General features: G+C 48.5%; 29 protein-coding genes and 1 pseudogene. 10 read left to right on the top strand and 20 right to left on the bottom strand.

The genetic code is table 11. The annotated features are described in order from the left end of the window. Positions 1 to 266: 266 nt before the first annotated feature. The 4 genes from argS to NC796_RS21565 all read right to left on the bottom strand — a co-directional run bounded on the left by argS (position 267) and on the right by NC796_RS21565 (position 5,045). A complete protein-coding gene (gene argS, locus NC796_RS21580; protein ID WP_310687652.1) occupies positions 267 to 1,904 on the bottom strand; it encodes an arginine--tRNA ligase in 1,638 nt (545 codons plus the stop codon). Between the two features lie 75 nt (positions 1,905 to 1,979). After that, complete coding sequence (locus NC796_RS21575) at positions 1,980 to 2,339, bottom strand: four helix bundle protein (RefSeq protein WP_310687650.1); 360 nt, start codon at positions 2,337 to 2,339, stop codon at positions 1,980 to 1,982. 49 nt (positions 2,340 to 2,388) lie between these two features. After that, positions 2,389 to 3,132, bottom strand: coding sequence for a RadC family protein (gene radC / locus NC796_RS21570; RefSeq protein ID WP_310687649.1), 744 nt, complete (start codon positions 3,130 to 3,132; stop codon positions 2,389 to 2,391). A gap of 710 nt (positions 3,133 to 3,842) precedes the next feature. Continuing rightward, positions 3,843 to 5,045, bottom strand: coding sequence for an AMP nucleosidase (locus NC796_RS21565; RefSeq protein ID WP_310687647.1), 1,203 nt, complete (start codon positions 5,043 to 5,045; stop codon positions 3,843 to 3,845). Between NC796_RS21565 and NC796_RS21560 the strand changes: the two genes are divergently transcribed. Continuing rightward, entirely contained in the window at positions 5,044 to 5,607 is a 564-nt protein-coding gene (locus tag NC796_RS21560; RefSeq protein ID WP_310687645.1) for an NUDIX hydrolase, read from the top strand. The two genes, NC796_RS21565 and NC796_RS21560, sit on opposite strands and share 2 nt — an antisense overlap. Before the next feature lie 69 nt (positions 5,608 to 5,676). Here the strand turns inward: NC796_RS21560 and NC796_RS21555 are convergent, their stop codons facing one another. Continuing rightward, positions 5,677 to 8,103 carry a protein kinase domain-containing protein gene (locus tag NC796_RS21555; protein WP_310687643.1) on the bottom strand — a complete coding sequence of 809 codons (2,427 nt, stop codon included), beginning with the start codon at positions 8,101 to 8,103 and terminating at the stop codon, positions 5,677 to 5,679. A gap of 714 nt (positions 8,104 to 8,817) precedes the next feature. Here NC796_RS21555 and NC796_RS21550 point away from each other — a divergent pair. From NC796_RS21550 to NC796_RS21540, 3 genes are all read left to right on the top strand, one after another. After that, the gene (locus NC796_RS21550; RefSeq protein WP_310687641.1) at positions 8,818 to 9,291 is read left to right on the top strand and encodes a redoxin domain-containing protein; all 474 of its coding nucleotides are present in this window, start codon (positions 8,818 to 8,820) and stop codon (positions 9,289 to 9,291) included. Between the two features lie 14 nt (positions 9,292 to 9,305). Next, the gene (topA, locus tag NC796_RS21545; protein WP_310687640.1) at positions 9,306 to 11,849 is read left to right on the top strand and encodes a type I DNA topoisomerase; all 2,544 of its coding nucleotides are present in this window, start codon (positions 9,306 to 9,308) and stop codon (positions 11,847 to 11,849) included. An 86-nt stretch (positions 11,850 to 11,935) separates the two neighbouring features. Then, positions 11,936 to 12,508, top strand: coding sequence for a hypothetical protein (locus NC796_RS21540; protein ID WP_310687638.1), 573 nt, complete (start codon positions 11,936 to 11,938; stop codon positions 12,506 to 12,508). A gap of 76 nt (positions 12,509 to 12,584) precedes the next feature. Here NC796_RS21540 and NC796_RS21535 read toward each other — a convergent pair whose 3' ends face one another. The 5 genes from NC796_RS21535 to NC796_RS21515 all read right to left on the bottom strand — a co-directional run bounded on the left by NC796_RS21535 (position 12,585) and on the right by NC796_RS21515 (position 22,362). Beyond that, positions 12,585 to 13,238: a Pycsar system effector family protein gene (locus NC796_RS21535; protein ID WP_310687636.1), complete on the bottom strand. Its 654-nt coding sequence runs from the start codon at positions 13,236 to 13,238 to the stop codon at positions 12,585 to 12,587. Between the two features lie 260 nt (positions 13,239 to 13,498). Continuing rightward, on the bottom strand, positions 13,499 to 15,457 hold the full coding sequence (locus NC796_RS21530) for a carboxypeptidase-like regulatory domain-containing protein (RefSeq protein WP_310687634.1): 1,959 nt from the start codon (positions 15,455 to 15,457) through the stop codon (positions 13,499 to 13,501). 346 nt (positions 15,458 to 15,803) lie between these two features. After that, positions 15,804 to 17,768 (bottom strand): tetratricopeptide repeat protein, encoded by a 1,965-nt coding sequence (locus NC796_RS21525; protein WP_310687632.1) that lies wholly within the window; start codon positions 17,766 to 17,768, stop codon positions 15,804 to 15,806. 164 nt (positions 17,769 to 17,932) lie between these two features. Continuing rightward, on the bottom strand, positions 17,933 to 21,706 hold the full coding sequence (locus NC796_RS21520; protein WP_310687631.1) for a BamA/TamA family outer membrane protein: 3,774 nt from the start codon (positions 21,704 to 21,706) through the stop codon (positions 17,933 to 17,935). 35 nt (positions 21,707 to 21,741) lie between these two features. Then, entirely contained in the window at positions 21,742 to 22,362 is a 621-nt protein-coding gene (locus tag NC796_RS21515; protein ID WP_310687629.1) for a TetR/AcrR family transcriptional regulator, read from the bottom strand. 254 nt (positions 22,363 to 22,616) lie between these two features. Here NC796_RS21515 and NC796_RS21510 point away from each other — a divergent pair, with 254 nt between their 5' ends. Continuing rightward, positions 22,617 to 23,936, top strand: coding sequence for a nodulation protein NfeD (locus NC796_RS21510; RefSeq protein WP_310687628.1), 1,320 nt, complete (start codon positions 22,617 to 22,619; stop codon positions 23,934 to 23,936). Between the two features lie 143 nt (positions 23,937 to 24,079). Beyond that, the gene (locus tag NC796_RS21505; RefSeq protein WP_310687626.1) at positions 24,080 to 24,883 is read left to right on the top strand and encodes a slipin family protein; all 804 of its coding nucleotides are present in this window, start codon (positions 24,080 to 24,082) and stop codon (positions 24,881 to 24,883) included. A 72-nt stretch (positions 24,884 to 24,955) separates the two neighbouring features. Here NC796_RS21505 and NC796_RS21500 read toward each other — a convergent pair whose 3' ends face one another. From NC796_RS21500 to NC796_RS21490, 3 genes are all read right to left on the bottom strand, one after another. After that, on the bottom strand, positions 24,956 to 26,338 hold the full coding sequence (locus NC796_RS21500; RefSeq protein WP_310687624.1) for an alkaline phosphatase PhoX: 1,383 nt from the start codon (positions 26,336 to 26,338) through the stop codon (positions 24,956 to 24,958). A 164-nt stretch (positions 26,339 to 26,502) separates the two neighbouring features. Then, positions 26,503 to 29,625: an efflux RND transporter permease subunit gene (locus NC796_RS21495; RefSeq protein WP_310687623.1), complete on the bottom strand. Its 3,123-nt coding sequence runs from the start codon at positions 29,623 to 29,625 to the stop codon at positions 26,503 to 26,505. Between the two features lie 13 nt (positions 29,626 to 29,638). Next, on the bottom strand, positions 29,639 to 30,979 hold the full coding sequence (locus NC796_RS21490; protein ID WP_310687622.1) for an efflux RND transporter periplasmic adaptor subunit: 1,341 nt from the start codon (positions 30,977 to 30,979) through the stop codon (positions 29,639 to 29,641). 210 nt (positions 30,980 to 31,189) lie between these two features. Here NC796_RS21490 and NC796_RS21485 point away from each other — a divergent pair, with 210 nt between their 5' ends. Beyond that, complete coding sequence (locus tag NC796_RS21485; protein ID WP_310687620.1) at positions 31,190 to 32,212, top strand: metal-dependent hydrolase; 1,023 nt, start codon at positions 31,190 to 31,192, stop codon at positions 32,210 to 32,212. Positions 32,213 to 32,459: 247 nt separating this feature from the next. On the opposite strand, the gene NC796_RS21480 is transcribed toward NC796_RS21485, so the two are convergent. Next, complete coding sequence (locus NC796_RS21480) at positions 32,460 to 33,257, bottom strand: hypothetical protein (RefSeq protein ID WP_310687619.1); 798 nt, start codon at positions 33,255 to 33,257, stop codon at positions 32,460 to 32,462. A gap of 237 nt (positions 33,258 to 33,494) precedes the next feature. Next, entirely contained in the window at positions 33,495 to 34,745 is a 1,251-nt protein-coding gene (gene fabF, locus NC796_RS21475; protein WP_310687618.1) for a beta-ketoacyl-ACP synthase II, read from the bottom strand. 479 nt (positions 34,746 to 35,224) lie between these two features. Here fabF and NC796_RS21470 point away from each other — a divergent pair. Beyond that, positions 35,225 to 36,379 (top strand): annotated as a pseudogene (locus NC796_RS21470) (CapA family protein). 115 nt (positions 36,380 to 36,494) lie between these two features. On the opposite strand, the gene NC796_RS21465 reads toward NC796_RS21470, so the two are convergent. From NC796_RS21465 to NC796_RS21455, 3 genes are all read right to left on the bottom strand, one after another. Then, entirely contained in the window at positions 36,495 to 37,631 is a 1,137-nt protein-coding gene (locus NC796_RS21465; RefSeq protein ID WP_310687617.1) for a Fic family protein, read from the bottom strand. A 790-nt stretch (positions 37,632 to 38,421) separates the two neighbouring features. Next, positions 38,422 to 40,092, bottom strand: coding sequence for an energy-dependent translational throttle protein EttA (gene ettA / locus NC796_RS21460; protein WP_310687615.1), 1,671 nt, complete (start codon positions 40,090 to 40,092; stop codon positions 38,422 to 38,424). A gap of 714 nt (positions 40,093 to 40,806) precedes the next feature. Then, positions 40,807 to 41,277, bottom strand: a complete 471-nt coding sequence (locus tag NC796_RS21455) for a DUF1456 family protein (RefSeq protein WP_310687613.1) — start codon at positions 41,275 to 41,277, stop codon at positions 40,807 to 40,809. A 213-nt stretch (positions 41,278 to 41,490) separates the two neighbouring features. Here NC796_RS21455 and NC796_RS21450 point away from each other — a divergent pair, with 213 nt between their 5' ends. Next, positions 41,491 to 41,697, top strand: a complete 207-nt coding sequence (locus NC796_RS21450) for a DUF3185 family protein (RefSeq protein ID WP_310687612.1) — start codon at positions 41,491 to 41,493, stop codon at positions 41,695 to 41,697. 390 nt (positions 41,698 to 42,087) lie between these two features. Here NC796_RS21450 and NC796_RS21445 read toward each other — a convergent pair whose 3' ends face one another. Further along, a complete protein-coding gene (locus tag NC796_RS21445; RefSeq protein WP_310687610.1) occupies positions 42,088 to 45,408 on the bottom strand; it encodes a PDZ domain-containing protein in 3,321 nt (1,106 codons plus the stop codon). 289 nt (positions 45,409 to 45,697) lie between these two features. Here NC796_RS21445 and NC796_RS21440 point away from each other — a divergent pair, with 289 nt between their 5' ends. After that, entirely contained in the window at positions 45,698 to 45,877 is a 180-nt protein-coding gene (locus NC796_RS21440; RefSeq protein WP_310687609.1) for a hypothetical protein, read from the top strand. 168 nt (positions 45,878 to 46,045) lie between these two features. Here NC796_RS21440 and NC796_RS21435 read toward each other — a convergent pair whose 3' ends face one another. After that, positions 46,046 to 47,194 carry an alkene reductase gene (locus NC796_RS21435; protein ID WP_310687608.1) on the bottom strand — a complete coding sequence of 383 codons (1,149 nt, stop codon included), beginning with the start codon at positions 47,192 to 47,194 and terminating at the stop codon, positions 46,046 to 46,048. Positions 47,195 to 47,482: the final 288 nt, after the last annotated feature.

Raw genomic sequence — 47,482 nt, 5'->3', positions numbered from 1 at the left:
AAGCTGACGCTGGTCGGGAGTTAGTTCTATCGTTGGGGCAACATTCATGAGCGTTTAATTGAGGGTTGGAGGGAATATACGATGTCCCCAGCTAATAATTACTATAATTTTTGAAATTAAGTACTAGCATTGTGCCTCAAACAAGCCTCTGAACTACCCTATTAAGTTGGGAGACAGTTTTACTGCCGACTGTAAGAAACAAATGCTAGTTGGTCGACAGTTTAACGGTCTTCCATCGAAGAAATACATCGCACACAAAGCCAATCCTACATCTGGTCTGGAGCGGAGATGCCCAGGATCCCCAGCCCGTTTGCCAGAACTTGGGCTACTGCTTTTGCCAGATCCGCACGTGCTTGTACCAGCTCTTCTGCTTCACCAAGGATTCTGCAGTCGTGATAGAAAGTGGTGAAATCAGAAGCCAGATCATTCAGGTAATTGATCAGTCGGTGGGGTTCGCGCGCTTCGGCGGCACTCTCTATCATTTCGGGGAAGCGGATCATCGTCTTGACCAGCTGTATTTCGGCAGGATGCGTCAGTACTTCCAGGTTAGGTTCACTTTCAAAGCTGTACTCCTCTTCCACTTTGCGTAGAATGCTCTTGATCCGGGCATGGGCATATTGCAGGTAGAACACCGGGTTCTTTTCCCCTTCCTCTTTCGCCTCTGCAATATCGAACTCCAGGTGGGTATTGGGATCGCGCATCAGGAAGAAGAAACGGGTAATATCCGACCCCACCTCATCCATCAGTTCGTCGAGCGTCACAAAGTTGGCTTTTCGGGTACTCATCTTAAACGGCTTGCCCTTGTTGACGAGTGTCACAAACTGGTAGACCACCACGTCTATCTTAGAAGGGTCATACCCCAGCGCCTCAATACCGGACATCACATCGGGATAGGTTGCGATGTGATCAGCCCCAAAAATATCAATGCACTGATCGTATCCCCGGTCCAGTTTGTTGGCGTGATACGCAATATCAGGCATGCGGTAGGTGGGCTCACCAGTGCTTTTGATCAGGACCGTGTCTTTGTCCTTGCCGAACTCCGAGGTTTTGAACCAGGTTGCTCCCTCCTTTTCATACGCCAAGCCTTTTTCACGGAATGTTTCCACAGCACGGTCGATGGAGCCATCTTCGTAGAGCTCCCGTTCGTTAAAAAACCGATCCATCTTTATGTTCATGCGGTTAAGTGTCTTCTGGATCTCTTCAAAGATAAGGGCTTCAGCCTTGTCCTTGAATGGTGTCACATCCTCGCTATCCACCAGCGCATCGTCCTGCTCTTCTATTAAAGCGGCTGCAATTTCTTTGATATACTCGCCCTGGTAGCCATCTTCAGGGAATTCGACATCTTTGCCAAGCTCTTGCAAATAGCGAGCTCGTACGCTTTCACCCAGCACACGCATCTGTCGGCCGGCGTTGTTAAAGTAGTACTCGCGATCAACCTTCGCCCCGGTCCATTCCAACAATCGTGCGATGGTATCACCAAGCACAGCATTGCGTCCATGGCCTACTGTCAGCGGTCCTGTGGGATTGGCGCTCACGAACTCAACCTGGAGCTTTTGACCTTCCCTGTGATTCGTTTTTCCGAAATCTGTAGCCAGTAAAAGAATTTCAGCCAGCTCATCATAGAGGTAGGTATCGGCATACCGGAAATTGATAAATCCGGGACCTGCGATCTCTACTTCCGCTATTCGTTTGGGATCGTAATCCAGGTTCTCGACAATCTGCTCTGCAATCTTCCGTGGATTGTTCCGGAGCGGCCGTGCCAGCATCATCGCGATGTTGGTGGCAGCATCGCCGTGATCGGGTTGGTTGGGTTTTTCGATTTCAATCTCTTTGGGCCGATCTTCATCGGAGAGATCAAACTGTTTCAGTGAATCGCTAATTATGGAACGCAGGTAATCCTTCATTCAACAATTTTCTTTAGGGCTTAATGTGAAACGCCAAATATAACGCTAATGGAATGAAGAATTAAAAATTAAGAATTAAGAATTATTTTGACGTAGTGTTAATAAGATTGAGCTTAGTATTCTCTTTAGTTCTTCACAGTCATCAATTAGTGAATTAGCCAAATTTCTAGAAATAATCCCGCTATCTCTTATTAGTCTAATCCAGTAATGCGTTTCTCTGGCCTCCTTATATGAAATAAAAATCTTAGCCTGAAAATCTTTCCTTGATTGTCCCCCAATAGCTTCTTCAATATTTGCGCCAATAGAAGTTCCAGATCTTAAAATCTGTTTGGACAATACATACTCATTATGGTCGTCAACCATCAATTGATGTAATTTTATAATCCTTAATGCAAATGCATAACTTTTTTCTTGGATAACATTCTCTTTACCCATTACAATACCCAGAATTATTAATTCCTAATTTTTAATTCTTCATTCTTAACTATTCAATCAATCCCTTGGCGCGGAAGCTGGTGTAGCTGTCGCCGGCGATGATGATATGGTCATTGACCGGGATGCCGAGCAGCTTGCCCGCTTTTACTACGCGATTGGTAAGTTGAATATCCGCTTTGGATTCGTCTTTGTTTCCACTGGGATGGTTGTGCAACAGCAGAATACTCTGGGCTTCGTTGAGCACCGACTGGCGCATAATCTCGGCAGGATCAACGATGGTGGCCGTGGAGCCACCGGAGCTTATTTTATGATACCCCATCAGGTATTTAGCATTGTTAAGGAAGGCGACAAGGAAAACTTCCTTCGTTAAATCGCGCAATTTGGGACCAAAATAGGCAACCGCTTCCTGCGGGGAAGTAATTTGAAGCTGGTCGCCCAGCGAGGCCACCTGTATGCGACGCGAGAGCTCAAATACGGCTTCCAGTGTCAGGGATTTCACCTTGCCCATCCCGGGAATTACCTTAAGGTCCTGCCACCCTTTACGGGCCAGGTGACGCAGCCCGTCGAAATGGTCGAGCACGGCCTGCGACATCTGGATGACATTCATTTCCCGGCTGCCTGTGCGTAGCAATATCGCCAGCAGCTCGGCATCGGAAAGACTCTCTCCTCCGTATTTCATCAGCTTTTCACGTGGCTGCTCATCGGGACGCATCTCCTTGACCGTGCGATTTCGAAATTTATCAGCTTCAAACGTCTCTTTTTCTTCTTCTCCGGATTCTGTTGGTTTTGACATGGATTAATCTCTTTTATTAAAAGTTCTTTCCCTATAGAGAGGATTCAAGACAAATCCTTACAAAAAAATTTTTTTAGACATGAAATATGATGTCAGACGGCAGGGGTGAGAGGTTTGGTCTGATTTGGAGTATCCCAAAGATCTATTTTCGAACCGTATGGACAGCAGAGCTGCTGACAAAGCGTTCCGCACCGGAGGTACGGAACGAGATAAGTGAGACGACAAAAGTAAGACGTTTGACCTGAGTTGAAATATCCTTACTCACCATAAGATCTATTTTTCGAGCGGTATGTACAGCTACAGACATAGCGTTACGCGCCAGAGGTAAGTGGAAGTTGGAAGTTGGAGGATAGAATCTGGTATTTGGGGCACGATGCATCATGCCCTTACAATTTTGAAACTTTGCTCTCGTGCCCTGCCACCGGTGCGAAATATACACTGCTGTATATAATGATAACGCGTTTTCCTGGTTAGTCATCTTCACGGGCGACCCATAACGATGGATGTACCAGACAATCTGCGGAATCCGCGTCGTCTGCGGGCCCTGTCGTTCTCCCGCTAATTATGCAGATCGCGCAGAGGCCATATGCAGCTCTAAATTCAACAGGTAAATATGTTGATGATATTCGCGATTAAATCTCGCGCGATACCTCAAAAGTGGCATCCAATTCATCATCTTATGTCTGCCGTCTCACTTCTCACGTACCGCCTTAGTCGTCATCCGGTCCACCCATAAGAGGTTCGTTCGGAGCGCGAATGCTGGCATTGGGCAGCCCTTCCGGGTAATTTTGCTTGCACATCTCCAGTGCCTCGATCACCATCTCCAGGTGCATCTGTTTTGACTCCTCATAAAAACTCTGTGCCTCATCGCTGAGCTTTGGCTTGCCGTGTAGGGGGCGATCGCTTACGCACAGAAGCGTGGCATTGGGGATGCGGTAGCGATACCCATTCGTCGCCACCGTCGCCGACTCCATGTCGATAGCAATGCTCCGACTCATATGGATCTCCTCCACGGTTCGCCGCTTGATAAACTCCCAGTTGCGGTTCGAGGTAGTGTACACGGTACCCATGCGATGACTGCGATCGTATTTGTCGAGCACCTCTTTCAGATACACATTCAGCAGGTAGTTAGGCGTAATGGGGATGTTCAGCGGCAGAATGTCATCCAGCACACCATCCGCCCGCAGGAAACCGGTGGCCAGCACAAAATCACCAATGCTCTGGTGATTACGCAGCCCACCACAATGGCCCACCATCACCATCGCATCCGGACGCAGCACCGCTACATGATCGGTGATAGTCTTGGCATTGGAGGGGCCCACGCCGATATTAATGAGCGTTACTCCTTTATTATCGGGCAGCACGTGGTGATAAGCCGGCATCTGTATGCCTCCCCGATTAGGCTTAATGCAGTCGGGATACTTGTTATTAAAGACCTCTACATGCATATCATAATTCGTAAACAGGATGTAGCGCTGGAAATCCTCGGGCTTGGTCCCCGTGTAATGCTCCAGCCTGTTCAGGGAGAGATCGATACGCTCAGGACTAAACAGGAACAGTTTCTTCTGGGTGATATCCCATTCATCCTCATCGGTGTTATCGAGTAGGCTGGGGTCGTTCATCGGGACAATCTTTCGGGATGGTTGAACCTTGATATATGCCCCCTTCTCAGCCAGTTTCGTCAACTCCCGCTGCAGGTACCAGCGGTAGGCCTTGGGTTTGGCCATCTCCCCGTCAATCACCGGGTTGTGCCTGGACCACGAACGCCGAACCAATACTTTGGGATATTCTCCCTGATCATAGATATCTTCCATCAGGTCGCAGGCCCGGGTGATTTTTTCCTGGATCGACTCCTGTGGCATAAGATCTTCTTTATGAAATTCGAACTTTTTGTCAGTCGTTACTTCACTCATGAGTAAAAAACCGTTCCGTTTTAGCGTTGAGTCATGGTCTGTCGAACAGCAAAATAAGGAATATGAGACACCAATATTTAATCTTTTCAAACATCGGCTTCGTCTGAATTCAGAAAATATAGAAGGAGATTTCTATATCATTGATGCCCCCAACTGGGTCAACGTCATAGCCATCACAGCCGATCGCGAGGTTGTGCTGGTGGAACAGTTTCGGTTTGGAGTTGACAAGCCCTCCCTGGAGATTCCCGGCGGTGTGTGCGATCCGGGTGAGTCTCCATTGGAAACGGCCAAGCGCGAGCTGCAGGAAGAAACGGGCTATATCTCAAAAAAATGGAGTAGCCTGGGCAAAGTCAGCGCGAATCCAGCAATTATGAACAACTACAACTATTTTTTCCTGGCGGAGGAGTGCGAACCCAACGGCACTATGAACCTGGACCAGCATGAGCGAATTAAAGTGCACAAACTCTCATATCAAGATTTCCTCGATCGCGTAGAGGATGGGACCATTGATCACTCCATTGTGGTGGCCGCAGTGGCGAAATTGCTTTTACGTGAGACGTGATATGGCAGAGGTGAGTTGTTCTCTATTTGTACTGATTGAAAAGTGATTAAAAAGGAAGAGTCACACAGTTTAAAACGAATTATCTTCCTCCCCAAGCCGGGCCATGGTCTCCCGGACCGACGCATCATCCAGTCCCATCCGCTCCAGGAGCCGTCGGTAGCGTGGTTCGCCCCGCAGCGGTGCCCATACCGGGTCCACTTTTATAAGCACATTACCTCCTATATCCTCAAGAAGATTCAGTGCCCTTTTCTTCTCACCAAGCGATGTATAAATGATGGCTTCTGGAAAAGGGTGGGGACCAAACTTATTCCGCAGACTCCTGAGCACTGCTCGTGCCGAATCCGGCTGTCCTGTTAGGGCGTAGATGCGGCCTAGCATCGCTAGACTGAATGGAGATGGATTTACCTCGACAGCACTGAGCGTCTCATGCAGGGCATTCTCAGGCTGTCCCTGTGCCAGAAAGACCTCAGCCATATATGCACGGGCAAGCCAGAAGTCCGATTGAAGAGTGAGTGCACGCTCGAAGTGACGTCGTGCCTGCCCGTAGTTTTCCCGGTAGAGGTGATTCCAGCCCAATGCCTGCCAAATGATAGGAGAGGCGGGGTCTAGGTTTACAGCCTTTTTCAGATAGGGCTCAGCCTCCTCAAACCGGCCCATACGGCTTAGATAGACACCATAATCCCGGTGGGCATTAGCCAGGCCCGGATTGAGTAGGATTGCTCGCTTCAACCACGGTCCACCCGACCGAAAGTCCTTGTTCAGGCTATAGTGGATAAGTCCCATGGCAACATGGGCTTCCGCGCTTGTCGAGTCCAGCGCCACCGCCCGCCGGCCCGCCGCCCGGGCCAGCGAGTCGGCGTTCAGCCCGTGGGGAAGATGTCCGCCGGCAATTGGCGCGAGCCATGCGGTGGTGGAGAGGGTCGCCCAGGCCGGGGCAAACGTCGAGTCGACCTCGATCGAGCCCAACAAAAGGCGAACAGCCTGGGTCAGGCTCAGGCCCGTCTCCTGGAACCGAAGATGACGCCCTTGCAGATACAAACGATACGCTGTTGGATCCACTTGTCGAGACGCGGCCAGCTGATCGGTTTCCCCGGGCAATAGTTCCACTTCCAGCTCGCGGGCCACCTGCCCGGCAATCCGGCTTTGAAGGTCAAGGATATTTTTAAAGGGGTACGTGTAGCTGTCGGCCCATCGGTTGAGCCCATTACCGGCATCAACAAGCTGGGCACGAATGCGAACTTGATTCCCGACCAGCTGAACGCTGCCCTCCAGCAGGTGAGCCACGCCGAGCTCCCGCCCTATCTCGGGGAGCGTCATGTCGCTGTCCTGGTACTTCATGACCGACGTGCGACCAATAACCGCTAAATTTCGTATCTGGGCCAGCCGGGTAAGGAGCTCATCGGTCATGCCCAGGCTAAAATAATCGGCGCTGTCTTCCCTGCCCAAGTAAGTAAACGGAAGCACAGCGATGGATTTCTGATCTAACGGTGGATTAAAAGTTTCAGTGCCGGTTTCCGGCTGTACGTTACTTTCACCAGGTCCTGCCGGGTCGGAAAATATGCCGGGAAAGACCACCATGCCAATAATGATTGCAAGCACGACTATCATGATGCCGGCAACAACCGGTTTGGTCAGCTTGCGATCCGGGAAAACCGGGGAGCCGGATTCCGATGAGTTGGCTTTAAGCTGCTTGTTCAGGTTGTTTAAATCCACCAACATCTCTTCGACGTGCTGGTAGCGATCCCCCGGGTCTTTGGCCAACGCTTTCAGTATGATACGCTCCAATTCCATCGGCACGCCGGTTCTCCGGGCGGTGGGCGGTTCCGGGTCTTCGCTCAGTATGGAATAAAATACGGCCTGCTCGTATTCTCCTGTAAACGGCAGTTGCCCGACCAGCAGTTCATACAAAACTACACCCAGGGACCATATGTCACTGCGCTGGTCGACCTGCTCGCCCCGGGCTTGTTCGGGTGACATATAGGCCGCCGTACCCAGTATAGTCCCTTTTTTGGTCAGCGCGGTTTGCCCACGTAATTTCGCCAGGCCAAAATCCAGTATTTTGACAATACCGTCATTGGTCAGCATGATATTAGCCGGTTTCAAGTCCCGGTGGAGGATATCTTTTTGGTGGGCTTTCGACAGGCCTTCAGCAATTTGTGTGGCAATGGCAACTACATCCTCTACCTTAAAGGGAGTCCCAACCTTTTTCTTTAGCGTCTCCCCCTCATAGTAGGCCATCGCCATAAACAGCCGGCCATCGGTGGTTTCCCCAATTTCGTAGATGGTGCAAAGATGGTTATGGTCAAGGGCGGAGGCAGCCTGCGCTTCATGGGTGAACCGTTTATTGGCATCCTCATCACGACTTAGGTTTTGAGGCAGAAATTTTAGGGCGACGGGGCGTTTGAGGTTAAGGTCCTCTGCTTTGTAGACGACCCCCATGCCTCCGCCACCAAGCTTTTCCAGGATATTATAGTGGCTAATCGTCTTGCCTACCATCCCTCTCCCTCTAACAGTTGATCGAAGTGAACCAGATAAATACTGCAGCTATACTGCATATGTATTGAATTAACTTACAAAACTTTCCCTTATAAATCTTATCAGTAAACATCACTGGCTTAGCGATGTTTAAAGTAACGTTTCTGTTTATATGTTTACAATACTACGTCTCCTCTCTCACGGCTCACATTTTTGGAAGGAATCTGCCTGAACAGGGTCTGTAAAGAAACACTAATAAAAAATCATGTCTGGATAGTCGCTCTATGACAGGAAACTTAAATATATTGTAGGCTGGCGTTCAATTAATACAAACTTACCCTCAAACGAATAAAATGCACTTATATCCAAATGACATCTCTGAAGAAATAGCTCGTGTTTCATCAAAAAGAAAGAAAACGGATTCATTATAAATTGTCTTAAACCCGGGTTACCTATAAAGGCAAATATGGGAAAACTCCATAAGAAGCTGAATCAGCTTTTTACAATGCTTTCAAAACTTAATCAAAAAGGCAAAATAGTAATGAGGTTCGCCTCAACATCTCACGTCTGCCGTCTCACATTCAGTAGAAAAAGTAATTGCAGTATCAAAAAGAGGGCGTTATTATATACGGTCTGTGAAAAAACAGCTGGTACGGAAACGAAACGACAAGAAATACAATTTATATCCTTCCTGGTTATTTTCAACAGGAACACCAATCCCTACAGGAGGAACAAATGATAGATACCGGAGATAAAATAAATACTGACTTTTCGCTCAACGTAGTGCAAAATGGCGAAGAGAAAGAGGTAATATTTGGTGATCTGCTGGATCGCCCGACGATTGTCTCTGTTTATATGCGGAACAATACCTCCGGTTGTGACAAGCAGAATAAGAGCCTGGCCGAGCACGCCGACTGGTTTGATGAGAAAGGATACAACCTTATAGCCATTAGTAAAGACACCTGCGGATCGCATAAAAACTATGCTGAAAAACTGGGCATAAATTATACCCTGGCCTCCGATCCGGATTACAAATTCGGGGAAGCCACCGATTCGGTAGTTGAGAAAAAGATGTTTGGCAATACATACGATGCACCGACCCGTTCGGCGTATGTGCTTGACAAAGATGGAACCGTTTTGGGAATTATTGAAAAAGTTAATACGAAAGCTCATGCTGAAGAGTTAAAAGAGCTGATTGAAAACCTGTAGCACCTGATTACATTATGAAATCGTTAGTCATTGTAGAGTCACCCACAAAAATTAAAACGCTCAAGAAGTACCTGCCCAAAGACTATGTCATCGATTCGTCGATGGGCCACATCCGGGATCTCCCCGCATCTGCCAAAGAGATCCCCTCCAAATTCAAGAAGGAGGAGTGGGCGAACCTGGGTGTCAACACCGATGAGGATTTTGATCCTCTTTATGTTATTCCATCGGGTAAAAAGAAAGTGGTTAAAAAACTAAAAAAGCTTCTTAAAGATGCCGATGAACTGGTACTCGCGACTGATGAAGACCGCGAAGGAGAAGCCATTTCCTGGCACCTGGTCGAAATACTAAATCCCGATGTGCCGGTGAAACGGATGGTATTCCGGGAAATCACCAAAGAAGCGATCCAGGATGCCCTGAAAAATTTCCGGGATATCGATATGAACCTGGTGAACGCGCAGGAAACGCGCCGCATTATCGACCGTCTGGCGGGCTACACAATCTCCCCTCTGCTATGGAAAAAAATTGCCCCAGGACTCTCAGCCGGACGCGTACAATCGGTGGCTGTTCGGTTTTTGGTTGAACGGGAACGCGAGCGTATGAAATTCCGCTCGGCCCGTTACTGGGACCTGAAGGCACAACTCAGCAAGTTGGATGACAGCGATATTTTTGAAGCCGATCTGACCCACCTCGACGGCAAGCGACTGGCTTCAGGCAAAGATTTTGATGAAAACACGGGCAAATTGAAAAAGCCCAAATCGGTAGTCCTGCTGGATGATAAAAAAGCCTCTGATCTCCGGGATGATCTGGATGAAGCAGACTGGAAAGTATCTGAGGTCAAAAAGAACCGGCAGAAACGAAATCCCGCGCCGGCGTTCATCACCTCTACGCTTCAGCAGGAAGCCAACCGGAAGTTTGGATACTCGGCGAAACGTACCATGCAGATTGCCCAAAAACTCTATGAAAACGGGCTTATCACCTACATGCGTACTGACTCAGCACGACTGTCGGGACAAGCCATCAATGCGGCTCGAAACGCCGTTGAAGATGAGTACGGCAAAGACTACCTGTTTAAACGCGCACGGAATTACGGTGGTGGTTCGAAAGGAGCACAGGAAGCGCACGAGGCAATTCGTCCGGCGGGGAGCTCCTTCACCAAACCGGAAAAAGCCGGTCTCAGTGGTCCGGACTTCAAGCTCTACGACCTGATCTGGAAACGCACCATTGCAACACAGATGGCACAGGCCGAGCTCGAATTCACGAATGTCGTTATAGAAGCAACAGCCAACGGTACCAAAGCCGAATTCAAAACGAGCGGTAAAAAGATCCTGTTCCCCGGCTTTTTCAGAGCCTATGTTGAGGGCAGCGATGACCCGGAAGCAGCATTGGAGAACCAGGAAAATTACCTGCCGGAACTCACTGAAGGCGAAGGTATTGAAGAGCACGGCATCGAGCCGATCTCCCATGAAACCAAACCTCCTTCACGATTTACTGAAGCAACACTGGTGAAAGAGCTCGAAAAACGGGGCATCGGCCGACCAAGCACCTACGCCAGTATTATCAGCACAGTGCAGGACCGTGGCTATGTGGAGACCGATGGCAAAACGCTGATACCGACGTTCACCGCTTTTGCAGTTACCGAGCTTCTGGAACGCAACTTTCCAGACCTTGTGGACAGTGACTTCACCTCCGAGATGGAAGACAAGCTGGATAAAATTGCCCAAGGGGAAGGCGATCCCAAGGAGTATCTCAGTGGATATTACAAAGGAAAAGATGGGCTAAAAGCCAAAGTTGAGTCCCGTGAGGACAAGATTGATCCACAGGAAGCCCGCCAGCTGCATCTCCCGCTCAAGGACCTGGATAATATTGATGTACTGGTCGGTCGCTACGGTCCATACATCAAATCGAAGCGCAATGGGGATGAAGTGACCACCTCCATTCCCAACCAGTGGTATCCCAGTGACATTACGGTTGAAAAATTGGAAGAACTGGTAAAAGCTGAAGAACAAGGACCCAAATCAATAGGGGATCATCCGGAAACCGGGGAACCAATTTTCGTGCTGAATGGACGTTATGGACCCTATGTGCAGGTCGGCGAAGTAACGGACGATAACAAAAAGCCGGATCGGGCTTCCCTGCTCAAAGGTATGAAACCAGAGGATGTGGACCTGGATTTGGCCCTTCAACTGCTTGATCTGCCGCGACTGTTGGGTAAACATCCGGAAACGGGGAAAGATGTGCGTGCCGGTGTTGGACGCTACGGACCGTTTGTAGTGCACGACGGTACCTTTGCATCGCTCCGCAAAAACGACCACGTACTTGAGGTGGATCTGGATCGCGCCCTGGAACTATTGGCCCAAAAGAAAAAGCCCAAACGCAGCAACGAAATAAAAAGCCTGGGTGAACATCCCTCCAATGGCAAAAAGGTGCGTGTCATGACCGGACGTTATGGTCCATATATCAAGTATGGCAAAAAGAATATCAGTTTGCCTGACGATGTGGACCCGGAAGAGGTTTCCATGGACGATGCGGTAAAACTGATTGCCGAAAAAGAGGGCTAGCCCTGCGTTAAGGATTTTTTGCGATTGGCTATCAACACAATTCTTATCTGAAAAAGATCATGGCATTTTGTTAACTTAAAACTGCTATGGAAAAGAAATCTCACTTTCATTTTCGTTATCCGCCAAACCTGCATGAGCTGGATCTTGCCACGCTCGTCTCGATGTACCGCGAACGTGGGATGCCTAAAAAAGCCAAGGTCGGTGAATACTTTGCTTGCAGTGCAACGCACCGGATGGTAAAAAATGCCAAATGGTGGTTTGGCTTGTATTACAGCCAAAATGCCTGGGATAAGCTGTTGACCAAAGGATCTGAAGGATACCCACTCACAGAAACGGAGCTTAACATCCTGGGACTTGTTTTCGATGCAGGTGATAAAGCAGTAAACCGTGATTACGTAGAAGAAAATTGCGGCACAATTTCCAAGCTTATCTATATGATCATAAACGATCTTAAGGAATTTGGATTCCTGACGATTGAGGATAATGACCGCCTGCTGATAACACCACGTGGAGAAAAAGCACTACAGGGCATCACCAAACGGATTTATGACAAAAAATTCACCCCTGAGATGCTCCTGGTAAACCAAGAACAAGGACCGGCACCAAAGATGGAGCACGCCAGGAAGAAAAAGGATGACGAACAGGCCAGCCTGTTTTAACAGTTGGTAATAAACAAGTGTCAAGGTATCAGAGTAGAATTGGAGATTGAGGGACATGACACACTGTTTGCTGTTTCTAAGCTACGGTCAGAAATACGAAAATGAAGAGTGCTACCGCCAATACAATTCCTGCCATAAAAATAGTATAGGAGACACGCAGAAGGTCATACTTTTTAAATAGCACCTGTCCAAGTCCGTATAAATCGCGTGCCATCGAATCATAGAGACGCTGTTCATCCTGCATCAGCTCTTCTATCCCCTCCACGAATTCACTCCGCTCCATATTATTGTAATTGCCGAAGAATAGAATATTTGCCCGATTTGCACGTACATCTTCCAGCGTCACAGGATTCTTGTTCACGCGTGGACGAGCTGCCAGAATTGCAAAAACCAACGAAGCAAGACAGGAAAGTAATAGCGCTGCTGTTGGCCACAACAACCAGGGATTGGCATCAATCTTTGGTGATATGGAGGCAATCACAATAGAAATAATGATCCCGTTGATGCTGATCATGATGTTCGACTTGTTATCAGCGATGGCGCTCAGCTCCACATGAGTACGGTATGCAGTACGAAACATATCTGAAACACCACGCTTGCGGGAACCAAACTTCTTGTCATTATCCTCCTCCTGTTCCTTCTGTGCTCCATTCTCGGCTTGTGCTTCTTTAGCTGCGTGCTGTTCCCGATCTTCGTCTTGCTGTGTATGTGAATCCGGCGACTCTTCCATTTAATGCTCTTCCTGTTCGTCAATTACAGTTATACTCTCTCTATACATATACAACATTTAATCTCTATAATATAGTGAGAATCCAATAATAAATGTATCTACCCTTTTGCCTACACGGGTAATGTTTATTTCATGATAGTTTTTATTTGTAGGTCAAAGTAATCTGCCAGTTATGCAAAAGATATGATTATTTTTTATAAAAAAAGCCGCAAGTCATGAGACTTACGGCTTCCATTTAGTTTAGAGGCTCTTTTTAGCAACTAGTATGTTGCTTCGTTACCGTTGCTATCAGGATCGTTATCGTCATCATCACTGCTATCGCTATTGGAATCAGCGGTATCCATGCCGTTTCCGGAAAGATCGGTAACGCCAGTAACTTCAACATACTCGGAAGTTCCGCTTGTAAGTGATGTCTGATCTTCAATGGTTATAACAGTTTGACCATTTGACCCGTCATATTCAATAGATAATATATTGACGCTGATCTCATTATCGCCACTGTCATAAAAAGTGTAGTTAGCACTGTTTTCTACTTGTGACTTCATCATCGGTTCAGCATACTGAACGGTTACTTCCCCTGTATTATCACCAGTTGCTGTATTGTAGCTCGCTCCCGTGATATCAGGCAAAGTATTATCTGAAACCGTTACCTCGTTGCTGAAGTCCCCCTCTCTCAGGTTCTCACTGATTGCACGGACTTTGTACTTCATACTAACGGCTTCATCAGGAACATTATTAAATTCACCTCTGTATATGACAAAGTCTCCTGTGTAGACATCTTTGGAGAGTTCATTAAAGGCAGCGTCATCACGGGAATAGGTAGTCACGTGTTCATAAGAGCCCTCACCCTCTTTTTTCCAGAGTTCGTACTCTTTCACATCAGTAGCGGATTCATCTACATCCCAACTTAGCTCAACATTGCCACCATTAAAATCTAAGTTTGCCACATCCTCGCTATTGATCGCCAGCTGAGGAGTGTGTGGCTTGGCATTGTTGTCATTGGTAGTGAAGCTAAGGAACTCCACTTCGTTGTCATTGGAATATGTGGTATTACCATTGTAGGTCAGATTATTACCATGTTGATCAACGAAATCCTGATTATTGAACGCGTTGTTAACGTCGAGTCGATACTCATGAGCATCCTCCAGACCTGTGGGGGTAATAGTTAGAGCTGTTCGATCCGAGGACCATGCCACGGAAAATTCTACGTCCCCAGGGGATTTTCCTTTAGATCCATTATCCCAAAACCGAATGTCATCCTTAAATGTATCATTTCCGAACCCGAGATCGGTACGTGTATACTCATTGTCCGCAACTGGGCGGTTAAACGTATAAGTAAACATCGTATCGGTAGTGACATCAGACTCAGAAGCGGGTGTCACTTCCTCGACATAAAATGCACCTGACTCGTCTTGTGTTCCTACTTGTACCACGCCGTAATCGATCGTTGCAGAAGCATCTCCAGAGGCTGACTTGGTATTCTCAAAGCCTGAAGTATAATTGATAACTTCTGAAGGATCGCTTTCATCAACAGCTTCAAACCAAATTCGTGCTCCTTCTTCAACATTTTTGAACATGAAGCTCCCATCGCTACCCGTGGTGGTCGAATCGACCAACATTTCGGTCTGCGTTGATCCGCCGCCATTGATTACTGGATTGAACCACTGATATAGGTACACTTTTACATCAGAAAGCACTGTGCCGCCCCATGTATGCAACTTACCTTTTACGGATGCTGCTCGCTCGCTAAGCGGGACGGTTACATTGGCAACCAAATTATTAGCAGCGCCGTCTCCAGCCGTGCTCTCAAATTTCAATGGTGCCATAAAGCGGAATAGATCTCGGTAGTTATCCATTCCTTCAGTATTGATTTCAAGAGAATATGCCGAATTACCGCTGTCATCATCTGCATCTTCATTAACCGGCACACCTTGGAAAGCAAAGGTTCCGTTTGCCCCGGTAGTATCTGTGATTACAGATGTTTCTTCGGCATCTTCCGGATTGAACAGAAGGGAAACTGCAACATCGCTCAACGACTCTCCTGTCGCTTTGTCGATGACTGTACCCTGAATACTCCCTACTGCATTAAACTGTTCGGGCACGAAGGTTATATCATTATTAACATCGGTAGAATCCACGATGCTCGTGCTGGCATCGGTATCACCATCTACCGGTGTATCACCACATGATGTGACGAATAAGAAAGTTAGGATTGGCAAAAATAGTAGCCAACTAGTTCGTAGGATCTTATGATGTATAGATTTATCGGTATTCATTCTGAACCCCGTTTTCTCATTGATGTTATTATTTAGCCAAATTTGCCTCTAAACAAATAGAAAATAACATATAAAACAGTATTATAGTCTCCAAAAAATAAATCGTAAATAAAATGATTATACATTTATTATATCCTGTAATAATATAGATATAAAAATATCTATTTAACTATAAATTACTGATTAGTATAAATTTATCAGTAACATAGATGTGTGGAGATTATACTGCGGGTTGCTAATACCCTTTATTAGGTAGGAAAATACACTTGTAAAAAATTTTAAAGTGGTATTAGCTGCTCACCAATTCCTCTTCACTCATTCCTACTTTTTGCAGCAGTTCTTGATATCTCTGGTCAGATCTGATCGGTTCCCAGAACGGAATAGACTTGATAAAAAGGATGCCCCCCAGGTGCTCTTCAACGGCTTTCTGGAGGTATTCAAACACCTTGTCATAGTCCCCCATTCCCAGGTAAATAATCGCAAAATCCATTGCCAGTGAAACATCCGGCTCTGCTAATTCCCTTTTCTGCAGGCGCTGAAGATATTCTTGCGCCTTTGCTGTTTCCCCCAGCACACCATGCAGGTATCCCAGTTGGTGAAAACCTTTTGTTTCACTACCAACCATATGCTGGTATTGCTGGAACACCGCAAGGGCTTCTTCAAATTTTCCCATTTCAACATAGACCCAGCCTTTGCCCTCAAGGGCAGCTCGGAAGTTACCGTCCAAATCCAGCACTTTATTAAATTGTTTGAGGGCTTTCTCCAGGTGACCGGCATTGTAGTAAGTTCTGGCCAAATCACAATTGATGGTCAGCGAGAGCGGATCCTTGTGCTGGGCTTCTTTTAGCAGTCGTATAGCGGCCTTGTTTTTGCCCATGATACGCAGGTATATCGAATAGCTCTGTTTTACCAGAGCAGAGTCAGAATCAATCGCCATCGCCTTGCGGAAACTGTTTTTAGCCCCCTTGAAATCCCAGTAGTAGAACAGACGCACAAACGCCAGTGCAATGTGGGAATCGGCCAAGCGGTTATTTAGTTTTATCGACTTCTGTGCTGCTGACTCCGCTTTTGAATACGCTTTCTGTGGAGAAAGCCGACCTATGGCCCCGAGATAAGAATAACAGTTGGCAATACCGGCATAGGCTTCGGCATACTCTTCGCAATAATCTGTAGCCTTGGTGTACTGCTCTATCGCCTTCAGGGCCGATTCCGGCGTCCACTTGTGCAGGTAATAGTTGCCTTTCAGGAAATGGTTATAAGCCTGCACGCTCTCAGTACTAGGATCAACCAGCTGCTTGATTCCAACATCGGCATCTGAGAAATCCTCCTTAAGCTTGGCAGCTATTTTTCGGGATATTTCATCCTGAACCTTGAAAATATCCTCCAGGTCGCGGTCAAAGACCTCCGACCAGATATGAAAGCCATCTTCGGTATCGATTAGCTGTGCCGTTATCCGAACCCGATTCCCCGCCTTGCGGACGCTCCCCTCCAGCACATACCGAACCGAAAGATCATGACCAATCTGGCGGACATCCTTGTTCATGCCCTTGAAGACAAAGGCCGATGTGCGGGAGGTTATATCGAGCCCCTTCACCCGGGTAAGCGCGTTGATTATTTCTTCGGTGATACCATCACTAAAATATTCATTTTCGGGATCCGCACTCATGTTCACAAATGGGAGAACGGCCACACTTCGAATTACGCCCCCGGTCTTGGATTTAATTTCATCGAGTGAAGGAACTGCAAGTCCTTTATTGCTTATAGCGTATATCGCAACCTGGCGGCTTATATTTTTAAGCTGGTGGGTGCCCAAATACTTGGTTTGGATGTTGGGATGATTTTTGAGCTCGTCATGCAAGCGATCGCTTACCAAGATACTGCCGGGTATTGCCAATGCCTGGATACGTGCGGAAAGGTTAACAGCATCCCCATAAGCCCCTTCATCGTCATACACAATATCGCCTACATGCAGCCCAATTCTGAGGGGAATATCTTCGGACGAGGAATTTAGCTTCTTTTGAATGGCAATAGCGCACTCCACCGATCGTATAGCACTGCCGAAAATACTGAGCGTACCATCACCATAATACTGGATGACCCGCCCTTGGTTCTCCAGGATCGCATCTTCAAGTATTTCGCGTTGACGATCTCGTTTTTTTACCGCTTCTTCTTCATCCTGCTGCATCAAAGCAGTATAACCAACCATATCAGCAAACATGATGGCGGCTAACAAGCGGAAATGTTCTACAGCCATTACTTAACTCCTTTTTAATCGGGCCGTTCAATATGTAGTAACCTTCAGTTCATAGATTACTCATATAACCAAAAAATTACGAAAAATAACTGAACAATTAGCAATTAAGTTATTAATCCAGAATCTCTGTGCGACGCACATCCAAAGTGCCTCGTACATTGTAACTAAAAGAAAAAGCCGGCACCCACTAGCACATTCCACTCATCTTCTGCAAAACCGAGGCTGGCACGCATAACGGTCATTCTGAAGATGTTTATCCACACCCCGCCACCATATCCAAAATGCCAGTTGTCTGAGTCCTCCCCGTCGGTCCACACGCGTCCATGATCAACAAATCCGAGCATGCCAGCCTCCCCGCCCAGCAGATAGCTGTTGAAATTCAATATTTTACCACGCACTTCAATATTGTGAAAGAAATTCGTCCGGCCGCTGTAGCGCGTGCTCCGCATTCCACGCAGGTTCTCTACGCCACCCAGTGTATTAGCTTTATAAAACGGAAACGGCCCGATGTTGTGCTGCGCACCTAACCTTGTAGCGATTGTCAGCTGGGGACTCAGTGATGGAGAAGCGTACACCGAGAGTGCTGACCCCAGTGTTGTGTGATCAGCGCTTGTGTTTTTTACACCCAGGTTAAAGGTTCCCTGGTTAACGAACCGGAATCCTTGCCTGGGGTTGTTACTGTCATCTACATTTTCTAATTGCAGCGTAGTCCTAAACCCAGTATACCACTGGTCTTCGAATGTATTTTCGGAGATCCCCGCCTGTGGTTGTGTAATAAATCGTCCATCATCCTCCCGAATATTTGTAACCTGGAAAAAAGGGCCTATTGAAAAGTCAACACCTGTAGCCAGTGAACGATGCAGGGATGGGGTTACTCCAAACTGCCAAAGCCGGGCTTTGTAGTAGCTGTCATCATCGATTGTCTCCTTCGTCTCATTGCCCAGCCCAAGGAAGTTTCGGATATTGTTTGGCGTCAGGGCAAAAATCTCGAGTTCACCATCCCAGCGTCCGGTCACTTCCGTAAAACGGCCCCTGTATTGTATATTGAACGCTCCGGTGCGTGCTGCTACATTACCTCGCAAAGTATGGGAAGCAGCAAAGGGGTATTTCTGAAAACCGTTCCTAAGGAACGTAGCGCCGCCGCCGATAAACACCCCGTCGTCATTATTATGCCCAAAAAACAGGAGCGGCGTTGCCGTGTTATAGGTAAATCCATTACTATAATCATAACGGTTTATCGTGGCCAGATCTGACTTCCTGATATCGAGTGCGTCTACCTCAACCCACTCGTTACCGTCCACACTGTCGTAAAGCTTCACATTTTTAGCTATTTTCCCGGCAACATCGCCCGCTGTAAACCGATCATTTCCACTTCCGCCAATCACCCGCACAGTGGTAGAATTGCTATGGTCACCCCGGATAGCAAACTCATCATCGTCTCCCAGCCCATATACACGTATTTCCCCGGTTTCACTGCTATAAAAAGTTCGCTCATAGTATGGCTCTCGATCTTTCTTATCCTTTTCATCTCGTTTAAACAAGCGGACAACGGTGCGGTCAGCATCCAGCCGCTCAATTTCGAAGTATTCCTTTTTATGACTTCCCACAACATCCACCACCCCATTGACAAGCTCATAATATTCTGCTGCCATTTCGGGAAGTTTGTCGCGCCGCACTTTCATCAGGTGGCAAATACGATCACCAGCTTTTTCCTGCGCTTCAGGTGGTAGTTTTGATACAGCTTCTTCAATAACATCATCGGTTAGAGCATCGGCCATCTCTCGGGCAATGCGAGTCCAATCCTCTTTTGTTAACCGATTGGTAAATCGCCGTGTGAGTGCCAGGCTGTTCAGCGTCAACCCCTTGAGATCCCCATAACTTTCGGTGAAATCCTGGTAATTTCTGAATGAAGTCAGCTTTCCGAATGAAGGAATGAGCCCGTTCATCCGCATAAATGCCACATCACGGTCCCGTGGAATAGGCCGATAAATTTTGCCCTGGGTTCGGGCATCCCCCTCTAGTGTGGAGTCAAGCTCAAAAGGCTCAAATGATGCCCACCGCCATTGGTCCTCGTGCCGATCCCAGTCGCTGATCCAGTTGTCAAACAGCCTGTTACGTAACATCATCTCCTGGTCTACCCGGTGATCCAGGTCCCCGTCTACTTCACTAAGCATATCGCGCGTACTGATCACCTCTTCTGAATTCCCGAAATGGGGGGCATGCGACATATCGTTATCCGGGCGCTCCTCAAAGAGAACCAGTTGACCACCGGCCTGGTTGGCGAACTCACCGAGCCTTGGGTCATTTGGAATGTAATACAACCGCGGGTTTGTATGATAGACACCAATGGCATCCGCAAGCGGTGGTATCATCAACGCTCCAAACGGATTCAGAATAGCAAACTGATCCTGCGCGAGGTCTTCTGCTATCGTGTTTCGAAGGGCGTCATCCCATACTTTGCCGGCCACTTTATCCACTGAGCGGAGCACAAAATCTTTGCCCTCGCTGTTTTCGAGCCGAAGGGTATTAGACTGACCCCGGCCACCCATTTTTACTGCCTGCAGTCCCCCTTCCACCGTTTCAATATCGAAAACCGGAACCTCTATAGGAATTGACCAGAGATCGCGATTATGTGCCCCCATCAGGGCACGATATAGGAAGCCCGGCTCATCATACCGGTGATTAGGGGCGAGGGTGACCGTGCTGTCTTTCAGGCCCGTTGGCAGAGTGTTGGTTGAGTCTAAAGGGGCCGCATAAAAGGGATCATCGTTAGGTGCTGCGAGCTGGGATCGGTACAACAGGCGTCCAGTATCTGTGCTGTCGGAACCGGGCGTCCATGCCTCTATCCAGCTGGAACCGTCATTGTAGTAGCGAATCGCCAACAAGCCTGGGCCCTGGTAGGTAAAATCGGCACCGTGTCCCGAAGTCACATAGTCAGATTCATACCCCCCACCACTGACCAAAAAATGTTGATACATACGGCGGCGATCCAACCGAAAATACTGCAAACTGTGATCGTGACCTGCTGCATACACCAGGTTTTCCAAACCATCAAATATATCGATTAGCTCAGACTTCATCTCCCGGTACCGGTAGTGAGGGATATCCTGGCGATATCCCAGAAACTTGCGATACATCACATAAAGCGTCCCAAACACGGGCGGCAGCAGATGCCTCTTGGCCGGAAAGTATCCCCCGTGAGCCCCATTGGAATACAACGGATGATGGCCGGCCACAACCACATGGTCATTCATCCGATCTCGTATAACATTCTTCAGTTCCACCAAAAAATCACCGGCGTCGTGCAGTTCATACTCCCCAGTATCACCAAATGACTTCTCATGTTCTGTCAGCCACCATTCGGTATTCAGCAATATGAGACGAATATCTTTATTAAACGGCGTATCGTCATCATCCACCAGTTCAATATCCACCGGGCCCGGGAAACCATCATCGGGCAGAAATGTATTTCCCCGGTTTAGGTACGATTCCACAAACTCTTCCTGTCGCTTCACTGCCTCCAGTCCACCGGAACGAGAGTTATTCCAGTCATGGTTTCCTGGAATAATAAACAGTTCTCCGGGATGCCCTTTAACAGCATCCAATTGCCGGATAAGACGCGCTTCCGCATCCTTGCGGCCGGGCGCACCCTCTTCAGGAAGTCCGGCAGGATAAATATTGTCGCCCAAAAATAGAATAGCACTCTTTTCTCCTGCCTGATCTGCTTTGTCCTTCAACAGTGACAATACTGGGTTGGGGCGATCCGGTCCACCGGCATCACCCAACAAAAAAATGGAATAAAACGGCTTTGACTGAGGTGGAGAAGGTGCTTCCTTGTTTCTCTCCCTGCTGTCCTCCGAAACGTAGAGCCGGGAAGAGCTGCATCCTGCCAAAAGGAGCACAATACAAAGAAAAAGAGATGGGAATATTCTGTGCATAGTTTTGTAGCTCTTGACGAAATGAACTATTACTGTCAGGTGGTAAGCCAGCTTATCGTCATATCGTAAATAATGCCTTTTCGTTCTTCCAAAAACTGCCTGTATTCGCTTTCGGAGGATATATCCAGCACCACCGAATAGTAACTCCTGTTAATAATTGGACCGAGGCACAACGAGGTAATATTTGCCAGCAGCTGCCTGGGATTGATACGGGCTATTTCATAGCGGTCGGCAGCCTCATTGATCTGCCGGTCCAGTACCGAGCGGTCAAAATCGATTGTATCCACCAGGATTTCAGTCAATACCTCCGGGTGCCGGTTGAGTTCATTCATTACAAAAGAAAATATAATCGGCTCTTCCAGCAAATGATCGGTAAGAGCATCAATATACCGTTTGATCTTATCAAAGAGAGGGGTTGAGGAATCCTCCATAGTCTCCAGCACTTTCAGCCCGCTTTCTTCGATGGCTTTCCGGAAGACCTCTTTAAAAAGATGCTCCTTGGAATCGAAATAGTAATAGAGCATCGCCTTGTTGACATCCGCCTTTTCGGCAATCTCTTTTATACCGGAGCCATTCCCTCCTTTCTCCACAAAGATGTTATATGCTGATTCAAGGATCTTATCTTTTGTATCGATCGTGCTTTCCTGCTCTTTCATAATAATTTATTAACTGGTTGGTTAATATTCTCAAGATAAATATATTGGTAAATAAAGAACTAACCAACTAGTTATTTTGGTCAGAATTAAACTTCCTGCCATTCATTGGGGATTCTTTCCCAATCAGTTTGGGATAAGTCGGTTCCAACTTCTTTAAAATTGATTACTGCGATGGAACTGTTTTGTTGATTAAAGTTCTTTATAATGAATAGAGGGTATCATTTGTTTGTCACGCATTAAGACTGATGTTGCTTATGATTAAACTACTCCTTTTACTTTCCGCTTTTTTGCTTAGCCAGGATGAAATGGCTTCAGATACATCAAGCGTTGATGAACAACCCCGTGTGAGTGTAATCCGAGTAGAGGGGGCCATCAGTCCCACGACTACCAACTACATCCGCAGGGGAATTTCCAAAGCCAGGGAAAACGGCTCTGTTTGTCTAGTCATTGAAATGGATACCCCCGGTGGACTGCTTGAGTCTACTAAAAACATAGTGCAGATCTTTTTCGATTCTGACCTCCCGCTTGTTGTATATGTCTCCCCCGACGGGGCCCGGGCTGCCAGCGCCGGTACTTTTATCACCATGGCCGCCCATATTGCAGCGATGGCTCCCTCCACCACAATCGGGGCGGCATCACCTGTCTCCATTTCTCCAGGGGGCGGTGCTCAAATGGACACTGTTATGCAGAAAAAAGTGTTTAACTATTCCGAAAGCTTTATCGAAAGTATAGCTGAGCGCAGAAACCGAAATAAAGAGTGGGCAATATCCGCCGTACGGGATGGAGAGGCCGTTACGGAATCGGAGGCACTGGAACTGAACGTCATTGACCTGGTGGCAGAGGACCGCGCCGACCTGCTGCAAAAAATTGACGGCCGGGCCGTGGAAGGCGACACCCTGCGAACTGCCAACGCCACGATAACTGAAATCCCCACTAACCTTGCGGAAAACTTTCTTGGCTTTATAATGCGGCCGGAGGTTATGCTTATCCTGACGATGATCGCAATCTATGGCATAATCGGGGAAGTAACCAATCCCGGTGCCATTGTGCCTGGGACGGCTGGTGTCATCGCCCTCATACTGCTACTCTATGCCTCTGCGGCCATGCCGATCAATATTGCAGGCTTTGCCCTGATAGGGGTAGCTATCGTCCTGTTTATAGCTGAGGCGTTCACCCCCACTTTCGGCTTATTTATCGCCGGGGGGGCGGTCTCATTTTTCCTGGGTGCCCTGATGCTATTCCAGGACCTTCCCGAATCAATGGAACTCTCTTGGGCATGGTTGATTCCCGCCACGGTGCTTACCACCCTCTTCTTTATCTGGATTGTGACAGCCGGTCTAAAAATTCAATTTGAAGCAAGTCGTACGGGATTGGAGACCATGATCGGGAAACGGGCAGAAGTAGTTGACACAGTGAACAGCGGCGGTGGACGTGTCTTTATAAGTGGTGAATACTGGAATGCATACAGCGATGAGGAGATTGAGGAAGGAAAACTTTGCGAGGTTCAAGAAATCAAGGGACTCAAGATGAAAGTGAAACCGGTTTCCGAGATCACCACTTCGCATCCTACATAACTTATTATTATGAGCAAAGTTGGTTTAGCGAGGGTTATTGTTCAGCTTTCTCTCTGAACATGCTGCAACATGGCAAGAAACACTTTTGGGGAATCAAACACTTTTACCAATAACAATTCAATCTTATAACAGAGGAGCAGATTATGGATACTGGAATTATTGACACACTATCCTGGGTCATTACCATTGCCGTGCTGGCAGCTATCCTGCTACCGCAAATGTTCAAAATTCTGCGGGAATACGAGCGGGCAGTCGTGTTTCGGCTTGGTAAATTTCAACATGTCAAGGGTCCGGGCCTTATCTTCCTGATCCCGTTCATCGATAAAATTGAGCGCGTGGATATGCGGGTGCTCACCATCAATGTAGAGCGACAGGAAGTGATCACCAAAGATAACGTCACGGTCAATGTAGACGCTATTACGTTTTTCCGGGTTATTGATGCAGAACAGGCGATTATCCAGGTAGAACGCTATATCGAGGCAACGACCTGGCTGGCACAAACGACACTGCGGAGCATTGTGGGCCAGGTGGAACTTGACGAGTTGCTTGCTAACCGCGAAAAAATTAACAAGAAAATACAGGAAATCATCGACCGGCAGACCGATCCCTGGGGTATCAAGGTTGTTTCTGTGGAAGTGAGAGACGTAGTACTGCCTGAAAACATGAAGCGCGCCATGGCCCGACAAGCAGAGACCGAACGGGACCGCCGCGCTAAAGTTATTAATGCTGAGGGTGAATTCCAGGCTGCAACCCGTTTGGTTGAAGCTGCCGAAATGATGCAAACAGCTCCCATAGCCCTGCAACTGCGATACCTGCAAACCATGAGTGAAGTGGCTGAAGAAAACACCAGTTACGCCTTCTTCCCACTACCGATGGATTTCCTGGAAGCGTTCAAAGCGATGGGCATAAATACCGATGAGATCAATGGGGGAGACGAAAACGAGTAGTAGTATATTTCGATAATTTCGATGGGATTGGGGATAACTCCTCAGTCCCATCTTTGTCATTCAAGAAATTATTCAAGCTTGTTCCCTCGCATCTTGCCACGGTCCAGTAATCGCAAGCGTAAGCCCTTCGTGCTGAATATTCATAAACAGTGTGGAACCGTCCGGTGAGAACGTTGCCCCCGCCAGTTCAGAGGTGCTGATGGCATTCTTCCCAAATTTGTAGATTTCCCCATCAGGAGTGATGCCCAAAAGGTATTGGGCATTGTCGCCGTCCTCACAAACAAAAAGATCTCCCCAGGGTGCCACTGTCAAGTTGTCGGCATTCTCGATCATAGATCCATTATTGGGTTCAACAAAAAGCTCAAGCTTGTCGGCTTGGTTTTGCCCGCTCCCCGGTGTCAATTTCCAAATTTGACCGAGCTCTTTCCGCCCACCGTTGGTGCATGCAAAATAGACAGCTCCATTTCCATACCACATGCCTTCGCCCCGTGCAAAACGGGCTGCTCCTTTTTCAAAACCGCGATAACGCAAATCTGCTTCTGGAGAATCCACATTTTCCAGGTCAATCCACTCTGCGTTCATGGACTGGCTAACGGCTACGGTCTGCTCATCCCAGTTTCGCGTATCTTTTTGGGGTTCATTCGTCACCATCAACGCCTGGAGCCTGCCCCCTTCGAGTAGCTTACCCGGCGTGTTGGGGATAAAGCGGTACAGGAGGCCCTCGCTATCGTCCTCGGTCAAATAAACGATACCTGTCTCCGGGTCTACGGCCACGGCTTCATGGTTAAAGCGCCCCATCTCCCTGATCGGGACCGGGCGCGCCAGTCCGGGCTCAGTACGGGCCGGAACTTCAAAAACATAGCCGTGATACTTTGCAAACGTATCGTTGGGCTCGCTTACAAATTCCTCACAAGTTAGCCAGCTATTCCACGGGGTAGGCCCACCGGCACAGTTGCGGATGGTCCCCGCCAGACTGAGGTATTGGCGCACTACCTGTTGATTCTCGGTGTCATATATCACAGTTGTTGTGCCACCCTGGCCGGGATTCCTGTTGACACCGTAATCGTAGAAGTCATCCTCGTTTAACTTGTCAAGCAGTTCAAAATCAGAACCGAATGCACTCTCAGCTCCACCACTGGCTGCATTAACCTCGTGGTTTCGAATGAGAATTGTAGTTCCGTCAGGCCCTTCAAACGTAGCCATGCCATCCGGGCGGTGCGGTACATAAAACCCGTCGTCCATTTTATCGTGGAATCGGGAAATAATCTTATAAGAAAACTCCTCCGGCAGGTCAAAAATACTATCAGGATCCGGTACTAAAGGGCCAAAGGGTTCAGTTATAAGACCCGGGCTCCCTTCTTTCCTACTAGAACAGGAAGAAAAAATATGGAGTCCTGAAAACCCGAGTGCAAAGGCACTGGCACGGTGAATGAACTGTTTGCGGTTGATAGACATACGAACAAAAGATTTAACTAAAAATACTTTTCAAACCAGATATACAAATTAAATATGAGACTTTCATTACCGAAGGATTGTTAAATCTTAAACTTTTCTGAACAAATAAAAAAGCCCGGCACTAAATAATAGCACCAGGCTTTAAAAACGACAAATGCCGACGGTTACGCTTTCGCCGTTTGTACATTTTGATCCGTTTTGCCAAACAGATACCACTTTGAAGCCTTCACTCTTTGCAACACATTATCGGCCGTTACATACACTACCGGGATGAAGATCAGTGTCACCAAGGTAGATGCCGTCAGACCACCAATTACAACACGTGCCAGCGAAGCCTGGATCTCAGCTCCTGCTCCCAGTCCAAAGGAAAGGGGCAACAATCCCAGGATGGTGGTGAGTGTTGTCATCAGGATGGGGCGCAGACGCAACCTGCCGGATACAATAACAGCCTCCCGTACGCTCATGCCTCGTTCGCGACGCATCAGGTTGATATAGTCGACCAACACGATTGCGTTGTTAACCACAATACCGATTAACATAACCACACCCATTAAACTCTGCATATTCAATGTTGTGCCTGTGAGTAACAGCGTTGGCACAACACCAATCACAGCCAGCGGCACCGAAAACATCACGATAACCGGGTCAAGGAAACGCTCGAACTGGGCGGCCATTACCATATAAATGAGGATCAGGGCCATGATGATGGAAAGCTGGAAATCAGCAGCGGCTTCCTGTTGCTCTTCATACTCCCCACTGTAGACAATGGAGAACCCTTCGGGCAGTTCCAGGGTTGAAAGCTTGGTTCGTATTTTTTCGACCGCTTCTCCCAGGGGAACACCGCTTTCCAGGTTCGCAGAAATATAGGATACGCGCTGACTGTTCACACGGTTGATATCGGTCGGGCCTCGTCCCATCTCTTTGCTCACCAGCGAAGAAACCGGGATTACCTGCCCATCCGGTGTGCTTATCGAAATATTTTCGAGATCCGTGGTACTCAGGCGATCTTTTGCCTGCAGGCGGACGATAATCGGGTACTCGTCACCGCTATCCCGGAAAACTCCCGCCCGGCTACCCCCGATATTGGTCTGGATGACACGGGCGACATCATTTATTGTCAAGCCAAGATCGGCTATCTTCTCACGGTTAAAAATGACACGCTGTTCCGGACGGCCTTCCCGGCGATCTGTACGCACACCCCGGACTTCGGGAATCTCTTCCATCAGCAACTTAATCTGGTTGGAAACCTGTTTGGCCTGTTCCAGGTTATAGCCCATCAGTTGGACTTCCACCTCGGTGCCTCCACCGGAACCGAACAGTCGACGGAGCATCCATAGACCGGACTGTGCACTTACCCGAATGTCACCACCGGGGACGAGCCCCTGGACGTTCTCGCGAATTTGATCCGCAATTTTAGATGTGCTCATAGAGCGCTCGTTGGCCGGAACCATCGCAATTTCCACTTCCGCACGGCCATCCCGGACTTCCGTGGTCATGTGCTCAACGTCTTCCATCGGCAGTGAGGCCCGGACTACTTTCTCGAGCTCTTTCAGGAACTCATTTTGTACTGCAATGTTGGTACCCTGCTCCATCTCAAAATCAACATCGATCTCATCGGCATCGGTCTGGGGAGCAAGTTCCATTGGTATCATCGGAACCACCAGGAAGCAGGCGACTACTACGACTGTCGTCACGCCAAAGACCATCGATTTATGTTTTAAAATTTTATCAATTGACTCCGAATATTTCTCCTCTAACATCACAAAGAAGCGGCGGAAACGACCTTTCTTTTTGATCTCTTCTGTACTGGAAGGTTTGATCGTGAGGAATTTACTACACAGCATGGGGACCAGCGTCAATGCTACGAACAGGGAACAGACGAGCGCAAACACGACAACCAGCGCCAACTCCTGGAAGATGATACCGGTGATGGTCTCCATAAATACAACCGGCAAAAAGATAACAGAAGTAGTCAGTGTGGAAGCGATGATAGCCCCGCCCACCTCTTTGGTCCCAACAAGAGAACTGGTTTCCAGGTCTTTGCCCTCTTCCTCCCTGAGGCGGATGATATTCTCCAGCACCACAATGGCGTTGTCCACAATGAGGCCGACCCCCAGAGCGAGCCCTCCAAAACTCATTTGGTTCAGCGTCAGTCCATTAAAATAGAGCAGCGCAAAGGTAGCGATGATAGAAATCGGAATAGAGAGTGCGATAATGAAGGTCGAGGACCCGTTGCGTAAGAACAGGTACAAGATAAAGACCGCCAGCAAACCACCCCACATAGCTGATGACTGCACGTTGTTAATAGAGTTTTGGATAAACTCACTTTGGTCGATGGTTACAAACAGGTTCAGGTCACTTCGTTCATTATTGATGCGGTCGACCTCTTCCCGGATCTCCTCGGCCACGGCCACCGTATTTGCACCGGTCTGTTTACGGATTCCAAACCGGACCATCGGTTTTTCATCGATGGTAACCAGCCGGGTCAGGTCTTCATAACCCCATTTCACTTCAGCCACATCTTTCACGCGTATCGGCTTGCCGTCAATCACCGTGATGATGGTGTTGGCAATCTGATCGATATTTTTATATTCACCCAGCGTTCGCACATACAGCTGTTGTATCCCGGAATTCACATTACCGCCCGGCAGGTTCACATTTTCACTTGAGATAGCCTGCTGCACTTGTGCGGAGGAAAGACCACTGGCAATGAGCCGATCACGCTTCAGATCCACGTGAATTTCTCGATACACGCCACCCCAAATGTCGATTGAGCCGACCCCGTTGATCTGCTCAAATCGCTGGGTAATCTCCCGCTCCAGCACCTGTGTGAGGTCGGGTAGCGGCATCTTGGAGTTAGCCCCCACAATGACAATCGGGAAGTTGTTGGGATCAAACTTCCAGATCTGGGGTGATTCAACTTCCGGTGGAAGATCATCCCGGATACGATCTAATGCGGCCCGCACATCATTGGCAGCCACATCAATATCGACCCCCTGGGCAAATTCCAGCGTCACCCGGCTTTGCCCCTCTTCGGAGCTCGACCGCACCCGCTCTACGCCCGGGATACCGGCGATAGCGTTTTCAATAGGTTTCGTAATAATTTTTTCCATCTCCTCAGGTCCCACATTGGGATAGTCGGTCCCGACAGACAGCTGCGGGTACTCGATAGGAGGTAACAGGTCTACCGGCAGGTACCGGAAGGAAATAACGCCCAATACGATGACAATCAAGAACACCATCGTAGTGGCGATAGGTCGATCGACGGCTGTTTTAGTAAGCGGCATAGTGATACCCTGTTTACATAGTTGGTTGTTGTGAATTCTGTTGTTGTGCGTCAAGCACATTTTGCAGCAGATCCTGTCGCTGGTAGCCCTGTAACGTCAGGATGCGCTCCCAAGAGCTGGTTCTGACGCGCGCCTGCTGACGTCCGCTGGAAAGCAGATGCTGCCCTACGGTGACAATCCATTCGCCTGACTTAATGCCGGTCACGCCCAGCTCCATGCGTCCCCGTGCTACTACATCAATGGTTCTGAACTGTACATCAGTGGGTTCGGTGAGTGGTGGCGGGTTACCGGATGAATCGGAGGTTTGCTCCACGGGTTGAACCTCTGAGCCCAGCGAAGTGGCAACATACACGCCCTCTTCACCAGTAGTGGGATCGGTATACAAGGCACTGGTTGGCAAAAGTGTGGCTTGCTGACTTTCTCCGTACAAAATATCCACAGGCACAAACATGCCCGGCCTCAGTATCCCATCCTCATTATTCACATCAATTTCGGCTTCTGTGCTGCGGGCCACCGGGTTCAAAAATGGAGAGATACGTGAGAGCTCGGCCTGGATGACCCTGGCCTGCCCATCTTTCTCAGGAGCCAGGATTTCAGCCGTTTGTCCGATCTCTATCCTGTTCAACATATCTTCGGTTAAAATAACTTCTACTCTCAGGTTCCCCAGGTTGCCAATAGTAAAAAGGTGTGTATTCGAGCTAACCTGCATTCCCATTTCTGCATTACGCTGCCCTACGGAACCGCTAATAGGAGCCCGGACAACCGTTTTGGCAAGTACTTCCCGCTGCTCCTCAAGGTTCGATTCAGCCTGTGCCAGCTCAGCTTCCGCCAACTCCACATCCGCTTGGGCAGACTCGAGTTGGGCTTCCAGCGTCTCTATTTCCAAGTCGCTCGAGAGGTCCTGGTCAGCCAATGTCTTTGTGCGCTTGTACTCTGCCTCAAGCTGTTTCAATCGAGCTCTTGACTGCTTAAGCCGCGCGTTGCTGATGCGGTAGCCAGCCTGTGCCTGCTGAACCTGCTCACGGTACTGATCGTCCACAAGGCGAACCAGGGGATCGCCCTTCTGCACTTCGTCCCCGTTGTTGACCAGTACCTCGGCTATACGTCCACTAATCTCAGAATACAACTCAACCTGGTTCTCAGCGATTACCGTACCACTAAGCCGTTCGCTTAGGGGCAGCGAACCATAGCGAGCTTCAACCGCCTCTACCGCTGGAGTCACTGCAGTGTTCTGCATCTCCCCGTTTTGGGCATCGTCTTGCGTACAGCCCATGGCCAGAACGCAAACACAAAAAGAGGCAATTAATTTAATTTTGGGATGACCATCTGCAAAAATCATTGGAAACTTATTCAAAATTATTGTTGTATTGATTCTTTCTCTACGCTCCATATTCCACTAAATCATAATAGTCTGATAAATAGTTCAACAGGAGTTGTAAAAGTCTTTGTACGTGTTTTACTCAATTTAAATAAACGGAATAATTCTGAAGGAAAACTGAGAATGAAACCATTGATAAGAAAACGATGATCTCTTTAATCACTTTTTACAAATAACCACTAATTAATGGATACAGTTACACAAATTACACTGGGTGCCGCTATCGGAGAGGCCGTACTTGGACGTAAAGCCGGAAATCGTGCTCCTATGTGGGGTGCCTTGCTTGGCATTGTCCCCGATCTCGATGTCCTGGCTAATCCTTTTCTGAACGAAGTTCAACAAATTATCGCTCACCGTGGGATTAGTCACTCTATCCTGTTTTGCCTTGTGGCATCTCCCGTTTTCGGCTGGACCATCTCTCGTTTAAAATGGAACCGGGATGTCGACTGGAGATCCTGGAGCTGGCTGGCCTTCTGGGTAATTTCAACACACATATTTATAGATGTATGCACCAGTTACGGGACCCAGATCTTTCAGCCATTCAGCAACTATTCCGCCAGTTTGAACTCCATATTTATTATCGATCCGTTCTATACCCTGCCATTGCTGGCGGGAATACTGGGTGCTCTGTTCATAAAAAGAAATCCGCAAAAGAGGAGGTGGGTCAATTTCCTGGGACTGGGCGTCAGCACATTCTACCTGCTATTGGGATTTGGCATAAAATGGCATGTAAACTCCGTCTTTGAGCGAAATTTCCAGCGACAGGACATGCAGGTGGAACGCTATATGACGACGCCCGCCCCGCTAACGGCATTCCTGTGGACCGGCTACGCAGAGAGTGACGATCACGTTTATGCCGGACTCTATTCTGTCTTTGATAATGACCGTGATATCGAATTCACTGAAATCCCCAAAAATTCTGAACTCATCACTGCCTACCGCGGGGACCTGCCGCTGCAGCGATTGCTCTGGTTTTCTCATGGGTATTACACTGTGCAGAAAAAGTCTGATACCGTCATATTTAGTGACCTCCGCTTCGGGCGGTCCGACCTTTTATTATCTGATGGGGATGCCCCATTTGTCTGGAACTATCGCCTGGAGTTTAACCAAGACAGCACCAAAGTCACCGGGTTCCAGCATTACGAGCCATCATTCAGTACGCGTAATAATGCGTTTGGCAAACTCTTCAGCAGGATATTGGACGGGTAATTCATTCGGGTACATTCAGCAAGTTGCATTCGCATGGTAAATTGAAGGTCTTTTTTGTTGATGAATTGTTGAGACTTTGAAGTGTTAATCAATAGGTCAAAGGCTAGAAAATTCCTTAAATTCATCGCTTGGTTCCGTCGCTCGCGGCGGTACCCAGATTGACGCTCTGCGTCCAACATTCTATATGATTAGACACAGAGCGTAGCGTTCCTTCAGCCGGATGGATGCAAAAGAACGACAAAAAAGCTTATTCCTCTACAGTTACTAGCTGACCAGACGTATAGGAAAGATCCGGGCGAATCATGCCCGTTTTTTGCTCGATTTTTCGGACCATTGCCATCGTCTCATACCACAGGCTTTCCCCCTCTTCGCCGAGTGTTTTCATAATCTTTTCAGATTTGGTAGCGTGGTCGACAGCATTTTTAGCAGACTGGACAACAATGAGCAGCGGCATTTCAGTACCCATGTCTCCCAAATAAATACGGTAACCTTCCGCAATGTTGTGTTTGGTGTATAGGTTTTTCCATTTCATTGCCATCTCTTCCATCTGGGCTTCTTTGCCCGGATAGACATGGTAAAACTCCCAACTACGATAGTTCATACCGTCATTGGGATTATTTCCATATTCGGGCTTATAAGACAGATCCGATCTCATTCGCACCATGTAATTGCGATGACTGTCATAACAATCGGAAAAAGCACCCATAGCCTCTTCGAATGCTTCATCCCCTATCTTGTCCTGGAGTTCAGCAAATGCCATATCCATTTTCTCTACATCTGCCAGTGATTTCAACGGGGTAATGTAGATATAGGTGAAATCCATGGTATTTGCTGTAGTGTATGACATGGAACCGATCTGGTGTTCACGGAACAGGTTTGCCAAATTTTTGGCCGTTTCTTCATAATGCTGAACCTTGGATGGATACACTACATCCTCGTGTATTGCATACAGTTGACCCATCGGTTTCTCCTGTGCCTGAACAGTGGCACTCACAATTGTGAACAGGCATAGGAGAACCGATAGCGCTAGATTTGCTGTTTTCATAATGTACTCCGCATTATTTTGTGGTAGTAAGGATAAGACAACTCTCTGACACCCTTCTAATCCCTGTTTTTTATTGAGTTAGGTGTCTTACTTTTAAACACTGTTTTTGAATTTAGTTCCGGATTAAATGACATGCAATGATTTTTTGAGCTAACAGGTTTCCATGCAGGTAGGAATCAATAAAAAAGGAGTCTGACAGATAGCCAGACTCCTTAGAAAGGCAATAGCTTTAATCACCTAGACTTTACGGAAAACAACAATTCCGTTGTGACCACCAAATCCGAACGTATTGCTCATTGCGATATCAACGTTGGTTTCGACAGCATCCTTCAACACAATGTTGAGCGTTTTTGGAATCTCCTCATCAATCTCTTCGGTATTGATCGTCGGCGGAATGACACCCTCGTTGATCGACTTAATCGAAGCCACTGCTTCAGCCGCACCCGCCGCGCCGAGCAAGTGCCCTGTCATCGATTTGGTGGCACTGATGTAGAGATCTTTCGGATTCTCACCAAAAAGGGAAGTTGTTGCCTTAATCTCACTCAGATCTCCTACCGGTGTTGAGGTGGCGTGGCAATTAAGATAATCCACTTCTTCCGGGGCGATATCCGCTTCCGCAAGGGATCTGCGCATCGCCTCTTTTGCACCCTTGCCTTCCGGGTGGGTGGCGGTCATGTGGTAGGCATCAGCCGTCATCGAAGCCCCGGCCACTTCAGCATAGATTGTGGCTCCTCGCTTTTTGGCGTGCTCATACTCCTCAAGTACCAGGGCTGCAGCTCCTTCACCCATCACAAAACCATCGCGATCTACGTCAAACGGTCGGCAGGCCCGGGGAGGATCATCATTATGCGTAGACATCGCCCGCATAGCCGAAAAACCGCCGACGCACGCCTCGGTAATACCCGCCTCAGAACCACCGGTTACAATTACATCTGCCTGTCCCCAGCGAATGTAATTGAGCGCATCCATAATGGCCGTGTTGGAAGTAGCACACGCTGAAACCGCGGTATAGTTGACGCCCATCATGCCGTGCTGCATCGATATCATGCCCGATGCCATATTCACGATCAGCTTGGGAACAAAAAATGGGTTGAAGCGCGGCTTGTAGTCGTTTTCAGCATAGTTTCGAACCTCCTGTTCGAAAACCTCCATGCCGCCCTGGCCGCTTCCCCAAATAACACCTACATCGAATGGATCCATATTCTCCATCTCGAGGCCGGAATCTTCGATTGCCTCATTCGAAGCAATCAAGGCATATTGCGTGAAGGGATCTGTTCGGCGAATGGTGTTGTGTTCCAGGTAATCACCTGCATCAAAATCCTTGAGTTCACATGCCACCTGCGTACGAAATTGCGATGGATCAAACTTTGAAATCCTGGTGGCTCCGGGAGTCCCCTCTTTCAGAGCGTTCCAGTAGTCATTTACATTGTGTCCGAGCGGTGTGAGTGCGCCCATGCCGGTTACTACAACCCGTCGTTGGTCTGCCATAATGTGTCGTATCTATGTATTTATAAAAACTGTATGTGCAATTCAGATTAAATTTTCTTGGTCTCAAACATAAGGCTTTTTCAGTGAACAGTGAACTGTTTAAAAATGTGAAGTGGATATCTAGTATTAACGCGTAATTTGGGGTAGAATATTGTCTACTTGAAGCTCTGACACCGGGAAATATAGGATAGGGATATCGAGTATATGTAGAAAGGCTGAGCACAGAGGATACACGAAGAAGTCACTGAGGGCCACAAAGGTTTCTCTTTGTGCAGCTTTGTGCCCCCTTTGTGTCACTCCGTGTAACAGTAAGTCCACCAGCTATTTTTTGTAATTTGGTTTTTACAAGCCGCTAAAATAATTAAGGATTTTACAGAGTTGTCATAAAAGCTAAATACCAAAACAGATGAGGATATAATTGGGTGGGTCGGAAAAGCTTTCTCGAACAGTGCAGCATATTAATTGGTGCTCCATATTTAATGGATGCTAAAAGTATGGAACCAGCAGGAGGGACAGGGATGCAAGAATCTGAATCAGATTTGCTCACTCTTTTTCTTTCCGGTGATGTAATGACCGGTCGGGGAATCGACCAGGTACTGCCCCATTCTGTTTCTCCCCGCCTGTATGAGCGTTATGCCAAAAATGCAAAGTGGTATGTACAACTAGCCGAGCAGAAAAACGGGCCGATTCCAGCAAAAGTCTCGTATAAATATATTTGGGGAGATGCTCTTGAGAAACTAGACAGTCACAATCCCGATGCCCGGATTATCAACCTGGAAACGTCGGTCACTACCAGTGACGACTACTGGAAGAGGAAGGGCATTCACTATCGCATGCATCCTGAAAATACAGCCCTACTCACAGCGGCCGATGTCGATATCTGTTTGTTGGGTAACAATCATATTTTGGACTGGGGCTAAACTGGGCTCAGAGAGACTTTAAACACGCTCCATGGAGCGGGACTGAAGACCGCGGGTGCGGGCCACGATCGTGTTTCGGCTTCGGCCCCGGCCGTACTGAATACCGATCCCGGTCGGCTGCTGGTGTTTTCCTACGGATCTCCCACGGCCGGCGTACCGATGCAGTGGGAGCCCGAAAACAACCGCCCAGGTATAAACCTGCTTTCTAATATAGATTCCAAAAGTGCAGAGAAAGTTGCTGGAGATATCCGGGAGTACCGGCAGGAGAATGACCAGGTGGTAGTGTCCCTGCATTGGGGCAGCAACTGGGGCTACGAGGTCCCGGAGAGACAACAAGCGTTTGCCCATAAACTTATCGACAGCGGTACCGCGGACCTCATCCACGGGCACTCATCGCATCACCGGAAAGCAATAGAGGTGCATAAGGGGCGGTTGATTCTCTACGGGTGTGGTGACCTGATCAGCGACTATGAGGGGATCAGCGGCCATGAGAAATACCGGGATGATCTGGTCCTGCTATACTTTCCAACGTTGAACAGCGATGGAGAGCTGATCTCCATGAAAATGAGCCCGATGCAGCTCTACCGCTTTCAACTGCGCCAACCCCCTACTGAGGATATCAATTGGCTGCACGATGTTCTGAACCAGCAATGTAAAAAGTTCGGAAATTCAGTAAAGCAAACTCCGGATGGACGGCTTGAGCTGGTGTTTTAAAACCAATGGACGAAATCGGGACTAAATCCCCTAAAGGAGACTTTCTCTTTGCGTTTCCTTGCATGCCAGAAGAGAAATGCAATCCAACTTAACACTTTATACTTAATACTTTTTACTAATACGAAAGTATTCCCTCCAGCTCCCGATTCTGGTAATAGTGCCGTCCCTTGATCACCTTCTTCTCCAACACGCCCATCTCCGCCAGTTCATTCAGGTAGTTGCGCGCCGTGTTTTCTGCGTAGATGCCCGCATCCGTCAGGTGGCTCACCTTGGTGAACGGCTGCGTGAAGATCGCATCCACCAGCTGGTCCGGCCGCTGGAAGCTCTTTTCTGTGACAATTGCCTCCAGCACAGCCTCCTTCGCCTCCAGGATATCATTCACTTTGCTGTAGGTCAACCGGGCCGTAGACTCCACCGCCCGGAGCATGTACAGCAGCCAATCCTCCCAGGCCCCGCGCTGCGAAACCCCGGCCAGCGTGTCGTAATACTCCTGCTTGTGCTCAATGATATAGCGACTGAGATACAGGATCGGCAGCTCCAGCAGGCCCTTGACGGTTAGATAGTGGATATTGAGAATCCGGCCCGCCCGGCCATTGCCATCACGGAACGGGTGGATCGCTTCAAACTGGAAATGGGCGATTGCCATCTTCAACAGCGGCTCCTTCGGCGGAATCTCGTCATCATTCAGAAACTCCACCAGGTTCTGCAGTTTCTCCTCCAGCACGCCCTTGCCCTTGGGCGGCGTATAGATCCGTTTGCCGGCATTGGGACCGCTGCCGCCCTGCCGGATGTAGGTGCGCGCAAACGGGGGACGGATGCTGTCGCCAGTCTCCTTGATCTCCTGGTAGAGATTGATAAAATAGTCGACATCAAACTCTCCATGCTCATTCAGATACTCCCAACCCTCCCAGATCGCCTCCCTGTAGCGGAGTACCTCCTTGGTAGAACCCGACACAGCGTCGTCAAATTTCTTATCACTGAACGCCTGGTAGAGATCGTCATCGGTGGTAAAGACATTCTCTATGGCACTGGAGTCCTTCGCCTCCTGCAGGGTGATGCTGTTGACCAGCAGCGCCTGGTTGGGAATCGCCACGCTGCGACCCGCCAGCAGCGCCAGTGCTTCCTTTGCTTTACCGAGCTGCTCGTATACTTCCACATTTTTGTAGAGCTCTTCATGGATCGGCAGGGGTGGGAGGTCGTTCCAAGGAGTATTACGGTCGGGATTGACGCGGTATATCGGCTGTTGAGGCATTAATTTATTCGTTTTTTAAGGTTTGCTGCCCATTCCGACCTCAACATACGGGTTTTGTTCCGAACATACATTAAAAAAATAATATTTTAATGTATAGTCTTGATATCGACCTTAAACCTATGTTTAGGATGAGAGGCAAACATTAAATTGTTAAATCCTTAAAGTTTAAGTCGGAAAGGTCCAAAGTCCAAGGTTGAAAGTTGAAAGGTTACATGTTGAATGTTGGGGATTCAGAATTCTGAATAACTGTAACCCGGAGTGGTACGAAGGATTCACAAAGTTACACTGAGAAATCCTTTGCGATCCTCTGCGCCTTCTCTGCGTATCTTTGCGGTTAACACGTTGAAGTGGTGACTGTTTGGGGGATAAGACCAGGTTCACGGGTTTTAAACGATTTAACAACTCAACATTTCAACGTCAAAGATAAACTTATCAAAGATGCAGCCCACTTTGGGAAGTGGACCGCACCAAATCACAAAAAAGTACCTTCGTGGTTCTCTGTGTTCTCCGTGTCCTCTGTGGTTATTCCCTTAAGGGCACAAGTTGCAAACTTGCGCCAGTTTGGGACCGTTAAAAATCCACAAAGGTAAAAACCTCGTGTGCTTCTATCTGCATCTCCACATGCATTAAAAAAAAGCATATTTAATGTATTCCCCTGGATTTAACCTTAAGTCCTAGGTAAATACAACAGTATACATCAAAAACGCCATGTTTTGGTCTGAACAAGCCTTCACCTTTTAGCTCAGCTCTAAATTTGAGTAGTCCACATTTTCATCCAATTTCGAACTTACTAATCCCGCATCAGCTTCTTGTACTGAACCCGCTCTGGATGATACCGGGAGCCAAGTCGCTCCTCACGGTTCTCCTCATACTCCGAGTAGTTGCCCTGGAACCAGTATACCTGGCTATTGCCTTCAAAAGCGAGCATATGAGTTGCAATACGATCGAGGAACCAGCGGTCGTGGGAAATGACAACTGCACAACCCGCAAAATCGAGTAGTGCCTCCTCCAGGGCACGCAGCGTATGGACGTCAAGATCGTTGGTAGGCTCGTCCAACAGCAACACATTCGCTTCCTGCTTTAACATCTTGGCCAGGTGCACACGATTGCGCTCTCCGCCAGAAATCTCCTTACACCGCTTCTGCTGATCGGTGCCACTAAAATTAAACCGAGCTGTGTAGGCCCGCGAGTTAACCTCCCGGTTGCCCAGTTTTATCGTATCCTTTCCGCCCGAGATCTCTTCCCAGATCGACTTCTCCGGGTCCAGCGGCCGCTTCTGATCAACATAGCCCAGCTGCACCGTCTCGCCAAGTGCAATCTCTCCACTGTCGGGCTTCTCTTCACCCGTGATCATTTTAAAGAGTGTGGACTTCCCTGCACCGTTGGGACCAATCACACCAATGATGCCACCCGGCGGCAAACTAAAATTCATATCCTCTATCAACAGCCGATCATCATACCCTTTGGATACATTTTTAGCTTCAATAACCTTGTCTCCGAGGCGAGGCCCGGCCGGAATAAAGATCTCCATATCCTCCCTCTTTTTGCGTCGCTCTTCGGAAAGCAGCTCTTCATACTTGTTGATCCGCGCCTTACTCTTGCTACGCTTGCCTTTAGGATTCTGACGAATCCACTCCAGCTCATGCTGCAGGGTCTTTTGGCGCTTCGATTCCTGTTTTTCTTCCTGTTCAAGTCGCTTTTTCTTCTGTTCCAGCCATGAGCTGTAATTTCCCTCAAACGGGATACCCTCCCCGCGATCCAGCTCCAGGATCCAGCCCGCCACATTGTCAAGGAAGTAGCGGTCGTGCGTGACAGCGATCACTGTGCCCTCATACTGGGCCAGGTGCTGTTCCAGCCAAGCCACCGATTCAGCGTCCAGATGGTTGGTAGGCTCATCGAGCAGCAACACATCCGGCTTTTGCAGCAACAGACGGCACAGCGCCACACGGCGGGCTTCACCTCCTGAAAGTACCTCCACCGGCGTATCACCGGGAGGTGTACGAAGGGCATCCATCGCCTGCTCCAGCTTGCTGTCTAGGTCCCACGCCCCGAGATGATCAATCTTTTCCTGCAGTTTCTCCTGCTTTTCGATCAGCTTCTCGAAGTCAGCATCGGGCTCACCAAAGGCTTCGTTGACAGCCTCATACTCGTTGATCAGGTCGATCGTCTCCTGAACACCCTCTTCCACAATATCCTTTACCGTCTTCTCGGGATCCAGCGTTGGTTCCTGCGGCAGCATCCCAAAGGTGATTCCCTTTTGACGGGATATTTCGCCCATATAATCTTCCTCTTCACCGGCGATTATTCGGAGGAGCGTACTTTTGCCAGAGCCGTTATTGCCCAAGACCCCGATTTTGGCGCCATAGAAAAAGGAGAGATAAATATCTTTTAGTACCTGGTTGTTGGGCTTGTATACTTTGCTGAGCCCAGTCATCGAAAAAATTACTTTTTGGTCACTCACGGATACAGTGGATTTAATTGATTAGAGTCTTTTCAGTGCGGACAAGGTAAGAGTTTATAACAGAATGTTTAATAACAAATACTGCAACGCTTCATTTCATTTAAAATGTAACGTCTGATAGCTCTCGATACTCAATACAAATCAACAAATACTTGGAAATTTTATACCACCTTCAGTGCCTTAAGCCTTCTGACTTTCGACATAACCAAAAACGGTTTCTTAACGCTACGACTCTGAGCACTTTGTTCAACAAAAATTTCAAAGGCCGGTGAGAGCCTTAGTCCTGCACAAAGATTTACCCAACCCGCCCCAAATCTGTGGATCGATGGGTAAGCGGGAGGACCGGAGCCGTTAAGCAAGAAACCTTGTCAATAGGTTCTTAGATTTTGTGGAAGTTCCAAATCTCCGGGTTCCTGAGTGACTCGAGTTTAAAATATCTTGGTTTCTTTTAGGCGCAGGGAGAACCGCTTTGAGCGAAACAGATTTCAGGCGGTCGCTTTTTTCGTCGGTTTTGGCGGCTCAAAAACCAACAACGTATTCGGAAAGGCTAACGCTTCAGGGCTGTCTGTATCCTCCAAAGTTGTTCTTTATAGTGTAACATCAAGCCTGTTTATCCAAAGGGATATATTGAATTCCTTTCCAAAAACTGCAGGCAAGGAACTTGTATGCCATTTTTTAAACGATATGAAAAAATTTCCCGGACACAACTGATACTTAGTCCCTAACTCTCATAGTCAACCCCTTCAAAAAATACCGCAGTACCTGGTCCCCGCATTCACGGTAGTTCGTATGACCCTTACTCCGAAACAGGGCACTTAACTCGTGCTTGGACATGGAAAATCCGGCCGACTCCAGGATATCGTGCATATCCTCTTCGTGCAGTTTAAAAGCCACCCTCAACTTCTTCAGCACCATATTATTGGTAACGGGCGTCTTGATGGGACGGGGCGGGTGGTCTTTGCTTTTGCCCCGCTGATAGTAGATCAACCCATCCAGGAAATGGGCCATCAGCTCGTCACTGCAGTCTGTCTTCTCCTTACCATCTTTGGCGTCCGGTTTTTCAAAAATAGCCTCAACCTCTCCGCGCCGAGGGGTATAGTCCCTCAACTTCAGGATGTGGGCAATCTTAATATCGTCAAGATCCAGCATATAACGGATACTTTGTATTATATCATCATTTCTCATAAAGATATCGCAGGTTACCTTCAAACCGTTGCTCGCAACAGCTCAAGGTTAATTTATAATGGATTGTTCATTTTGGGACAAGGTACGGCATTTATGCGCAGGGCAAAAAACAGTTTGCCAATATCAATTTTTAATCATGGTACAATTAGATGACACTTGTAGTTCAACCATGAATTTAGTAGTTATCATGAAACTGAAACAAAACCTACAGTCATGAGAAAGGTTATATCAACTGTACTATTGGTCGGGGGACTGCTTCTGCTCTACTTCGGCTATGATGAGTACAACTCCCTGCAGTCAGAAGTGGACCAATTCTTTGGAGGCTCCGGGTCCGACAAGGCGATCTGGATGCTGGTAGGCGGGGCCGCGGCTACTATCGGGGGCTTCCTGGGGCTTTTACGTGGAAGAGATGTATTGTGATTCAAAGGCTTTTAACTTCGGGATGTTGAGGCGTTAAATTGTTAATGGTTAAGTCAAAAAGTTCAACGTCTAAGGTTGAAAGTTGAAGGTTGGTTCTTTGAATTCGGAATTCTGAATAACTGTAACACGGAGTGACACACAGAAGACCCAAAGTTTCACAAAGAGAAATCCTTTGCGGCTCTCTGCGCCTTCTTCGCGTATCGGTTAAAGTTAAGGTGTTGAAATTGAGGTGTTTACGTGTGAATGTTTGGAGGATGACATCAGGTTCACGTCATAAACGATTCAACGTCTAAACATCTCAACAATTCAACTACAATCAAAAAAGCCTCATAAAAATCCCCGGCACTATTCCAAGAACCGGGGATCAAGTGTTCATACAATATGGATTAGTTAATTACTACCATTTAACTCCTTTGCCGTACGTGGCTCAATCGGGGGTGCTTGGGTCATATCCGGCTGACCGGGATTCTCTTCAAGCAGCTTCATGACCTCTTCCACCACTTTCTCCATCTGCGGATCACGTCCTTGGACCATCACTTCGGGATCATTCCACACCTCAAAGTCGGGGGTCACTCCTTCCCCTTCCCAGAACCAGTGCCCGTCATTATCATACAGGCGTGCACCGGGTACCGTGATTCCACCGCCGTCAATCAATTGGTGGCCGGTTGCCGGTCCCACCAATATGCCCAGCGTGCGTTGCCCTACAACGGGACCCGCTTCGAGCTCCTGGAACGCCCAGGGAAGGGCATCGCCCCCGGAACCCGCCCAGCCATTAATCAGCATGCCCATGGGACCGGTATTCGTTTTTACCGGCCAGGTGTGGTCACGTCCGTGGCGCCAGTGCAGGTTATAGACCACCGGTCGTTTGAGCAGCTCCAAGAAGCGATCCGCCAGCTGGCCACCGCCGTTGAAGCGCTCATCGATAACAAAGCCTTCTTTATCCAGCTGGCCGTAAAACATTCGAACCAGCTCCTGTTGTCCCTGCGAGGCAGTATTCAACATATAGACATACCCAAGTCGGCCGTTGGAGAGCTCCTCCACCATCTGGCGGTTGCGTTCCACCCACGCCAGGTGCCGAAGCTCAAGCTCCTCATTTTCCGACAGGGTATTTACCACTACTTCGCGAGCATCCCCTCGTTCTCCTGAGCGGCTTACCTGCAGGGAAACCGTTTTACCGGCCAGCCCCTCAAATTCGGCATAGGGATCTTTATTCGGATCCAGTGGCGTACCGTTTACAGAAAGGATATAGTCGCCCTCCTGCACATCCACACCCGAACGATCGAACGGAGATCGTACCTGCATGTCCCAGGATGCCGGGCGGATAATCTCCTTAATACGGTATTTCCCATCATTCAGCTCCCAGTTGATACCCAGGAAACCGGTCTCCACCTGTTCTACATTTTCAGTGTCCCCGCCAAAAGTGTAGGTATGCCCGGCACTCAGTTCAGCCGCCAGGTTCGACTGCAGGTTGCTGATATCCCAGCGTGTTCGGGCGTCTTTGATCAACTCGCCGTACCGTTCACGAAGTTCCTCCCAGTCCACACCGTGCATGTCGGGATCGTAGAAAAAGTCGCGATGGCGTCTCCATGTATCCATAAAGATTTGCCGCCACTCTTCTCTCGGCACCAAGTCCATCTCGAGATCTTCGGTAGGGATCGGCTCCTCAATCTTTTGACCAGGGTTCGGACTGATAATCGCATACCGCCCCTCACTTTGCACAAGGATCTGCTCTCCGTCCGGTGTCTTCTCCGCATCATTCACAGGCTGAAGGATCGTCTCTTCCTTTCGCTCCTCCATGTCATAATACTGCAGGGCGGGAGGCTGACCTGAGGATCCAGTATTGGGATATCGAAGAAATGCCAACTTTCCCTTAAACGGCATTAGTCCACCCAGGTTGCCCGCTGCCGGGGGTAGCAGTACGAGGCGGGATTCAAAACCATCAAAGTCGATCTCCACGGTCATCTCCTCTTCCTGCTCTTGCTCGTCACCATTATCATCTTCAGATTCTTCTTCCGACTTCTGTTCTTCATCCGCAGAATCAGCCATTTCTACCTCATCATTCTTGGCCTCTAGCAGCCAGGGCGTCTCCTCCGTTAGGCTGACGGCCGCTATCTTGGTGGCATTGGGATAGATCCACGTGCCGTCATCCAGGCTGGAGTAGGCGGCGTCCAACTCGCGATTTGTCAGGAAAAACAGGTATTTGCCCTCGGCGCCGAACACTGCACCGCCATCATTATAGAAGCCGCTGGTAGCCTGTCGCAACTCATCATCTTCGGTGTCATAGATAAAGATTCCAGAATGTGAATTTTCCATGCCCTGGGAAAAAGTGAGCCAACGGGAGTCGGGCGACCACGCAATGGGATATCCAAACCGGCCGTTATGTTCTACATTCCAATTAGTGTTGCCCGCTTCCGCTGTGTCACCGGACTCTACATCCACAACATAAATCGTATTTGTTTCATCAATAAAGGCAAGCTTCTCACTGTCCGGCGACCAGTAGAGCGTATAGCCAAATCCTTTGCCTCGTTCGGTCAGCTGGCGCGGTTCCCCGGTGCCGTTTGTAGGGTGCAGCCAGATCTCATACTCACCGGAACGGTCACTCCAGTAGGCGATATACTTGCCATCCGGTGACCATGCAGGGTTGCGATCAAAGGCACCACTAGACCTCGTCATATTGCTCGTGTAGCCATCCTTGACCGGGGCATTGAACAGCTCGCCGCGTGCTTCAAATATCACACGCTTCCCTCCCGGCGCTGCAACCACCTTATTGATCCGATTACTGACGTCAACCGTTTGTGGCCTTTCATTGGTAAGGTCGCTGATCACATCCACCTCCACCTGCCGGTACTCCTCGGTTTGCAGATCCATCAGGTAGAGCGTTCCGCCCGCTTCAAACACCAGCTCGTTTGGTCCGGCCGACATATAGGCGATATCAAAATCGTCAAAATCAGTGAGCCGGGTCTTATTGCCATTGCTCATGTTATGCTTCCAGATATTCAGCCGCATGTCCTCGCCCTGGTCGGAGAGGTAGTAGATATTATCTCCCACCCAAGCCGGCTTGCCGTCAATCGCGGGGCTGTCAGTGATCTTTTCGGCAGTATTATCACGCAGGTCAAACATGATCACGTCCGAAGCCAATCCCCCGCGGTACCGTTTAAATGGGTAGTTTTCAGTTATTTTATCTACATACGCCAGCCGGTTGCCATCCGGGGAGTAGCTCCCCAGTTCTGCATGGGGCATCGGCAAGCGCTCGGCCAGAGCTCCGTTGCGGGATACTTTGTAAAATTGGTTGTACCGGGTACGTCCGCTTTTCCGCATGGAGGCAAACAGCAGGTGCTCCCCGTCCGGGTGCCAGTCCACCAGGCGGTCACCATGCGATTGGTAGGTAACACGTGTGGGGACACCGCCACCGGCAGGAATGACATAGACATCTTCGTTGCCGTCATAACTGGCTGAATAGGCAATATGCGAGCCATCCGGAGAGAACTTTGGCCACGCCTCTTCCCCGCGTGAGGTGGTCAGTTGATGTGCGGTCCCGCCCTCTTTAGAGACGACCCAGACATCGCCCCCGTAGACAAACGTAATTTGGTTTTGTGAGACGTCCATATACCGCATTAGCTTGGCGTTGATCTGCCCGAACGCCTGATGGCTGGCAACCAGTAGCAACAGGCAACCGGATAGTGCGAACACATACTTTCTGAATTCTACCATAACATCCTCTTTGTATTAGTATTAGCTGGGTTAATCTTTTTGAAAAAGGCCTCTCTCTATTTAAAAACAGAATTGTTGTTTACTGAATCACCCTGTTAATGTTACGGTATGAGGTTAAGAAATGGAAGAATTGATTACTGTTGAGGTCGAAGGTCTTAAAGGTCAAAAGTCTAAGGTCTGAAGGTGTTGAAATGTTGAGTTGTTGAGACGTTGAACCTCTGCTGGTTCAAGAAGTTGTAAAAATTAGAATCAGGATTTGCAGGATTTGTTGATGAACAGGATGTATTATTTGCATGAAAAGAATCGGGCAAATCCTTTAATCCTGCCTATCCTGGTTCAGATGGTGGGTGAAAAAGAAGGCTTCAAACGTCAATTAGCACTTCATTACTATGAAATAGCCTCATATAAGTCCCTCCAGGGAGGGGTTACCGAGCTCAACGAGGCGGGGTGGGTTCCCAGCTATCAATAAAAAGGTGCAGCCCACTTTGGGAAGTGGACCGCACCGGTATAGTAGATCAGAGAACCCACAAAACTACACAAAGAAAACTTTGCGGTCCTCTGTGCCTTCTCTGCGTATCTTTGTGGTTAACACTTGACGTGTTGAAGTTTTGAGGACAAGAGTAAATTTAAAAAGATGTTACTTAGCAGCCTCCACCTCCTCCAGGAACGGGTAATCCGTATACCCCTCCGCATCGCCGCCGTAGAACGTGTCGCGGTCTGGTTCGTTGAGCGGGGCATCCTGTGCAAAGCGCTCCGGAAGGTCGGGATTAGCCAGGAACTGTCGGGCAAAGGAAACTAAATCCGCCTTCCCCTCTTCAACAACCTCGATCGCCTGCTCGCGGTCGTAATTGCCATTGGTCATCAGCACACCCTCGTAGAATTCACCGTAATAATCCAGCACGTTCTCCGCCAGTTGGGGATGCTCGCCCAGGTCGGCCAGCGGCTCCACCAGCTCCAGGAATGCCAACTCATACTCGTCATTGAGTTTACGGATCACATACTCATACAGCGCCTTCGACTCCGAATCATTCTCGCTGCCCATCAGGTTGCTGGGGGAGAGGCGCAACGAACTCCTTTCCGTACCCACTTCGTCGATCACTTCATCCAATACTTCGAAGAGAAAACGGGCGCGATTTTCAATGGGACCGCCATACCGGTCATCACGATCGTTGATGGTGTCATGGAGAAACTGCTCCACCAGGTAGCCGTTGGCTCCGTGGATCTGCACGCCGTCAAACCCAGCCTCGATGGCGTTGCGGGCGGCCTTCCGGAAATCTTGCACTACTACTTCCACCTCTTCGGTAGAAAGTGCTCGGGGCGTGGAAGTTGGCTGGAATCCTTCCGGGGTGAAGACCTGGCTCTCCGCATTCTGTGCAGTGGAAGAGACCGGGGCTTCCCCGTCGTGGAACCAAGCATGAGAGACGCGCCCCACGTGCCAGAGCTGGCTGTACATCACGCCGCCCTTGTCGTGTACGGCATCCAGCACCTTCTTCCAGCCCTCGACCTGCTCCTCGTTGTGGATGCCGGCGGTGTCGATATAGCCCATGCCCTGCTGCGATATCTGCGAGCCCTCGGAGAGGATGAGTCCCGCCGACGCCCGCTGGCTGTAGTATTCGGCGTGCAGCTCGGTGGGAGCGTTGGCCTCGTTGTGGGCGCGGTTTCGAGTCATCGGGGCCATCGCCAGCCGGTTGCTCAGTGTTTGGGTTTCCAGGTCAATAGTTTCAAATAATTTCTTGGTAGACATCAGCAATCCATTTAGTTTGATATTAAATATATGTTCTAACAACTAAATGAGTTGCCGATGCATTCCTGCGGTTTGATCGATAATATTGATGAGGGTGATAGGGTTTGGCAATTTGTTGATTTAACGGGGAAGGCGATTAAAAAGATTTTCAACATTCCCAGATTTGAGGAAGATCTCCATGGGGTTTAAAACTCCTATTTATAACCTAGTGTCATTACCACTTAATTCGTGAGGTACTCTTTTCCATAGGTCCAGTTGAATGGTTTTGCGTTCTTCTGGTTATAGTCTTTGATGTAGCTCATGAGTTGATCGACCAGCTGCTGCCGGGAG

Source organism: Aliifodinibius sp. S!AR15-10 (assembly GCF_031569985.1).
Lineage (GTDB): Bacteria > Bacteroidota > Rhodothermia > Balneolales > Balneolaceae > JAMQKA01.
This window is presented reverse-complemented; position numbering and strand designations above follow the sequence as displayed.

What these genes read in the sequence shown, in the direction of transcription:
- argS (WP_310687652.1), bottom strand. Translation starts at nt 1,904, where the DNA reads ATGAAGGATTACCTGCGTTCCATAATTAGCGATTCACTGAAACAGTTT.
- NC796_RS21575 (WP_310687650.1), bottom strand. Translation starts at nt 2,339, where the DNA reads ATGGGTAAAGAGAATGTTATCCAAGAAAAAAGTTATGCATTTGCATTA.
- radC (WP_310687649.1), bottom strand. Translation starts at nt 3,132, where the DNA reads ATGTCAAAACCAACAGAATCCGGAGAAGAAGAAAAAGAGACGTTTGAA.
- NC796_RS21560 (WP_310687645.1), top strand. Translation starts at nt 5,044, where the DNA reads ATGAGTAAAAAACCGTTCCGTTTTAGCGTTGAGTCATGGTCTGTCGAA.
- NC796_RS21565 (WP_310687647.1), bottom strand. Translation starts at nt 5,045, where the DNA reads ATGAGTGAAGTAACGACTGACAAAAAGTTCGAATTTCATAAAGAAGAT.
- NC796_RS21555 (WP_310687643.1), bottom strand. Translation starts at nt 8,103, where the DNA reads ATGGTAGGCAAGACGATTAGCCACTATAATATCCTGGAAAAGCTTGGT.
- NC796_RS21550 (WP_310687641.1), top strand. Translation starts at nt 8,818, where the DNA reads ATGATAGATACCGGAGATAAAATAAATACTGACTTTTCGCTCAACGTA.
- topA (WP_310687640.1), top strand. Translation starts at nt 9,306, where the DNA reads ATGAAATCGTTAGTCATTGTAGAGTCACCCACAAAAATTAAAACGCTC.
- NC796_RS21540 (WP_310687638.1), top strand. Translation starts at nt 11,936, where the DNA reads ATGGAAAAGAAATCTCACTTTCATTTTCGTTATCCGCCAAACCTGCAT.
- NC796_RS21535 (WP_310687636.1), bottom strand. Translation starts at nt 13,238, where the DNA reads ATGGAAGAGTCGCCGGATTCACATACACAGCAAGACGAAGATCGGGAA.
- NC796_RS21525 (WP_310687632.1), bottom strand. Translation starts at nt 17,768, where the DNA reads ATGGCTGTAGAACATTTCCGCTTGTTAGCCGCCATCATGTTTGCTGAT.
- NC796_RS21520 (WP_310687631.1), bottom strand. Translation starts at nt 21,706, where the DNA reads ATGCACAGAATATTCCCATCTCTTTTTCTTTGTATTGTGCTCCTTTTG.
- NC796_RS21515 (WP_310687629.1), bottom strand. Translation starts at nt 22,362, where the DNA reads ATGAAAGAGCAGGAAAGCACGATCGATACAAAAGATAAGATCCTTGAA.
- NC796_RS21510 (WP_310687628.1), top strand. Translation starts at nt 22,617, where the DNA reads ATGATTAAACTACTCCTTTTACTTTCCGCTTTTTTGCTTAGCCAGGAT.
- NC796_RS21505 (WP_310687626.1), top strand. Translation starts at nt 24,080, where the DNA reads ATGGATACTGGAATTATTGACACACTATCCTGGGTCATTACCATTGCC.
- NC796_RS21500 (WP_310687624.1), bottom strand. Translation starts at nt 26,338, where the DNA reads ATGTCTATCAACCGCAAACAGTTCATTCACCGTGCCAGTGCCTTTGCA.
- NC796_RS21495 (WP_310687623.1), bottom strand. Translation starts at nt 29,625, where the DNA reads ATGCCGCTTACTAAAACAGCCGTCGATCGACCTATCGCCACTACGATG.
- NC796_RS21485 (WP_310687620.1), top strand. Translation starts at nt 31,190, where the DNA reads ATGGATACAGTTACACAAATTACACTGGGTGCCGCTATCGGAGAGGCC.
- NC796_RS21480 (WP_310687619.1), bottom strand. Translation starts at nt 33,257, where the DNA reads ATGAAAACAGCAAATCTAGCGCTATCGGTTCTCCTATGCCTGTTCACA.
- fabF (WP_310687618.1), bottom strand. Translation starts at nt 34,745, where the DNA reads ATGGCAGACCAACGACGGGTTGTAGTAACCGGCATGGGCGCACTCACA.
- NC796_RS21465 (WP_310687617.1), bottom strand. Translation starts at nt 37,631, where the DNA reads ATGCCTCAACAGCCGATATACCGCGTCAATCCCGACCGTAATACTCCT.
- NC796_RS21455 (WP_310687613.1), bottom strand. Translation starts at nt 41,277, where the DNA reads ATGAGAAATGATGATATAATACAAAGTATCCGTTATATGCTGGATCTT.
- NC796_RS21450 (WP_310687612.1), top strand. Translation starts at nt 41,491, where the DNA reads ATGAGAAAGGTTATATCAACTGTACTATTGGTCGGGGGACTGCTTCTG.
- NC796_RS21445 (WP_310687610.1), bottom strand. Translation starts at nt 45,408, where the DNA reads ATGGTAGAATTCAGAAAGTATGTGTTCGCACTATCCGGTTGCCTGTTG.